Annotated in this window: 61 protein-coding genes (1 of these 61 only partly in view); 42 read left to right on the plus strand and 19 right to left on the minus strand. The window is 55.1% G+C overall.

What is annotated here, in order from left to right; genetic code table 11:
• Positions 1-132 precede the first annotated feature (132 nt).
• The 5 genes from pckA to IM294_RS20250 form a co-directional block, all read right to left on the minus strand.
• The gene (gene pckA / locus IM294_RS20230; protein ID WP_028014671.1) at positions 133-1,752 is read right to left on the minus strand and encodes a phosphoenolpyruvate carboxykinase (ATP); all 1,620 of its coding nucleotides are present in this window, start codon (positions 1,750-1,752) and stop codon (positions 133-135) included.
• A 356-nt stretch (positions 1,753-2,108) separates the two neighbouring features.
• Positions 2,109-2,993, minus strand: a complete 885-nt coding sequence (gene hslO, locus IM294_RS20235; RefSeq protein WP_161495995.1) for an Hsp33 family molecular chaperone HslO — start codon at positions 2,991-2,993, stop codon at positions 2,109-2,111.
• An 18-nt stretch (positions 2,994-3,011) separates the two neighbouring features.
• Entirely contained in the window at positions 3,012-3,413 is a 402-nt protein-coding gene (gene hslR / locus IM294_RS20240; RefSeq protein WP_028014669.1) for a ribosome-associated heat shock protein Hsp15, read from the minus strand.
• Entirely contained in the window at positions 3,410-4,093 is a 684-nt protein-coding gene (yrfG, locus tag IM294_RS20245) for a GMP/IMP nucleotidase (protein WP_028014668.1), read from the minus strand. The genes hslR and yrfG overlap by 4 nt, the downstream gene beginning before the upstream one ends.
• A 67-nt stretch (positions 4,094-4,160) precedes the next feature.
• Entirely contained in the window at positions 4,161-6,296 is a 2,136-nt protein-coding gene (locus tag IM294_RS20250; RefSeq protein WP_126818582.1) for an intracellular growth attenuator family protein, read from the minus strand.
• Between the two features lie 322 nt (positions 6,297-6,618).
• On the opposite strand from IM294_RS20250, the gene nudE reads away from it, so the two are divergent.
• Positions 6,619-7,179 carry an ADP compounds hydrolase NudE gene (nudE, locus tag IM294_RS20255; RefSeq protein ID WP_028014666.1) on the plus strand — a complete coding sequence of 187 codons (561 nt, stop codon included), beginning with the start codon at positions 6,619-6,621 and terminating at the stop codon, positions 7,177-7,179.
• A 79-nt stretch (positions 7,180-7,258) separates the two neighbouring features.
• Here nudE and mrcA read toward each other — a convergent pair whose 3' ends face one another.
• Positions 7,259-9,811, minus strand: coding sequence for a peptidoglycan glycosyltransferase/peptidoglycan DD-transpeptidase MrcA (mrcA, locus tag IM294_RS20260; RefSeq protein WP_028014665.1), 2,553 nt, complete (start codon positions 9,809-9,811; stop codon positions 7,259-7,261).
• A gap of 120 nt (positions 9,812-9,931) precedes the next feature.
• On the opposite strand from mrcA, the gene IM294_RS20265 reads away from it, so the two are divergent.
• The 12 genes from IM294_RS20265 to trpS all read left to right on the plus strand — a co-directional run bounded on the left by IM294_RS20265 (position 9,932) and on the right by trpS (position 19,900).
• Positions 9,932-10,708 (plus strand): DNA utilization protein HofM, encoded by a 777-nt coding sequence (locus IM294_RS20265; RefSeq protein ID WP_126818581.1) that lies wholly within the window; start codon positions 9,932-9,934, stop codon positions 10,706-10,708.
• Complete coding sequence (locus IM294_RS20270) at positions 10,705-11,199, plus strand: PilN domain-containing protein (RefSeq protein ID WP_126818580.1); 495 nt, start codon at positions 10,705-10,707, stop codon at positions 11,197-11,199. The genes IM294_RS20265 and IM294_RS20270 overlap by 4 nt, the downstream gene beginning before the upstream one ends.
• A 3-nt stretch (positions 11,200-11,202) precedes the next feature.
• Entirely contained in the window at positions 11,203-11,658 is a 456-nt protein-coding gene (locus tag IM294_RS20275) for a HofO (protein ID WP_185860367.1), read from the plus strand.
• Positions 11,648-12,052, plus strand: coding sequence for a HofP DNA utilization family protein (locus IM294_RS20280; protein WP_045259352.1), 405 nt, complete (start codon positions 11,648-11,650; stop codon positions 12,050-12,052). The genes IM294_RS20275 and IM294_RS20280 overlap by 11 nt, the downstream gene beginning before the upstream one ends.
• Complete coding sequence (gene hofQ, locus IM294_RS20285) at positions 11,964-13,202, plus strand: DNA uptake porin HofQ (protein ID WP_126818579.1); 1,239 nt, start codon at positions 11,964-11,966, stop codon at positions 13,200-13,202. The genes IM294_RS20280 and hofQ overlap by 89 nt, the downstream gene beginning before the upstream one ends.
• Positions 13,203-13,488: 286 nt before the next feature.
• Positions 13,489-14,010: a shikimate kinase AroK gene (gene aroK / locus IM294_RS20290; protein WP_003861630.1), complete on the plus strand. Its 522-nt coding sequence runs from the start codon at positions 13,489-13,491 to the stop codon at positions 14,008-14,010.
• 57 nt (positions 14,011-14,067) lie between these two features.
• Positions 14,068-15,156 carry a 3-dehydroquinate synthase gene (gene aroB / locus IM294_RS20295; protein WP_041911921.1) on the plus strand — a complete coding sequence of 363 codons (1,089 nt, stop codon included), beginning with the start codon at positions 14,068-14,070 and terminating at the stop codon, positions 15,154-15,156.
• Between the two features lie 92 nt (positions 15,157-15,248).
• Positions 15,249-16,550 carry a cell division protein DamX gene (gene damX, locus IM294_RS20300; RefSeq protein WP_041911922.1) on the plus strand — a complete coding sequence of 434 codons (1,302 nt, stop codon included), beginning with the start codon at positions 15,249-15,251 and terminating at the stop codon, positions 16,548-16,550.
• 67 nt (positions 16,551-16,617) lie between these two features.
• Positions 16,618-17,430 (plus strand): adenine-specific DNA-methyltransferase, encoded by an 813-nt coding sequence (dam, locus tag IM294_RS20305; protein ID WP_028014659.1) that lies wholly within the window; start codon positions 16,618-16,620, stop codon positions 17,428-17,430.
• A gap of 41 nt (positions 17,431-17,471) precedes the next feature.
• Entirely contained in the window at positions 17,472-18,149 is a 678-nt protein-coding gene (rpe, locus tag IM294_RS20310) for a ribulose-phosphate 3-epimerase (RefSeq protein WP_126818578.1), read from the plus strand.
• Positions 18,142-18,903, plus strand: a complete 762-nt coding sequence (gph, locus tag IM294_RS20315) for a phosphoglycolate phosphatase (RefSeq protein ID WP_028014658.1) — start codon at positions 18,142-18,144, stop codon at positions 18,901-18,903. Before rpe ends, gph begins: the two co-directional genes overlap by 8 nt.
• Positions 18,896-19,900 (plus strand): tryptophan--tRNA ligase, encoded by a 1,005-nt coding sequence (gene trpS / locus IM294_RS20320; protein ID WP_028014657.1) that lies wholly within the window; start codon positions 18,896-18,898, stop codon positions 19,898-19,900. Before gph ends, trpS begins: the two co-directional genes overlap by 8 nt.
• A 72-nt stretch (positions 19,901-19,972) precedes the next feature.
• Here trpS and IM294_RS20325 read toward each other — a convergent pair whose 3' ends face one another.
• The 5 genes from IM294_RS20325 to tsgA form a co-directional block, all read right to left on the minus strand.
• A complete protein-coding gene (locus IM294_RS20325; protein ID WP_008503029.1) occupies positions 19,973-20,143 on the minus strand; it encodes a YhfL family protein in 171 nt (56 codons plus the stop codon).
• 144 nt (positions 20,144-20,287) lie between these two features.
• Positions 20,288-21,661 (minus strand): siroheme synthase CysG, encoded by a 1,374-nt coding sequence (gene cysG / locus IM294_RS20330; RefSeq protein WP_126818577.1) that lies wholly within the window; start codon positions 21,659-21,661, stop codon positions 20,288-20,290.
• 135 nt (positions 21,662-21,796) lie between these two features.
• Positions 21,797-22,123: a nitrite reductase small subunit NirD gene (nirD, locus tag IM294_RS20335; RefSeq protein ID WP_045259347.1), complete on the minus strand. Its 327-nt coding sequence runs from the start codon at positions 22,121-22,123 to the stop codon at positions 21,797-21,799.
• Entirely contained in the window at positions 22,120-24,663 is a 2,544-nt protein-coding gene (gene nirB / locus IM294_RS20340) for a nitrite reductase large subunit NirB (RefSeq protein ID WP_028014653.1), read from the minus strand. The genes nirD and nirB overlap by 4 nt, the downstream gene beginning before the upstream one ends.
• 259 nt (positions 24,664-24,922) lie before the next feature.
• Positions 24,923-26,107: an MFS transporter TsgA gene (tsgA, locus tag IM294_RS20345; protein WP_045259345.1), complete on the minus strand. Its 1,185-nt coding sequence runs from the start codon at positions 26,105-26,107 to the stop codon at positions 24,923-24,925.
• 278 nt (positions 26,108-26,385) lie between these two features.
• Between tsgA and ppiA the strand changes: the two genes are divergently transcribed.
• The 4 genes from ppiA (at position 26,386) to IM294_RS20365 (ending at position 29,552) form a co-directional block, all read left to right on the plus strand.
• Positions 26,386-26,958, plus strand: a complete 573-nt coding sequence (gene ppiA, locus IM294_RS20350; protein ID WP_032644556.1) for a peptidylprolyl isomerase A — start codon at positions 26,386-26,388, stop codon at positions 26,956-26,958.
• A gap of 107 nt (positions 26,959-27,065) precedes the next feature.
• Positions 27,066-27,650, plus strand: coding sequence for a putative adenosine monophosphate-protein transferase Fic (locus tag IM294_RS20355; protein ID WP_028014650.1), 585 nt, complete (start codon positions 27,066-27,068; stop codon positions 27,648-27,650).
• 31 nt (positions 27,651-27,681) lie between these two features.
• The gene (gene pabA, locus IM294_RS20360; protein ID WP_028014649.1) at positions 27,682-28,245 is read left to right on the plus strand and encodes an aminodeoxychorismate synthase component 2; all 564 of its coding nucleotides are present in this window, start codon (positions 27,682-27,684) and stop codon (positions 28,243-28,245) included.
• 86 nt (positions 28,246-28,331) lie between these two features.
• Positions 28,332-29,552, plus strand: coding sequence for an aspartate aminotransferase family protein (locus tag IM294_RS20365; protein ID WP_175437393.1), 1,221 nt, complete (start codon positions 28,332-28,334; stop codon positions 29,550-29,552).
• Here the strand turns inward: IM294_RS20365 and IM294_RS20370 are convergent.
• Together IM294_RS20370 and crp are read right to left on the minus strand one after the other, a co-directional pair.
• Complete coding sequence (locus IM294_RS20370) at positions 29,549-31,636, minus strand: YccS/YhfK family putative transporter (RefSeq protein ID WP_059357226.1); 2,088 nt, start codon at positions 31,634-31,636, stop codon at positions 29,549-29,551. The genes IM294_RS20365 and IM294_RS20370 overlap by 4 nt on opposite strands.
• A gap of 57 nt (positions 31,637-31,693) precedes the next feature.
• Positions 31,694-32,326: a cAMP-activated global transcriptional regulator CRP gene (gene crp, locus IM294_RS20375; protein WP_000242758.1), complete on the minus strand. Its 633-nt coding sequence runs from the start codon at positions 32,324-32,326 to the stop codon at positions 31,694-31,696.
• A 311-nt stretch (positions 32,327-32,637) separates the two neighbouring features.
• Between crp and IM294_RS20380 the strand changes: the two genes are divergently transcribed.
• Entirely contained in the window at positions 32,638-33,042 is a 405-nt protein-coding gene (locus tag IM294_RS20380) for an OsmC family protein (protein ID WP_008503018.1), read from the plus strand.
• Between the two features lie 66 nt (positions 33,043-33,108).
• On the opposite strand, the gene IM294_RS20385 is transcribed toward IM294_RS20380, so the two are convergent.
• The 4 genes from IM294_RS20385 to IM294_RS20400 all read right to left on the minus strand — a co-directional run bounded on the left by IM294_RS20385 (position 33,109) and on the right by IM294_RS20400 (position 37,262).
• On the minus strand, positions 33,109-33,978 hold the full coding sequence (locus tag IM294_RS20385; RefSeq protein ID WP_028014646.1) for a phosphoribulokinase: 870 nt from the start codon (positions 33,976-33,978) through the stop codon (positions 33,109-33,111).
• 30 nt (positions 33,979-34,008) lie between these two features.
• Positions 34,009-34,227 (minus strand): YheU family protein, encoded by a 219-nt coding sequence (locus IM294_RS20390; RefSeq protein WP_013099053.1) that lies wholly within the window; start codon positions 34,225-34,227, stop codon positions 34,009-34,011.
• Positions 34,224-35,246, minus strand: coding sequence for a hydrolase (locus IM294_RS20395; protein WP_045259342.1), 1,023 nt, complete (start codon positions 35,244-35,246; stop codon positions 34,224-34,226). The genes IM294_RS20390 and IM294_RS20395 overlap by 4 nt, the downstream gene beginning before the upstream one ends.
• A gap of 111 nt (positions 35,247-35,357) precedes the next feature.
• Positions 35,358-37,262: an ABC transporter ATP-binding protein gene (locus IM294_RS20400; RefSeq protein ID WP_126818576.1), complete on the minus strand. Its 1,905-nt coding sequence runs from the start codon at positions 37,260-37,262 to the stop codon at positions 35,358-35,360.
• A 132-nt stretch (positions 37,263-37,394) separates the two neighbouring features.
• Between IM294_RS20400 and kefG the strand changes: the two genes are divergently transcribed.
• The 4 genes from kefG (at position 37,395) to slyD (ending at position 40,650) form a co-directional block, all read left to right on the plus strand.
• A complete protein-coding gene (gene kefG, locus IM294_RS20405) occupies positions 37,395-37,946 on the plus strand; it encodes a glutathione-regulated potassium-efflux system ancillary protein KefG (protein ID WP_126818575.1) in 552 nt (183 codons plus the stop codon).
• The gene (kefB, locus tag IM294_RS20410) at positions 37,946-39,751 is read left to right on the plus strand and encodes a glutathione-regulated potassium-efflux system protein KefB (RefSeq protein WP_028014643.1); all 1,806 of its coding nucleotides are present in this window, start codon (positions 37,946-37,948) and stop codon (positions 39,749-39,751) included. The genes kefG and kefB overlap by 1 nt, the downstream gene beginning before the upstream one ends.
• A 13-nt stretch (positions 39,752-39,764) precedes the next feature.
• A complete protein-coding gene (locus IM294_RS20415; protein WP_003861689.1) occupies positions 39,765-39,965 on the plus strand; it encodes a YheV family putative zinc ribbon protein in 201 nt (66 codons plus the stop codon).
• A 94-nt stretch (positions 39,966-40,059) separates the two neighbouring features.
• Positions 40,060-40,650, plus strand: a complete 591-nt coding sequence (gene slyD, locus IM294_RS20420) for a peptidylprolyl isomerase (protein WP_003861691.1) — start codon at positions 40,060-40,062, stop codon at positions 40,648-40,650.
• Positions 40,651-40,701: 51 nt separating this feature from the next.
• On the opposite strand, the gene IM294_RS20425 is transcribed toward slyD, so the two are convergent.
• Positions 40,702-40,920 carry a protein SlyX gene (locus IM294_RS20425; RefSeq protein ID WP_028014642.1) on the minus strand — a complete coding sequence of 73 codons (219 nt, stop codon included), beginning with the start codon at positions 40,918-40,920 and terminating at the stop codon, positions 40,702-40,704.
• A gap of 238 nt (positions 40,921-41,158) precedes the next feature.
• Between IM294_RS20425 and fkpA the strand changes: the two genes are divergently transcribed.
• The 11 genes from fkpA (at position 41,159) to bfr (ending at position 49,359) form a co-directional block, all read left to right on the plus strand.
• On the plus strand, positions 41,159-41,980 hold the full coding sequence (gene fkpA / locus IM294_RS20430) for an FKBP-type peptidyl-prolyl cis-trans isomerase (RefSeq protein WP_023331457.1): 822 nt from the start codon (positions 41,159-41,161) through the stop codon (positions 41,978-41,980).
• A 165-nt stretch (positions 41,981-42,145) separates the two neighbouring features.
• Positions 42,146-42,868, plus strand: a complete 723-nt coding sequence (locus IM294_RS20435; protein ID WP_014885489.1) for a transcriptional regulator — start codon at positions 42,146-42,148, stop codon at positions 42,866-42,868.
• Complete coding sequence (tusD, locus tag IM294_RS20440) at positions 42,868-43,254, plus strand: sulfurtransferase complex subunit TusD (RefSeq protein WP_063438500.1); 387 nt, start codon at positions 42,868-42,870, stop codon at positions 43,252-43,254. Before IM294_RS20435 ends, tusD begins: the two co-directional genes overlap by 1 nt.
• On the plus strand, positions 43,254-43,613 hold the full coding sequence (gene tusC / locus IM294_RS20445; protein ID WP_028014639.1) for a sulfurtransferase complex subunit TusC: 360 nt from the start codon (positions 43,254-43,256) through the stop codon (positions 43,611-43,613). Before tusD ends, tusC begins: the two co-directional genes overlap by 1 nt.
• 7 nt (positions 43,614-43,620) lie before the next feature.
• The gene (gene tusB, locus IM294_RS20450) at positions 43,621-43,908 is read left to right on the plus strand and encodes a sulfurtransferase complex subunit TusB (protein WP_041911943.1); all 288 of its coding nucleotides are present in this window, start codon (positions 43,621-43,623) and stop codon (positions 43,906-43,908) included.
• A 124-nt stretch (positions 43,909-44,032) separates the two neighbouring features.
• Positions 44,033-44,407 (plus strand): 30S ribosomal protein S12, encoded by a 375-nt coding sequence (gene rpsL / locus IM294_RS20455; protein WP_000246815.1) that lies wholly within the window; start codon positions 44,033-44,035, stop codon positions 44,405-44,407.
• A 96-nt stretch (positions 44,408-44,503) separates the two neighbouring features.
• On the plus strand, positions 44,504-44,974 hold the full coding sequence (rpsG, locus tag IM294_RS20460; RefSeq protein ID WP_003861706.1) for a 30S ribosomal protein S7: 471 nt from the start codon (positions 44,504-44,506) through the stop codon (positions 44,972-44,974).
• Positions 44,975-45,070: 96 nt separating this feature from the next.
• The gene (gene fusA / locus IM294_RS20465) at positions 45,071-47,185 is read left to right on the plus strand and encodes an elongation factor G (RefSeq protein WP_028014637.1); all 2,115 of its coding nucleotides are present in this window, start codon (positions 45,071-45,073) and stop codon (positions 47,183-47,185) included.
• Between the two features lie 69 nt (positions 47,186-47,254).
• Positions 47,255-48,439 (plus strand): elongation factor Tu, encoded by a 1,185-nt coding sequence (gene tuf, locus IM294_RS20470; RefSeq protein WP_014068448.1) that lies wholly within the window; start codon positions 47,255-47,257, stop codon positions 48,437-48,439.
• Between the two features lie 176 nt (positions 48,440-48,615).
• Positions 48,616-48,810, plus strand: coding sequence for a bacterioferritin-associated ferredoxin (gene bfd / locus IM294_RS20475; RefSeq protein ID WP_003863268.1), 195 nt, complete (start codon positions 48,616-48,618; stop codon positions 48,808-48,810).
• Between the two features lie 72 nt (positions 48,811-48,882).
• Positions 48,883-49,359 carry a bacterioferritin gene (gene bfr / locus IM294_RS20480; RefSeq protein ID WP_028014636.1) on the plus strand — a complete coding sequence of 159 codons (477 nt, stop codon included), beginning with the start codon at positions 48,883-48,885 and terminating at the stop codon, positions 49,357-49,359.
• On the opposite strand, the gene IM294_RS20485 is transcribed toward bfr, so the two are convergent.
• Positions 49,343-49,816: an A24 family peptidase gene (locus tag IM294_RS20485; protein WP_193360384.1), complete on the minus strand. Its 474-nt coding sequence runs from the start codon at positions 49,814-49,816 to the stop codon at positions 49,343-49,345. The two genes, bfr and IM294_RS20485, sit on opposite strands and share 17 nt — an antisense overlap.
• A 381-nt stretch (positions 49,817-50,197) precedes the next feature.
• Between IM294_RS20485 and rpsJ the strand changes: the two genes are divergently transcribed.
• The 9 genes in view from rpsJ to rplP are tightly spaced (at most 32 nt apart) and all read left to right on the plus strand, a layout consistent with a single transcriptional unit that may run on beyond the window.
• On the plus strand, positions 50,198-50,509 hold the full coding sequence (gene rpsJ, locus IM294_RS20490) for a 30S ribosomal protein S10 (protein WP_001181005.1): 312 nt from the start codon (positions 50,198-50,200) through the stop codon (positions 50,507-50,509).
• A 32-nt stretch (positions 50,510-50,541) separates the two neighbouring features.
• Positions 50,542-51,171: a 50S ribosomal protein L3 gene (rplC, locus tag IM294_RS20495; protein WP_003863274.1), complete on the plus strand. Its 630-nt coding sequence runs from the start codon at positions 50,542-50,544 to the stop codon at positions 51,169-51,171.
• Positions 51,172-51,181: 10 nt separating this feature from the next.
• Positions 51,182-51,787 carry a 50S ribosomal protein L4 gene (gene rplD, locus IM294_RS20500; protein WP_000424395.1) on the plus strand — a complete coding sequence of 202 codons (606 nt, stop codon included), beginning with the start codon at positions 51,182-51,184 and terminating at the stop codon, positions 51,785-51,787.
• Positions 51,784-52,086 carry a 50S ribosomal protein L23 gene (gene rplW, locus IM294_RS20505; RefSeq protein WP_000617546.1) on the plus strand — a complete coding sequence of 101 codons (303 nt, stop codon included), beginning with the start codon at positions 51,784-51,786 and terminating at the stop codon, positions 52,084-52,086. The genes rplD and rplW overlap by 4 nt, the downstream gene beginning before the upstream one ends.
• Positions 52,087-52,103: 17 nt before the next feature.
• Positions 52,104-52,925 carry a 50S ribosomal protein L2 gene (rplB, locus tag IM294_RS20510; protein WP_000301859.1) on the plus strand — a complete coding sequence of 274 codons (822 nt, stop codon included), beginning with the start codon at positions 52,104-52,106 and terminating at the stop codon, positions 52,923-52,925.
• A 16-nt stretch (positions 52,926-52,941) separates the two neighbouring features.
• Positions 52,942-53,220, plus strand: coding sequence for a 30S ribosomal protein S19 (rpsS, locus tag IM294_RS20515; protein WP_001138117.1), 279 nt, complete (start codon positions 52,942-52,944; stop codon positions 53,218-53,220).
• 14 nt (positions 53,221-53,234) lie between these two features.
• Positions 53,235-53,567 carry a 50S ribosomal protein L22 gene (rplV, locus tag IM294_RS20520; RefSeq protein WP_002919773.1) on the plus strand — a complete coding sequence of 111 codons (333 nt, stop codon included), beginning with the start codon at positions 53,235-53,237 and terminating at the stop codon, positions 53,565-53,567.
• Between the two features lie 17 nt (positions 53,568-53,584).
• A complete protein-coding gene (gene rpsC / locus IM294_RS20525; RefSeq protein WP_000529945.1) occupies positions 53,585-54,286 on the plus strand; it encodes a 30S ribosomal protein S3 in 702 nt (233 codons plus the stop codon).
• A 12-nt stretch (positions 54,287-54,298) separates the two neighbouring features.
• Positions 54,299-54,432, plus strand: partial view of a 50S ribosomal protein L16 gene (gene rplP, locus IM294_RS20530; protein WP_002919759.1) — the 5' portion only. It continues 277 nt past the right edge of the window; 134 of the gene's 411 nt are visible here — the first part of the coding sequence; its start codon is at positions 54,299-54,301; its stop codon lies beyond the right edge, outside the window.

Consider the following 54,432-nt stretch of genomic DNA (forward strand, 5'->3'; position numbering starts at 1 on the left):
GGTTCTTATGCCTCAGTTGTAAGTGTCTACCATGTCCCCGAACAAGTGTTCACTATGTCCCCGGACCGTACACCCACGGGGAGAGGGAGAAAACATTAAAAAAGGCAACTTTCGTTGCCTTTTTGCTTTTACCTACAGCTTCGGTCCCGCACTCACCAGCGCAGCACCCGCCGGGGTATCGGTGTACTTCTCGAAGTTCTCGATAAACAGCTTCGCCAGCGATTCCGCCTTCTCGCGCCACTGTTCCGGCGATCCGTAGGTATTGCGCGGGTCGAGGATACGCGTGTCCACACCCGGCAGTTCCGTCGGAATGGCCAGATCGAACATCGGCAGCGTGAAGGTTTCGGCATTATCCAGAGAACCATCCAGAATGGCGTCGATAATGGCGCGGGTATCTTTGATGGAAATACGCTTGCCGGTACCGTTCCAGCCGGTATTCACCAGGTAGGCCTGCGCGCCGGATGCCTGCATGCGTTTCACCAGCACCTCAGCGTACTGCGTCGGGTGAAGCGACAGGAAGGCTGCACCGAAGCAGGCGGAGAAGGTTGGGGTTGGCTCCGTGACGCCACGCTCGGTACCCGCCAGCTTGGCGGTAAAGCCAGAGAGGAAGTGGTACTGCGTCTGGCTGGCGGTCAGGCGGGAAACCGGTGGCAGCACGCCGAACGCATCCGCCGTCAGGAAAATCACCTTCGTGGCATGGCCCGCTTTTGACACTGGCTTCACGATGTTGTCGATGTGGTAGATCGGGTAAGAGACGCGGGTGTTTTCGGTTTTTGACGCATCGTCGAAGTCGATAGAGCCGTCGGCACGCACGGTGACGTTTTCCAGCAGCGCGTCGCGGCGGATCGCGTGGAAGATATCCGGCTCGGCCTCTTCAGACAGGCGAATGGTCTTCGCGTAGCAACCGCCTTCGAAGTTAAACACCCCATCATCGTCCCAGCCGTGTTCGTCATCGCCAATCAGACGGCGTTTTGGATCGGTGGAGAGCGTGGTTTTCCCGGTGCCGGAAAGACCGAAGAACACCGCTACGTCGCCTTTCTCGCCGACGTTCGCCGAGCAGTGCATAGAGGCAATACCGCGCAGCGGCAGCAGGTAGTTCATGACCGAGAACATCCCTTTCTTCATTTCGCCGCCATACCAGGTACCGCCGATCAGCTGAATACGTTCGGTCAGGTTGAAGGCAATGAAGTTTTCGGAGTTCAGACCCTGCTCTTTCCACTGTGGGTTAGTGCATTTCGCACCGTTCATCACGATGAAGTCAGGTGTGAAGTCCTGCAGCTCTTCGTCGGTCGGACGGATAAACATATTCTTAACGAAATGCGCCTGCCAGGCCACTTCGGTAATGAAACGCACGGAAAGGCGGGTGTCGGCATTAGCGCCGCAGAAAGCGTCGACAATGAACAGACGCTTACCGGAAAGTTGATGGGTGACGAGCCCTTTCAGATGCTGCCAGGTTTCCGGGGAGAGCGGTTTGTTGTCGTTCTTCCCTTTGCCCTTGTCAGCCCACCACAGCGTATCGCGGGTAGTTTCGTCTCGGACGATATACTTATCTTTCGGCGAACGACCGGTAAAGATACCGGTATCGACGGCGATAGCACCAAGGTTCGTCAACACACCGCGCTCGTATCCTTCCAGTGCTGGATTGAGCTCTTCCTGATACAGCGTATCGTAATCGGGGTTGTAGACCACTTCCTGGACGTCGTGAATACCATAAGCCTTGAGATCTTGCGGGGTTAAACCAGTAACACGCATATCACTGCTCCTTAGCCAATATGTACTGCCTGAAATTGTAGGGTTTTTCTGGGGATGTTAACCGCGACGGGGCTCATAGATTTGTGCATCTGGATAAAACCCTTACTAACGGAAAACGCTGCGACTCCAGTCACAGTGCAGGCGGATTATCGCAGGAATCGCTTTTTGGTTGGGGAAAATGTTCCGAAAAGGTTAAGAGGTGGTGATTTTATCGGAGAGAATGTGAATGTAATCGCATACATGTAAGAAAATTACGTAAGAGTTACACAGGGAAAACGATTCAGCTTTTGGGGGATTTTTGCCCCTCACCCTAACCCTCTCCGCAAAGGGGAAAGGGCAGGGTGAGGGGTAGCGTATTAATGAACCTGCGGATCCGCCGGAGAGGCGTTATTGCGGATTTCAGCGATATCCATTGAATTGAACACGTAGTGCGTACCGCAGTAGTCACAGTGCATATCAATTTCGCCGTCTTCAGCCATGATGCTGTCGATCTCTTCATCCGGCAGAGTTTTCAGTGCGCCAGCGCAGCGCTCGCGCGAGCAGGTGCACTTAAACTCCACGGACTGCGGATCGTACACGGTCACTTCTTCTTCGTGGTACAGACGCCACAGCACGTCGGTCGCCGACAGGTTGAACAGTTCTTCCGCCTTGATGGTTTCGGTCAGCGTCGCCAGATGCTCAAAGTCATTGGTCTGTGCGTCCTGCGCTGGCAGAACCTGCAGCAGCATGCCGCCCGCAGCAGGCTGGCCGTCCACTTCACCGGTACGGATGAACAGACGCGTCGGCAGTTGTTCGGAGCGCATGAAGTAATCTTCCAGGCAGGCTGCCAGGGTATCGCCTTCCAGACCGACCACGCCCTGATAGCGTTCACCTTCCTCCGGGGAGATGGTGATCACCAGGTAGCCATTGCCCACCAGCGTTTTGAGATCAGCATTTTCAGGAACGTCGCCCTGAACGCGCGCTACGCCGCGCATCTGCTGCTGGTTATTGCCGTTGATCACCGCCAGCGTCATCGGGCCGTCACCCTGCAGCTGCACGGTGATATCACCGGCAAACTTCAGCGTTGCGGTCAGCAGGCTGGTGGCAACCAGCAGTTCGCCCAACAGGGTCTTCACCGGCAGCGGGTAGTTGTGGTTTTCCAGAATCTGTTTCCAGGTTTCGGATACGGTGACCAGCTCGCCGCGCACGGCGAATTGTTCAAACAGATAGCGGTGTAATTGGTCGTGTTGGGCCATTTTCATCTCTCGTGCGGGTGAGGGTTACTCGCTCTCACCGTGTTTAAATTTCATCAGATCGCGGCGCTCTTTTTTATCCGGTCGCCGGTCCGGGTGGGGCATGGTCAGCGCATTCATTTTGCGCGCCAGCGCGGTCTTCTCGCGCTTTTCAACGCTTTCAGCCGTCTCTTCGTAAAGCAGTACGGCTTCCGATGCGGGCCGCCGCTGTTCGGTAATGGCTTTAATCACTACCGTACGTTCGTCGTTGCCCTGGCGCAGCGTTAAGGTGGCGTTCAGCTCAACCAGCTTGCTCGGCTTGCTGCGCTGGCCGTTGTAATGCACTTTACCGCCGTCAACCATTTCACGGGCAAGGGCGCGCGTTTTATAAAAACGGGCTGCCCACAGCCATTTATCCAGTCTTACCCCATCTGAGGGCTTTTCTTTCATGGCGTCTCCTTCACGGTCAGTGAGGGGATCATCTGGCGGTAGTCGTTCAGTCCCGGATGGCGCAGATAGCTTTTTTCAGCCAGGCCAGAGTCAGGATTAGTGACGCCCAGACAGTAGCGAATGCCAAACGTTGCCGCAGAATCCAGAATAGGCTCGCTGTCGTCAATGAACAGCGTGCGCTCCGGCTGCAGGCCGGTCTCTTCCTTCACCGCATGCCACAACCGCTGATCCTCTTTCGGATAACCAAATGTGTGGGTGGAAAGTAATAAATCAAGGTGCGACGCCAGTCCCGTATGCTCCAGCTTCACGGCCAGGTTATGTGGATGCGCGTTAGTCAGCAAAATACGGCGCTTGCCGCTTGCTTTCAGCGCGTCCAGGAAGGGAACCGTATCTTCGCGCAGCACGGCGCGTGGCCCCTGGGCAGTGGTCATGGCACAAATATCCAAACCGAGGCGCTCGCTCCAGTAGTCCAGACAGTACCAGTTTAGCGTATGTTGCACCGCGCTATATTGCGAACGAATGAACGCTTGCGCTTCTGCCGGGGAGATACCCTGCTGCTCACCATAGGTTTCCGGCACCAGCTTTTGCCAGAAATAGTTATCAAAGGCGAGATCGAGCAGCGTGCCGTCCATATCCAGCAGAACGGTGTCGACCTGCTGCCAGTCGATATCAAGATGCATAGGGGGGAACTCCAGCCAGAAGAAACGTGCGCGACAGGGTAGCACATCTTGTCGCGCAACGACGTTATCAGATCAGGCTCTCAGAGGAGGGGATCAGCTTAGGATTGAGGCAATTCTCATAATATTGCTGGATCTCAGCCAGACGCGTGCGGGAGCGCTGGTAGCGGCGCAGGGCCATAAAACCGTTCCAGAAAATGGCGATCAGCATGGCGATCATCAGCAGAGAGGTGCCAATGTAACGCCACAATCCTGCGCTGTCCGGCATCCGGTGCAGGCCGATATGGCGCGTGCCGTTGGCGTCGGTGTAGATGCTTGTGACAATCCCTTCGGCACTGAACGGCGTTTGCATCAGCATCTGCGCCAGACGCTGGAACTGGCTCCACTGCTCCTGGGCCGGGTAGTCATAAAGCGCTACCTGCGGGTAAGGCTGATCGACCAGGTCGCTGCCTTCATCGCTGGCAATCACAAAGCCGCCCGGTGCAGGACTGTTGAGCGCCTGAGCCGCCCGGGTGGTTTCGCGCATCATAAACGGCGATGTCGAGGTGGCGACCAGGTTATCAAGCGATTCCGCGCTGACCGGACGCAGCAGCACGTTGACGCCATCCAGTCGTCCCGCCTCGGCGCGTTTCACCAGCGAGTCCCAGTCTTTACTGTTCCCGAGGTTAACCAGCGCGTTCTTGAGGCGTATGCACTCATCCTGCGATGAGCATAAGTCCTGGGTTTTCAGGACAATGTCGCCAAAATCATCCAGCAGAATCATGCCTGATTTCTGGATGGCGGAACGCAGCGCGGGGCTGACGCGTGAATCATCGTCCGGTTTCGGGTGCAGCTGGCGGTTGACCGTCTGGGTCAGCGCCGTGGCTTTATTCACCACTTCGGATTCCGGCAGCGGCAGCGGCGGGGCGTCGTTCCAGATAATTTGCGAACAGTCGAACGGCGTGAACGGTGAATTCTGGCGCGTGTTCCACGCCCCCGGAGTATGGATATTACACATTCCGGTGCCTTTCAGGCGCAGCGTATCGCCCACCCGTACACCCGCTTCATCGAGCTGGTTGACGCTGGTCGCCTCGATGGTCTGCGCGCCTTTGAACCACGACAGGGTAAATTTGATGGGCATATCCAGCGGCACGAAAAGCAGCAGCATGATAAACACCAGCCCGGCGCCGGCGGCGATGACCGTGCTGCGGAGCCAGTGCTGAAGCGGGAAATTTTTCACTTCATCATGCAGAGACAGGAAGCGCCCCTGTCGCACAACGTGGCGGTCAAGATAGATATCAATATCGGTTTTCTGCCCTAAATCCTGCGCAATCCACGGTTGCCAGTGGTGCGGGTAGATCAGGTCGATAATCCCGAGTGAGATATTGTTGAGATGCTCCTGATCGTTCTCACCAAACAGGCCCCAGCGCTTTGGCGTGCCGCGCAGGCAGTGGATCTCCCGCAGCGAGGTTTTGGCCGGTGGGGCAAAGAGCCCCCACAGCCCGGCCGCAAGAAGCAACACCGCGCCACCCGCCAGCCATGGGACAAAGACGTCCGGCGTCAGCAGGCAGACAAAAAAGAGCAGGAAAGCGGCAACGATCAGGATGGCTTCACGAATACCGTCCGGACGGCTCAGGGCGTACTCTTCATGCGTCTCCTGACGAATATTCAGCAGCTCAATCTGCTCGGTCTCTTCACCACGAATAGAGGCCTGCGTTGAACTCGCGCGTTCCAGCGCAAAGCGCGGGGCTTCATGAAGATAGTCATTCAGGGTATGGCCGTTGAGCGAGATTACCAGCGGCAGCGAATCGGTATGAATCAGCTCAACGCTGTTTTCGTCGTTAATGTACTGCTCCCAGGACGGAGGCAGATGCACCTCAACCGAATCCAGGTAGTAGCGCCACTTGTTGGGGTCGTCAGTCGTAATGCCGTAGCGAGTGATGGAGCGCGTCACGCAGAGCACGGTGTCACTTTGCGCGTTAAGCTTAAGCGCCACAGGTGCAGTCGTGGCTCCCGTCGGCCCAGGCGTTAACTGAGAACGGTTCAGCGTTTCGAGATAGTTTTCAACTGCATCGCGCTCGTCTTGCGTGAGTTTACGCGTTGTCGCACCCGCGAAGGCATTTAAAAAGGGCAGCCGGTAACGGCGCTGTATGCGTCGCCTGTACAGCCACCCTGCAATCAATGCGCTGACCAGCATAGCAGCGAGAACAATCAAAATGGTGCTCATGCTTTCCCCATCTTACTTATCTTACAGGTGTAGTCAGTAGCACCTTTACATTGAATGAGAGTCTGTGGCTGGCTATCGGCAAGTATGGAGTCGAACTTGAGCATTCTAAAGCGCATCCCAGTGACCGATGATGATAGCAAAGCCTGTCATGGCGCGATATCAGCAAATTCCTGGAAACATTTCAACCTCTTGACATTTGTTTTGAATTGAGGATTGATCCCTGCTGCGTTGCATAAATGTAAATAAAGAACAATTGACATTGCCGAAACCGTGCGGCATATCGCACAATAACGCCAGTTCACACTGCTAAGACCCCATCAAGATGAGCAAACCACTACAAAAACCCACCATTCTGCACGTTGAAACTGTCGCCAAATCGCGCCTGTTTAACGTCGAGAGTGTGGATCTGGAGTTCAGCAACGGTGTGCGTCGTGTTTATGAGCGTATGCGCCCCTCTTCGCGCGAAGCGGTGATGATTGTCCCTATCGTCGACGATCATCTGATTTTGATCCGCGAATACGCCGTGGGGACGGAATCTTACGAGCTTGGGTTCTCGAAAGGGCTCATCGATCCGGGTGAAACGGTCTTTGAAGCAGCAAACCGCGAGCTGAAAGAAGAGGTGGGTTTTGGCGCGAACGAACTGTCGTTCCTGAAAAAGCTGAGCATGGCGCCGTCCTATTTTTCCAGCAAAATGAACATTGTGGTGGCTGAAGATCTCTATCCTGAATCGCTGGAGGGAGATGAACCAGAGCCGCTGCCGCAGGTTCGCTGGCCGCTGGCGCATCTGATGGATCTGCTTGAAGACCCTGACTTTAACGAGGCTCGCAACGTGAGCGCACTGTTCCTGGTTCGCGAGTGGCTGAAAGGGCAAGGGCGGCTGTAGGCCATAAAAAAGCCGGGTGGCGGCTTCGCCTTACCCGGCCTGCAATTCTTTGCCCGGTTTTTACCGGGCATTTTTATGCTTAAAACAGCTCGTGTGTTTCGCCGTTATCAATAATCTCTGTACCCACCTCATGCACCGCCTGTGTGGTTGGCTGCGTACCTTCGATAAAATACTCGGCACGGCTATTACCGCCGTTAGCGAGCTGGCCGGTGCTGCGGTCAATATTGACCGTCACCACGCCCGGTGGCGGCGTCAGCGGCTGCTCCGGCACGCCTTCAAGAACGGATTTCATGTAGGCATCCCAGGCCGGCTGCGCGCTTTTGGCGCCGCCTTCGTAGCCGGAAATCTGATCTTTAATCGCGCCGGATGCCGTGGTACGGCCTAAATCACGGCGATGATCGTCGAAACCGATCCAGACTGACGTCACCACACCCGGCCCATAGCCGGAGAACCACGCATCCTTCGAGCTGTTAGTTGTCCCGGTTTTACCGCCGATATCATGGCGCTGCAGATCGCGCCCTGCTCGCCAGCCGGTACCCTGCCAGCCGGGTTCACCGAAGATGTTGGTGTTCAGCGCGCTCTTGATCAGGAACGCCAGCGGCGTGTTGATCACGTGCGGGGCATACTCCTGCGCGCCGGTTTGCGCCACCAGCGACTGGTTAGCCTGCTCCAGCTGCGGCTGCGGCAAGACGATATTTGGCTGCTCCTGAGAAACGGCAGGGTCTTCCATGTCCTTGTTTTCGAGCACCTCGGATTTCGGCGTATTGCCGTAAATGACCGGAATATCACACTCAGGGCAGGCAATTTTCGGCTTCGCTTCAAACAGCACGCCGCCCTGGTCGTTCTCGATTTTGCTGATGAAGTACGGGTCAACCAGGAAGCCGCCGTTGGCCATCACCGAGTATCCGCGGGCGACCTGAAGCGGCGTAAAGGAGGCTGAGCCCAGCGCCAGCGACTCGGTGCGAACGATGTTCTGCGCCGGGAAGCCGAAGCGCTGCAGGTACTCTGCCGCATAGTCGACGCCCATCGCGCGCATGGCACGCACCATCACCACGTTTTTCGACTGCCCCAGACCCTGGCGAAGACGAATAGGACCGGCATACTCCGCAGGAGAGTTCTTCGGCTGCCAGTCGGAACCGGCACCGGCATCCCAGCGGGAGATCGGCACGTCGTTTAGGATGCTGGCAAGGGTCAGTCCCTTATCCATCGCTGCCGTGTAGAGGAACGGCTTGATGTTGGAACCCACCTGACGCAGCGCCTGCGTGGCGCGGTTAAATTTGCTCTGGTTGAAATCGAACCCGCCGACCAGCGCCATTACCGCCCCGTTCTGTGGGTTGATGGAGACCAGAGCCGAGTTCACATCCGGTACCTGCGCCAGCCACCAGGCATCGCCTGACTTGCGCACCCAAATCTGCTGCCCGGCCTGTACCACGTCGGTCACCTTGCGCGGCGTTGGCCCCTGCAGGGTGTCCGAACGGTATGGACGCGCCCAGCGAATACCGTCCATGCGCAGGGAGACGGACGTGCCGTCCGCCAGCGTCGCAACGGCTTCCTGAGGATCGGCCTGCGTCACTACGGCTGGAAGGAGCGGACCATAGGTTGGCAGCGCTTTCAGCGTGCTGGTGATTTTTTTGCTGTCCCATGCGCTTTCGCCCACTTTCCAGAGCACGTTCGACGGTCCGCGATAGCCGTGACGCATATCGTAGTCCATCACGTTATTGCGCACCGCGTCCTGAGCCGCCTGCTGCACTTTACGGGTAACGGTGGTGTACACGCGATAGCCATCTTCATAGGCCTTGTCGCCATAACGACTCACCATCTCCTGGCGCACCATTTCGGTCAAATAAGGGGCAGAGAAGGCGATCTCAGGCGCGTGATAATTGGCGTCAATGACGTCGTTACGCGCCTGGTCGTACTCGCTCTGGCTGATATAGCCTTCGCTCAGCATACGTGACAGGACGACATTACGGCGTGAGGTAGCGCGATCGAGCGAGTAAAGCGGGTTAAACGTGGACGGCGCTTTTGGCAGACCGGCAATGGTTGCCATTTCGCTTAGGGTGAGCTGTTCAACAGGCTTACCGAAGTACACCTGCGCGGCTGCCCCCACGCCATAGGCACGGTAGCCCAGGTAGATTTTATTGAGGTACAGCTCAAGGATCTCGTCCTTGTTCAGCAGTTGCTCAATACGGATCGCCAGGAACACCTCTTTGATCTTACGCGTCAGCGTCTTTTCAGGGCTGAGGAAGAAGTTTCGCGCCAGCTGTTGCGTAATGGTGCTCGCCCCCTGGGAGGCGTGACCGGAGAACAACGCAATGCTTGCGGCACGGAAAATCCCGACCGGATCGACACCGTGGTGCTCGTAGAAACGGCTGTCCTCCGTGGCGATAAAAGCTTTCACCATCACGGGGGGAATTTGGTTTAAGGTCAGCGGGATACGACGCTTCTCGCCATACTGCGCCATCAGCTCGCCATCGGCGCTATAGACCTGCATTGGGATCTGGAGACGCACATCGCGGAGCGTGGCGACATCAGGTAGCTGTGGCTCAATATATTTGTACAAACCGTAAATCGAGCCTGCTCCCAGCAGAATGCAACAGACTGCAAGGATGAATAAATACTTTACGAACTTCACCGGAGATTTCCCATTTGGTTTCACTTGGGCAGTTTCTAAACAATCGCGCGGTAGTATAAAGGCAAGCCTGATTCATTGATATAGCCGTCAAGGCGACGGGCGATAAGGAGATCGTGAAGCATGGCTTTCAAAACATGGCAAACGGGCGTTCATATTCAACAGGATAAGGTGCTGATTACGGCACTGGTCCGGGAGAGAGGCGGCTGGTGCTTACGCCACTGGTGGGCCATTTCTCTGGCCGAAGGCATCATTCGTGACAGCAAAATTTGTCAGCCAGAAGCGCTGGCCGATGCCTTACGCGACTGGCGAAAAGCGCTCCCGCACTACCACCGGGTATTTCTCTCCTTTCCTGCTGCACGGACTCTGCAAAAAACGTTGCCCCGACCGGCTCTTGCATTGCGCGACAGCGAGCAGCTCTCGTGGATGGGGGCGGCGCTTTCGCGCGAACTGGAGATGTCGACAGAGTCCCTCTGTTTCGACTACACCCAGGACACCTTCAGCAATACGTTTCACGTGACTGCCGCACAAAACAAAGAGGTTGAAACGCTTCTTGACCTGGCGAAAACGCTACGTTTGCGGCTGGCGACCATCACCCCGGATGCCAGCGCGCTGGCGAACCTGCTGCCTGCGTTAGCGCCGACGCAGTGCGTCGCCTGGCGGGATGCGCATCACTGGCTGTGGGCTATGCGCCATCAGTGGGGGCGTCGTTATACCACTGAAGCAGAAAACGTTACTGAGCTGGCGGCGCTGCTGGCCCTCAACCAGAATGACATCGCGCTCTTTGATGCCGAACGAACCCCATGGGAAACGCTGCAGCGCTGGCATGCGCCTCTTCCCGAATGCGGGGCTGACTATACCGTCGCGCTGGCGCTGGCCATGAGCGAGGTGCCTGAATGAACGTGACCAACTTCCTGCCCTGGCGCCAGCAGCGGCGCGCGCGATGCCTGCGTTTCTGGGGAACCGTGTTTTTCGGCGCATTGCTGCTCATGCTGGTGACCGTTTTTAGCGTAAGGATGAATTATCTGGTAACGCTGCGCGCGCTGCAGGCTCAACTGGCGGGTACGCAGTCCGTGCAGCGTGGTCTTGTGTCTCGCCAGCGACCCACCCCAGAGGTGCAGAACCCTGCGGGCACGCCGCAGCACCGCGCATGGCAACCGGTGCTGGAGTCACTTTCTGAGGCCATGCCTGCGCAGGTATGGCTGACAGAGCTGCGTTATCAGCCTCCTGCTCTGATGTTGATCGGATATGCCACTACCCTGCAGGCACTTTCTGCCTTGCGTAATGGGCTGGAGCACATAGACGGCTTTACGCCCGGTTCTGAGGGGGAACTCCGGCAGGATAGCCAGGGGCGCTGGATGTTCACTCTGCACCTGAAAAGCGAGGGGTAATGCATGGAGACCTTGCTAGAACGCTGGTGTGAAAGTCGTCCCTGGTGTCGGCTGGTCTGCGGGGGGCTGGGTATCCTCCTGATGGGCCTGACAGCATGGGGTGTATTGCTCCGGCCAGCAGAGAGGCAGTGTGCGGATCAGCGGCAGCAGTTGAGCCAGGCGGCGCGGACTAACGCGTCGCTGTGGCCCACCGCCAGTCAGGCGCCGTTTAGCCCGCAAAACCGGACGGCACTGGAGATAAAGCCCTTTTCACCGCTCGATTTTCAGGGAGAGGGCACAAAGCTTCTTCACTGGAAGCCGTTGCAAAACGGCGGTGAACTGGCGCTGGAGGCGGAGTGGCAGGCGATCCCGCCTCTTTTTTCCCGGCTGGCGCAGCGGGATGTGCGGGTCGCTGCTTTTACGCTTGAGCCACAAAGTACGGCGTTACGCCTGAGGCTGGAGCTGGAATATGCGAAATAGCGCGAGATACCTGCTGGTTTGCTCGGCGCTGCTGTTGACCGGCATGCGCGATCCGTTTCGCCCACCGGACGACCCCTGCGCCACAGCCGAACTGGCACAGTGGCACTACCGCGGAATGGTGGGAGGGCAGCAGCGCGTTGGTATTTTGCTGGATGGGCAACGGCGCTGGCATCGTCTGAAAGAGCACGATCGTTTCCCGGCGGGCTGGCGGATAACGGCCATCAATGAAACGGAACTGGTTGTTGATGTGGGTGACACATGCGATCCCGAAGAATGGGCGTGGCAACGAGAAGGAAAGGATAAAAATGAAGTTAAGGATAGTGCTGTTGCTGCTGGCGTTCAGCCGCCCGCTGTGGGCAGTCGCGCCAAAGCCGGTCACGCTGGTGGTGGATGACGTGCCGGTGGTTCAGGTGCTACAGGCGCTGGTTGCGCAGGAGAACCGTAATCTGGTGGTATCGCCGGATGTCGGCGGCACGCTCTCGCTTAACCTGACGCGCGTTCCCTGGCGGCAGGCGTTACAGACGGTAGTCACCAGCGCCGGACTCGTTTTACGAGAGGAGAGCGGTATTTATTATGTCCATACCGCAGCCTGGCAGCGTGAACAGCGGGAACGTTTAGAGCAGGAGCGAGCGCGTCGACAGCTTGATGCTCCGCTGGTCTCGCACAGCATCCCATTTTCTTATGCGGATGCCGGAGAACTGCAAAAAGCGGCTGAAAAGCTCCTGAGCCCAAAGGGGAGTTTATCTGTCGACAAACGCACCAACCGTCTACTGGTCAGGGATAGCCAGGTGGTACTGGAGGCGCTGCAGCAGTGGGCGGCTCAGATGGATATTCCCGTCGAGCAGGTCGAACTGGCAGCGCACATTGTCACCATTAATGAAAAAAGCCTGCGGGAGTTGGGGGTGAAGTGGAATCTTGCCGAGGCCACTGAGGCGGGCAAGGTTGGACAGCTCACGACGCTTGGCAGCGATCTTTCCGTGGCCAGTGCTACCACGCATGCGGGGTTTAATATCGGGCGAATTAACGGCAGGCTGCTGGATCTGGAGCTCTCTGCGCTGGAGCAAAAACAGCAGGTCGATATCATTGCCAGCCCGCGGCTGCTGGCCTCGCACATGCAACCGGCCAGCATTAAGCAGGGGAGTGAGATCCCGTATCAGGTTTCAAGCGGTGAAAGCGGGGCGACCTCGGTGGAGTTCAAAGAGGCGGTACTCGGAATGGAGGTCACGCCGGTAGTATTGCCCGGTGGGCGCGTGCGCCTGAAGCTACACATCAGTGAAAACATGCCGGGACAGGTGCTGCAGCAGGCCGATGGCGAAACGCTTGCCATCGATAAACAGGAGATAGAAACCCAGGTGGAGGTAAAAAGTGGAGAAACGCTGGCGCTGGGGGGAATTTTCTCGCAAAAGAACAAAACCGGCAGTGACAGCGTGCCCGGGCTTGGGAGCATCCCCTGGCTGGGACAGCTTTTTCGCCATGATGGAAAAGATAATGAGCGGCGTGAGTTAGTGGTGTTTATTACGCCACGTCTGGTCGGTATTCACTAACGGGTAACGATCCCCGCAATGATTTTGCATTCAGTTTGTTGCAGATGTTTGACGTGGGGCATGAATTAGCATACAAGGAGTACCGATTTGAGTTGGACTTACGTCTTATTACCTTATGCGTCCGGCGCGGTGATTTAATCAGTTGCCAAACAAGCCGGAGTATTGAGATAATTTTTAGTCTGACTCTCGCTCTATTGCATATGAGGTTTCAGTTCATGTCCTGCTACGCCGGGTGTCTGCGAAGCGGGGATTACCATTAACGAATAGTCTTAGTAGTACCGATAAAATGGCAGAGAAACGCAATATCTTTCTGGTTGGGCCTATGGGTGCCGGCAAAAGCACTATTGGGCGTCAGTTAGCTCAACAACTCAATATGGAATTTTACGATTCTGATCAAGAGATTGAGAAACGAACCGGAGCTGATGTGGGCTGGGTTTTCGATGTAGAAGGCGAAGAAGGTTTCCGTGACCGAGAAGAAAAAGTGATCAACGAACTCACGGAAAAACAGGGCATCGTACTGGCAACAGGCGGCGGCTCTGTGAAATCTCGCGAAACCCGCAACCGTCTCTCCGCCCGTGGCGTAGTGGTCTATCTTGAGACGACCATTGAGAAACAGCTGGCACGTACGCAGCGCGATAAAAAGCGCCCGCTGCTGCAGGTTGAAACGCCACCACGCGAAGTTCTGGAAGCGTTGGCCGACGAACGCAATCCGCTGTATGAAGAGATTGCCGATGTGACCATTCGTACTGACGATCAGAGCGCTAAAGTGGTTGCAAACCAGATTATTCATATGCTGGAAAGCAACTGATTCTGGCTTTATATACACTCGCCTGCGGGTAAAAGCATTAAAGGTGGATGTCGCGTCATGGAGAGGATTACAGTTACTCTCGGGGAACGTAGTTACCCTATCACCATCGCGGCTGGTTTGTTTAACGACCCAGCTTCCTTTTTACCACTAAAAGCGGGTGATCAGGCGATGCTGGTCACCAATGAGACGCTGGCTCCGCTTTATCTCGACCGAGTGCGCCACCTGCTTGAGCAGGCAGGCGTAAAAGTCGACAGTGTGATTCTGCCCGATGGCGAGCAGTATAAAAGCCTGACGGTACTCGATACCGTCTTTACCGCATTGCTGCAAAAACCGCACGGTCGCGATACAACACTGCTTGCCCTGGGCGGCGGTGTTGTGGGCGATCTGACCGGCTTTGCGGCCGCAAGCTATCAGCGTGGCGTCCGTTTTATTCAAATCCCGACCACGTTGCTGTCTCAGGTCGACTCCTCTGTCGGTGGCAAAACGGCAGTCAACCATCCCCTCGGCAAAAACATGATTGGCGCGTTCTACCAGCCTGCGTCGGTGGTGGTGGATCTCGACTGCCTGAAAACCCTGCCGAAACGCGAGCTGGCCTCTGGCCTGGCTGAAGTGATCAAATACGGCATTATTCTGGATGGCGAGTTCTTTAACTGGCTTGAAGAGAATATGGATGCGCTGCTGCGCCTGGATGAGGCGAAACTGGCATACTGCATTCGTCGTTGTTGTGAGCTAAAAGCAGAAGTTGTCGCGGCAGACGAGCGTGAAACCGGCTTACGTGCTTTACTGAATCTTGGGCATACGTTTGGCCACGCCATTGAAGCCGAAATGGGTTATGGCAACTGGCTGCACGGTGAAGCCGTCGCGGCTGGCATGGTCATGGCAGCCCGCACCTCTGAACGTCTTGGGCAGTTTAAACCGGAAGAGACGGCACGTATCATTGCGCTACTTGAACGTGCAGGTTTGCCGGTAACCGGGCCGCAGGAGATGTCGGCGCAGGCGTATTTACCCCACATGATGCGCGATAAAAAAGTATTGGCAGGTGAGATGCGTCTTGTACTCCCGCTTGCAATAGGGAAGAGTGAAGTGCGCGGCGGAGTGTCGCACGATGTCGTTCTTGGCGCCATTGCTGATTGCCAGCAGGCGTAACAACTAGAAAGGTCAGGCCACTGTTATCGGTGGTCGTTTAGCTTCAGGCGAAATGCAAAGACGTAGGCATAAGCCTTTGAGTGGGGTGTTAAATGGATGAATTCAAACCAGAAGACGAGCTGAAACCCGATCCCAGCGATCGTCGTACTGGTCGTTCTCGTCAATCTTCAGAACGTGATAACGAGCCGCAGATCAACTTTGACGATGTTGATCTGGATGCAGACGATCGTCGCCCTTCGCGCAGCCGCAACGCGCGTGATGAGCGAGAAGAAGAGGATTATGAGTCCGAAGAAGATTCAATGGACGAACAGCCTGTAGAGCGTCGCCCGCGTAAACGTAAAAAAGCCGCTGCGCAGAAACCGGCCTCCCGTCAGTACATCATGATGGGACTTGGCGTTCTGGTGCTTGTGCTGCTGATTGTTGGCATTGGCTCCGCGCTGAAAGCACCGTCCACCAACTCAACCGAACAAACCGCCTCCGCAGAGAAGAGCATCAACCTCTCCGGTAATGATGCGACGGATCAGGCGAATGGTGCACAGCCAGCGCCGGGCACCACTTCCGCTGAGCAGACTGCCAGCAACACAACGACGCCGCAGGATGTTTCTCTGCCGCCCGTTTCATCAACGCCTGCTCAGGGCCAGGCACCTGTCACGCCCGAAGGCCAGCAGCGTGTTGAAGTTCAGGGAGACCTGAACAATGCGCTGATGCAGCCGCAAAACCAGCAGCAGGTTGATAACGTTGTGGTTAACTCTACGCTGCCAACTGAACCTGCAACCGTCGCGCCGATCCACGGTGCTACCGCGCAGCCGCAGACGGCAGCAACGGAAACTAAACCGCGCCAGACGCAAACTGCGACGCGTCCTGAACGTAAGCAGGCGGTCATTGAGCCGAAGCGTGAAACCAAGCCTCAGGCCGTGGTAAAAGCGCCTGAAGTGAAAGCCGCACCGGCACAGCCGAAACGCACTGAAACGGCTGCCGTGAGCGAGCCGGCCAAAGCGCCAGTCACGCAGACTGCGCCGAAAGCGACGGCAACCACAACAGCACCTGCTGCCACCGCTGCGCCTGCCGCAACGGCGACGGCTTCCAGTGCTGCAGCAGGTAAAACAGCTGGCAACGTCGGTTCGCTGAAATCTGCACCGTCCAGCAACTACACGCTGCAGTTGAGCAGTTCGTCTAACTATGACAACCTCAACGGCTGGGCGAAGAAATCGAATCTGAAAAACTACGTGGTTTATCAGACAACCCGTAACGGACAGCCGTGGTACGTGCTGGTGAGCGGTGTGTATGCTTCTAAAGATGAAGCGAAGCGCGCCGTGGCGACACTGCCAGCAGACGTTCAGGCGAAAAACCCGTGGGCGAAGCCGATTCATCAGGTGCAGGCCGATCTGAAGTAATGTTTAAAGCGCAGGATGCTGTCGGAGCTTTCTCCACAGCCGGAGAAGGTGTAATCAGTTAGTCAGCATGAAAAAAAATCGCGCTTTTCTGAAATGGGCAGGGGGGAAATACCCCCTGCTTGATGATATTAAAAAGCACCTGCCAAAAGGCGAGTGTCTTATCGAGCCCTTCGTGGGTGCGGGATCGGTGTTCCTGAACACCGATTTTTCTCGTTATATCCTGGCGGATATCAACAGCGACCTTATCAGCCTCTATAACATCGTTAAGCTGCGTACCGATGAGTATGTGGAAGAGGCGCGCAAGCTGTTTACGCCAGAGAACAACAGCCCTGATGTCTACTATCAGTTCCGCACGGAATTTAATCAGAGCCAGGATCCGTTCCGCCGTGCGCTGCTGTTCCTTTACCTCAACCGTCATGGTTACAACGGCCTGTGCCGGTATAATCTGCGCGGCGAATTTAACGTGCCGTTTGGTCGTTATAAGCGCCCGTACTTCCCGCAGGACGAGCTGTATCATTTTGCGAAGAAAGCGCAGAATGCAGAGTTCCACTGCCTCTCCTATGAAGAGTGCATGGAACTGGCAGGCGTAAACTCGGTGGTCTACTGCGATCCGCCTTATGCGCCGCTGTCTGCGACGGCGAACTTCACCGCCTACCACACCAATAGCTTCAGCCCGGCCGAACAGGCCCGCCTGGCGGAGATGGCGGAAAAACTGGTCAGCAAAAGAATTCCGGTGTTAATTTCAAATCACGATACCCCTGATACGCGCGAATGGTACAAAGCCGCGAAGCATTTTCAGGTTAAGGTGCGGCGTAGCATTAGCAGCAACGGCGGCACACGTAAAAAGGTGGACGAACTCCTGGCTCTTTATCGCCCCTGAGCCGTTTTGCCCGCCGGTAAACACATTTCAAGGAGATGCGGATGAAACAGTTTTTGATTGCCCCCTCAATTCTGTCGGCCGATTTTGCCCGCCTGGGTGAAGACACGGCGGAAGCTCTCGCAGCTGGCGCAGATGTCGTCCATTTCGACGTTATGGATAACCACTACGTTCCCAATCTGACCATCGGTCCGATGGTGCTCAAGGCCCTGCGTAACTACGGCATTACCGCACCGATCGACGTTCACCTGATGGTGAAGCCTGTCGACCGCATCGTGCCTGACTTTGCCGCAGCGGGCGCCAGCATTATCACTTTCCATCCGGAAGCCTCCGAGCACGTTGACCGCACGCTGCAGCTGATCAAAGAGAACGGCTGTAAGGCGGGGCTGGTGTTTAACCCGGCAACACCGTTGAGCTATCTCGATTACTTGATGGACAAGCTGGACGTGATTTTGCTGATGTCCGTCAACCCGGGCTTTGGCGGCCAGTCGTTCATCCCTCACACGCTGGATAAGCTGCGCGAAGTGCGCCGTCGCATTGACGAGTCTGGCTATGATATTCGTCTGGAAGTGGACGGCGGTGTGAAAGTGAATAATATTGGCGAAATTGCGGCAGCGGGCGCGGATATGTTCGTTGCAGGTTCGGCAATTTTCGACCAACCGGATTACAAAAAAGTCATTGATGAAATGCGCCGCGAGCTGGCGAAGGTAAGTCATGGATAAATTGCAGGCAATTCGGGGTGTGGCATTCGACCTCGACGGCACGCTGGTGGACAGCGCGCCGGGCTTAACGAGCGCCGTCGATCAGGCGCTTTATGCACTGGAACTGCCCGTTGCGGGCGAAGATCGTGTGATTACGTGGATTGGCAACGGTGCCGATGTCCTGATGGAGCGCGCGTTGACGTGGGCTCGTCAGGAACGCGCGTCGCAGCGTTCCGCGCAGGGGAAACCAAGCGTCGATCACGCCGATATCCCTCAGGATGAGCAGCTGCGTATTCTGCGCAAGCTGTTCGATCGCTTCTACGAAGAGACCGTCGAGGAGGGGAGCTTCCTTTTCCCGGACGTCCAGGAAACCCTGAGCGCGCTGCACGCGAAAGGCATCCCGCTGGGACTGGTGACCAACAAGCCGACGCCGTTTGTTGCGCCGCTGCTGGAAGCGCTCAATATCGCGAAATATTTCTCCGTGATTGTAGGCGGGGATGACGTGCAGAACAAAAAGCCGCATCCGGAGCCGCTGTTGCTGGTGGCAGGAAAATTATCCTTAACGCCTGCGGAGCTGCTCTTTGTCGGGGATTCGCGTAATGATATTCTGGCTGCCCGAGCGGCGGGGTGTCCTTCCGTCGGTTTAACCTATGGCTACAACTACGGTGAGGCCATTACGCTGAGTGAGCCGGATGTTGTGTTCGACCACTTCAAAGATTTGTTGCCCGCACTCGGGCTTTCGCACAGTGAACATCAGGAATTGAATAATGACTAAGCCCATCGTTTTTAGTGGCGCACAGCCTTCAGGTGAATTGACCATTGGTAACTACATGGGTGCGTTGCGTCAGTGGGTCAGCATGCAGGATGACTACCATTGCATTTACTGCATCGTAGATTTGCATGCTATCACCGCGCGTCAGGATCCTGAGAAGCTGCGCAAAGCCACCCTGGACACCCTGGCCCTCTATCTGGCCTGCGGTATCGATCCTGAAAAGAGCACCATTTTCGTTCAGTCTCACGTGCCGGAGCATGCGCAGCTGGGCTGGGCGCTGAACTGCTATACCTATTTCGGCGAGCTGAGCCGCATGACCCAGTTCAAGGATAAGTCTGCCCGCTACTCTGAAAACATCAACGCTGGCCTGTTCGACTATCCGGTGTTGATGGCGGCCGACATCCTGCTGTACCAGACCAACCAGGTGCCGGTGGGTGAAGACCAGAAGCAGCATCTGGAGCTGAGCCGTGATATCGCCCAGCGCTTTAACGCGCTTTACGGCGACGTATTCAAAGTGCCAGAGCCGTTTATTCCTAAATCCGGCGCGCGCGTGATGTCGCTGCTGGAGCCAACCAAGAAGATGTCCAAGTCTGACGATAACCGCAACAACGTTATCGGCCTGCTGGAAGATCCGAAATCGGTGGTGAAAAAGCTCAAGCGCGCGGTCACCGACTCCGACGAGCCGCCTGTGGTGCGCTACGACGTGCAGAACAAAGCGGGCGTCTCCAACCTGCTGGACATTCTCTCCGGCGTGACCGGCCAGAGCATTCCCGAGCTGGAAAAACACTTCGAAGGCAAGATGTACGGCCACCTGAAGGGTGAAGTGGCAGAGGCCGTTTCCGGCATGCTGACCGAGCTGCAGGAGCGCTACAACCGCTACCGTAACGACGAAGCCTTCCTGCAAAAAGTGATGAAAGACGGTGCGGAAAAAGCCAGCGCGCGCGCGTCCGAAACCCTGAAAGCGGTGTACGAGGCGATTGGGTTTGTGGCGAAACCTTAAGCCGCTACCCGACAAATACGGACTCAATAAAAAAACCGGGAAATCCCCGGTTTTTTTACGCCTGAAAAACGCTTACTGCTGTGCCGCCGGGCCGCAACCGCCGATGATCTTCGAAATGGAGATCGCCGGGTGCAGCAGGTAATCGTAGCTGCAGTTATTTTTAGTATTTTGAACGTGACCGGTGCAGGCGGTCAGAGTCGATAACAGGCCAACCAGAACGGCGGCTTTTGCCAGCTTGAACATACGCATTCCTTGTCTAAAAATCTTAAATTGGATGTAACACGAGGGAATAAATGGAAAAGTTCCACTATGCGAGCGGTATGTTATCGACTGAGGTATGAAGGGAGTAGTCCGCTTAAGGACTACTCGAAGGAGGGAGAATATGCGTTAGTGATTCGAGAACCAGTTCAGCTTATCGCGCAGTTCAACCACGCGACCCACCACAATCAGCGCCGGGCTTTCGACCTGCTGCGCCAGCTCACCGAGCTGCGTCAGCGTGCCATTCACCACGCGCTGCTTGATTGACGTCCCGTTTTCCACCAGCGCAACGGGCATATCAGCCTCCATGCCGTGTTCCAGCAGTTTCGCCTGGATGGTGGCGGCCTGGTTCAGCCCCATGTAGAACACCAGCGTCTGCTTTTCAGCGGCCAGGTTATGCCAGTCCAGTTCGCTGCCGGTTTTCAGGTGGCCCGTGACCAGACGCACGCTCTGGGCGTAGTCGCGATGGGTCAACGGAATGCCAGAGTAGGCTGAACAGCCGGATGCCGCCGTTATGCCCGGCACCACGGAGAACGGAATGCCTGCATTGCACAGGGTTTCCAGCTCCTCGCCGCCGCGGCCAAAGATAAACGGATCGCCGCCCTTAAGGCGCACCACGCGTTTTCCCTTTTGCGCTTCACGCAGCAGGATCTGATTAATCTCCTCCTGCGGCACGCAGTGGTAGCCTGCCCGTTTACCGACGAAGACGCGGTCGGCGTCGCGGCGCACCAGGTTCATGATGTCATCGGAGACCAGGCGGTCATACACCACGATATCCGCCTGCTGGATCTGCTGGAGCCCTTTCAGGGTCAGTAAACCCGCATCTCCCGGACCAGCCCCGACCAGCACCACTTCACCACGGTGATCCAGCGGCTCGCTCAGCAGCTGCTCGGTCGTCTCTTCAATCGCTTTCGCGTCCTGATTCGCCAGCGACTGCGCCAGCCTGTCGTTAATGAAAAATTTCTCCCAGAAGCGACGACGCTCACCCACGGTTGAGAAGGTTTGCTTCACGCGGGAGCGAAGCTGCCCGGCGTAGTGGGCTATCTGGCCGAGATGCTGCGGCAAAATAGCTTCCAGTTTTTCCCGCAGCAGGCGGGCAAGTACGGGCGAGCGGCCGCCGGAAGACACCGCGATCATCAGCGGTGAACGGTCGATAATCGACGGCATGATAAAGCTGGCCTCTTTCGGCGCATCCACCACGTTGCAGAAGATCCGGCGCGCTTCGCAGGCGTCGCTGACGCGCTGGTTCACTTCATCGTCATCCGTCGCGGCAATGGTCAGCCAGCAGGTATCCAGCAGGGACTCATCAAACTCCCCCTGCACCAGCGTGAGCATCCCTTCCTGCGCCCAGACGTCAAACTGCGGAGCGAAGGTGAGGGCATTGACGGTCAGTCGGGCTCCAGCATCCAGCAGCAGGCGCGCTTTGCGTTCAGCCACATCGCCGCCGCCCACAAGCAGGCAGTCGCGATGGCGTAATTGACAGAAAATCGGCAGGTGGTCCACGACGTTACCTCACAGCATTCAAGGAGGGGGTAAGAATTGACGTCAGGATAACAGCAGGAATCGTACAGAACATACGGTTTTTCCTGCCGTTACCCATAAGGGGTCATAAGCCTTTCCTATTGGAAAGGCGGAGGGTTACGCTTTGAGCTGCACCTTGCCGTCCTTCACGCGGGCGTCGTAGTGCTTCACCGAGAAGCTTTCATCTTCCATGCAGTGCCCGTCGGTTAAGCGGAAACGCTGCTTTTTCAGCGGGCTGGCGACCCACAGCTCACCCTGGTGTTCAGCAATCAGACCGCGGGAGAGCACGCTGGCCTCAAAGAACGGATCGATATTGCTGATGGCAAAGACCTGTTCATCGTGGCGAGGGCGGAAAATAGCTACCTGCTCGTTACCCAGCAAAGCACAGACGCCGGTTGCTGGCAGAATGTCGTTAATGTTGCAGATGTTTACCCACTGGCTCATGCGTTTTCCTCCACCAGCATCACCGGAATGCGTTCATACGGGGTTGCAGGACGATGCTGTTCGCGCTCCGGCACTACCTGCACGTTCGGGTCGCGCTGGGTGCTGTTGATAAAGTGTTTGAAGCGCGTCTGCGCCGCCGGGGTGTTGACGGTTTCGGTCCACTCGCAGATCACCGCCTCGCGCAGGCGAGCCATCTCGGATTCCAGCTGTTCGTTCAGACCCAGCTTGTCATCAATGATGACCGACTTCAGGTAGTCGATACCGCCTTCCAGGTTATCGAGCCAGGAAGCGGTACGGGTCAGCTTATCGGCGGTACGGATGTAGAACATCATGAAGCGGTCGAGATACTGGATCAGCGTGTCGCGATCGAGATCCGCCGCCAGCAGGTCCGCGTGGCGTGGTTTCATCCCGCCATTGCCGCACACGTACAGGTTCCAGCCTTTCTCGGTGGCGATGATCCCTACGTCTTTACCCTGCGCTTCCGCACATTCACGGGTACAGCCGGAGACGCCGAACTTCATTTTGTGCGGGGTACGGATGCCTTTGTAGCGGTTTTCCAGCTCGACGCCGAATCCCACGCTGTCGCCCACGCCGTAGCGGCACCAGGTGCTGCCCACGCAGGTTTTCGCCATACGCAGCGCTTTGGCATACGCGTGACCGGTTTCGAAGCCCGCTTCAATCAGCTGACGCCAGATTTCCGGCAGATCATCCTTCTGCGCGCCAAACAGGCCGATACGCTGGGAACCGGTGATTTTGGTGTACAGATTAAACTCACGGGCGATACGGCCCACGGCGACGAGCCCTTCCGGGGTGATTTCGCCACCGGCGGAACGCGGAATGACGGAGTAAGTACCGTCTTTCTGGATGTTCGCCAGGAAGTTATCGTTGGTGTCCTGCAGCGGCGTGTGTTCTGGTTTGAGCACGTACTCATTCCAGCAGGACGCCAGCAGGGAGCCGACGGTCGGTTTACACACTTCACAGCCGTAACCCTGGCCGTGTTTCTCCAGCAGTTCGTCGAAGGACTTGATGCCTTCCACGCGGATCAGGTGGTACAGCTCCTGGCGAGAGTAGGCGAAGTGCTCGCACAGGTTGTTGTTCACTTCGATGCCCTGTTTCGCCAGTTCAGCGTTCAGCACCTGAGTCACCAGTGGAATACAGCCGCCGCAGCCGGTACCGGCTTTGGTTTCGGCCTTCAGCGCCGCAACGGTGTGGCAGCCTTTGTTGATGGCGGAGATCAGCATGCCTTTGGTGACGTCGAAGCAGGAGCAAATCTGCGCGCTGTCCGGCAGTTTATCTACGCCGATAGATGGTTTACCGCTGGAGGCGTGCGCCGGCAGGATCAGCGCGTCCGGGTTTTCCGGCAGCTCAATGGCGTTCAGCACCAGCTGGAGCAGGTTACCGAAGTCGCTGGTATCGCCCACCAGCACCGCACCGAGCAGGGTTTTGTTGTCCTGGCTGACGATAAGGCGTTTGTAGACCTCTTTGCTTTCGTCCAGATAGACGTAGCTGCGGGAGTTCGGGGTGCGGCCATGCGCATCGCCGATACCGCCTACGTCCACGCCCAGCAGCTTCAGCTTGGCGCTCATGTCTGCGCCGGTGAAGGCGTTTTCGCTGCCGAGGATATGGTCCACGGCGACCTGCGCCATTTTGTATCCTGGTGCCACCAGACCGTATACCCGGTTATTCCAGCTGGCGCACTCGCCAATGGCGTAGATATCCGGATCGGAGGTCTGGCAGGTATCGTTAATCATGATCCCGCCGCGCTGGGCTACGGCCAGGCCGCACTGCGTGGCGAGCTTGTCGCGCGGACGAATACCGGTGGAGAAGACGATGAAGTCCACTTCCAGCTCGCTGCCGTCGGCAAAGCGCATGGTTTTACGCGCCTCTGTGCCTTCCTGCACGATCTCTTTGGTGTTCTTGCTGGTGTGAACCTTCACACCCATGCTTTCGATTTTACGACGCAGCTGGTCGCCGCCCATGTGGTCCAGCTGTTCCGCCATCAGCATCGGGGCAAATTCGATAACGTGGGTTTCAACGCCGAGGTTTTTCAGCGCGCCTGCCGCTTCCAGGCCCAGCAGGCCACCGCCAACAACCGCACCGCGTTTGCTTCGACGAGCGCAGGATTCAATGGCGTTGAGGTCTTCAATGGTACGGTAAACGAAGCAATCCTGGGTTTCCGACCCTTTAATCGGCGGGATCCACGGATACGAGCCAGTCGCCATGATCAGCTTATCGTAAAAAACCGTACGCCCGGCGCTGGAGTGGATCACTTTCTCCTGACGGTTGATGGTGATAGCGCGTTCGCCCACCAGCACTTTTACGCCATGCTTCTCGTAGAAACCTTCGCGCACCAGAGAGAGCTCTTCGGCGGTATGGTGAGAGAAGTAGGAAGACAAGTGCACACGGTCGTACGCCTTGCGGGGTTCTTCACAGAACACGGTAATATCGAACTGGTCAGCATCGGCTTTATCGAGAAGATCCTCAATAAAGCGGTGGCCGACCATGCCGTTACCGATGATAGCGAGTCTGACTTTGCTCATTTTTGCCTCGATTTCTTTTCTATTACTGCCTACCTTAACGATTCAGCAGGGGCACTTATTGATGCAAATCAAATACGCCTTCACCTACCCCTTAGTGGGTATATCTATGATTTGTCAGGTTTTTTATAAGTAACGGATATTGTTTGATTTTTGTGCTTGCTTGTTTTTCGCACAAATTTGAGGGGTTTTTTACGAATCGGCAGTCAGAGCGGGTAAGCAGGGTAAAACCCCTTTGCAGAACGCAAAGGGGTTTTGACGATTAGTGGGTAGCCGTTGCCGTATTGTGCTGGCGGTGACGGGTCACGAAGCCCAGAATGAAACACATGATAAACACCACGGCATACAGACCGTTAGCGGTGTGCAGCGCGGCCAGCGGGCCGCTGTGCGCCACAATCGGGCCCGTGACCACGAAGGTCAGCATGGTGCCGATGGTGCCGCAGGTCAGCACGAAGTTCACCAGCTTTGGCGAAGCCACTTTGGTCTGCAGGGAGCCCAGGGTGATGATTGAGGTGTAAATCGCGCTGGAGAAGAAGCCCAGGGTCAGGATGAACCATGGCATATGCTCCGGGGCACCGTTGATGAACAGATACATCAGCACGGTCGCCAGACCCGCCAGGACGGTCAGAATACGTTGCAGGTCGAAGAAGCGCAGGATGAAGCTAAAGGCCCACATGCCGAACATGTAAGACATCCAGAAATCGCTCACCAGTTTGCCCGCGTCGTTCAGGCTCATGCCCAGACCTTTGGCGTATTCAGGTACCCACGAGATAAAGCCCAACTGACCGAGGATGTAGCACAGGGCGGCAATGGAGAGGAACAGCACGCCGATACCCCATTTTTCTTTCGCCACCGGCTCTGAGGTGGTCTGCGCTTTTTTGCCCAGCACCGGGAAGTCACAGCCGAAGGTCAGAATGAAGATCGCGACATAGACCAGACCGATACAGGCGTATACCCAGTACCATTCAATGCTGCGCGCGAGCAGATACGCGGCGACCATCGGGAAAATCATCCCGGCCATGCTGAAGAAGGAGTCGGTAAACAGCAGGCGCGCGCCGCGCTGGCGGCCTTCATACATGTGCGTAATAAGGAACGTACCGATCGACATCGTGATCCCGCTGACCAGGCCCAGCACGAACATGGCGGCAGAGAACAGGGCGATGCTGTGGCTCAACATCAGGCCCGCCACGGCGGCAACCATCAGCACGAAGCCGAAGCGCAGCTGGGTTTTCAGCGGGACGATTTCCATCAGCCAGGCATTCAGGAAAATTGAGATCAGGATCCCCGCGTTGAGGAAGGTGAAGGTGTTACTCATGCTGGAAACGGGCAGCTGGAAGTAGTCTGCGATATTTCCCATCACCATCCCGGTGACGATCACCAACGCGCCGGTCAGGGCGTAGGAGAAGAAGCTTATCCATGTGAGCTTGATGCGATTGCTGTTAGTCATGTCTGGCCTGTTCAGAAAAAGAAAAGCGCCGGGAGGGCGCTGAGAGCGGGCAGATTTTAGTCGCTAAAGTGATCTATTCCTATCTTTTAAGGGAAATGAATATGACATTGCAGGTTTTAGTGTGATCTAAGTCACACTAAATGGCGGTATAACCAATCGTTTGCGCAGTAATAATTGTTTCAATTTCGTAAAATTAGGTAAAAGGCTGGTCTCGGTTCATACTGCTCTTTAGAATCAAGCCATTCGCTTTTTATACTGCGCTTTGTTAAGGAATTCTCATGCTCAAATCAACACTGGCGGCTGTCGCAGCTGTGTTTGCTCTTTCTGCCGTTTCCCCTGCTGCGCTGGCAGCCAAAGGGGACCCTCACGTTCTGCTGACCACCTCTGCCGGGAACATTGAGCTGGAACTAAATAGCCAGAAAGCTCCGGTTTCTGTGAAAAACTTCCTCGACTATGTGAACAGTGGTTTCTATAACAACACCACCTTCCACCGCGTGATCCCTGGCTTCATGATTCAGGGCGGCGGCTTCAACGAGCAGATGCAGCAGAAACAGCCTAACCCACCCATCAAAAACGAAGCGGACAACGGCCTGCTGAACAAGCGCGGCACCATCTCCATGGCGCGCACGGCGGATAAAGACAGCGCCACCAGCCAGTTCTTCCTCAACGTGGCGGATAACGCTTTCCTCGACCACGGCCAGCGCGACTTCGGCTATGCGGTCTTCGGTAAAATTGTGAAAGGGATGGACGTGGCGGACAAAATCTCTCAGGTTCAGACCCACGATGTCGGCCCATACCAGAATGTGCCGTCTAAGCCAGTGGTGATTCTCTCCGCGAAAGTGCTGCCGTAATCGTTCTTCCACACGGGCATATCCTGCCCGTGTCTTTCAGCCCTCCCTGCGAAAGCGCGTTTTGCTGCTTATACTTGTGGCAAACGGACTATTCAGGGAGGCGTTAAGTGAAAAAACTCACCGATAAGCAAAAATCCCGTCTCTGGGAGCAACAGCGTAACGTCAATTTTCAGGCCAGTTGTCTCCTTGAAAAAGGTAATGGTCCTTCAGAGCCCGGCATTGAGACGCTGGAGCTTGGGCCCTCAGCGCCCGGGCTACCGCATCTGTGCCTCATTCATCGCCATCTGTATCACAGAGAGATGAAGCAGGCAGGCGAATTCCGTACCGACGATATTTTTAAGGGTGACATTCCCTTCTGCCATTTTGAGTACATCGAGACGATGGGTAACGAACTGATGGCGGCGCTGGAAAGTGATAAGTATCTTGTGGGTCTTGAAAAAGCGGCGTTTGTTGAAAAAGTGAGCCATTACTACTGTGAAATCAATATGCTGCATCCCTTTATGCGCGGTAATGGCATAGCTCAGCGCGTCTTCTTTGAGCAGCTGGCCATCCACGCGAATTACGCGCTGGACTGGCGGGATATTGATCCCGAGCAGTGGGTGGCGGCGAACCGAAGCGGTGCCACGGGCGATTTGACCGCGCTGAGCGCTATCTTTGCCAAAGTAGTGAGCGAAGCGCGGGAATCTGAGTAGAATAGGGCGGCATTTTTTTTCGGGAGCCGCCATGATTCTGCTGATTGATAACTACGATTCCTTCACCTGGAACCTTTACCAGTATTTTTGTGAACTGGGTGCAGAGGTGGTTGTCCGCCGCAACGACGAACTCAGCCTGTCTGATATTGAGACGCTGGCTCCGCAGAAAATCGTCATTTCGCCGGGACCGTGTACGCCGTCGGAATCGGGCATTTCTCTGGAGGTTATTCACCACTATGCCGGCAGGCTGCCGATCCTGGGCGTCTGTCTCGGTCATCAGGCGATTGCCCAGGCATTTGGGGCTACCATCGTGCGTGCCGCGAAAGTGATGCACGGCAAAACCTCGCCGGTCACCCACACCGGCACGGGCGTATTCACAGGGCTCAATAACCCGCTAACCGTGACGCGCTACCATTCGCTGGTGATTGACCCACCGACGCTGCCCGACTGCTTCGACGTGACCGCCTGGAGCGATACGCAGGAGATCATGGGGATTCGCCACCGCGAGTGGGATCTCGAAGGCGTCCAGTTCCACCCTGAAAGTATCCTCAGCGAGCAGGGGCACGCACTGCTGGCAAATTTCCTCAATCGCTGAATATCTGTTGCCTTGTTGTGAGTTTTTATGCATATTTTGTGATTATATTTTCACAATGAATGTGACATAAAATGGATGGGCATGACATGGCAACTGAACAACCAGCAATTACCCGCGCGACATTCGATGAAGTGATTCTGCCGATTTATGCACCGGCTGAGTTTATCCCGGTGAAGGGGAAAGGCAGCCGCGTCTGGGATCAGCAGGGCAAAGAGTATGTGGATTTCGCGGGCGGTATTGCGGTCACGGCGCTGGGCCACTGCCATCCTGCGCTGGTGGACGCGCTGAAAACCCAGGGCGAAACCCTGTGGCACACCAGCAACGTGTTCACCAACGAACCTGCGCTGCGCCTGGGTCGCAAGATCATTGATGCCACGTTTGCCGAGCGCGTGCTGTTTATGAACTCCGGCACCGAAGCCAACGAAACCGCCTTTAAGCTGGCGCGCTACTACGCCACCACGCGCCATAGCCCGTACAAAACTAAAATCATCGCCTTCCATAACGCCTTCCACGGACGCTCTTTCTTTACCGTCTCCGTTGGCGGCCAGCCGAAGTATTCCGACGGCTTCGGTCCGAAACCAGCCGACATTATCCACGTGCCGTTTAACGATCTGCACGCGGTGAAAGCGGTGATGGACGACCACACCTGCGCGGTGGTGGTGGAGCCGATTCAGGGCGAAGGCGGCGTGACCGCGGCAACCCCGGAATTCCTGAAAGGGCTGCGCGAACTGTGCGACGAACATCAGGCGCTGCTGGTGTTTGATGAAGTGCAGTGCGGGATGGGGCGTACCGGAGAGCTGTTTGCCTACATGCACTACGGCGTGACGCCGGATATTCTGACCAGCGCGAAAGCGCTCGGCGGCGGTTTTCCGGTGAGTGCGGTACTGACGACGCAGGAGATCGCCTCGGCGTTCCACGTCGGTTCTCACGGTTCAACCTACGGCGGTAACCCGCTGGCGAGCGCCGTGGCGGGTGCCGCGTTCGACATCATCAACACCCCTGAGGTGCTGAACGGCGTTAGCGCGAAACGCGAGCTGTTTGTGCAGCATCTTCAGCAGATTAACAATAAGTACGACGTCTTCAGCGAGATCCGCGGCATGGGGCTGCTGATTGGTGCGGAGCTTAAGCCGCAGTACAAAGGCCGCGCGCGCGATTTCCTGCACGCAGCCGCCCACGAAGGCGTCATGGTGCTAAACGCTGGGCCTGACGTGATGCGCTTTGCGCCGTCGCTGGTGGTGGAAGAGAAAGATATTGAAGACGGGTTAACCCGCTTTGCCGCGGCGGTCGAGAAGATCGTAAAAGGCTAATACTCGGTTCGCTTTAACCGCCGGGTTAACCAAATGCCGTGATGCGGGCGCTGACGCCATGCCACCGACGAAATGGTGTGCATGGTGTTCAGATGTCCCAGCACGCGCTGCAAATGCTGCTCCAGGGTGCTCATCGGGCCGTGGGTCAGCGTCTCCGGTGCCTCCAGAATGTTCGAATCCCCCGACTCGCCCGGCGCGTCATACTCCAGACGCTGCTGACACCGCTGCAACGCAATTTCACACGACTGCAAATAGCGCTGCGCCAGATCCGGCGTCAGCATTGTGTGTTCGCGCGCCAGCGTGGTCATGGCGTTAATGTGCTCGACGATAAACTGGCTGTGCGTGACCCACAGCTTCATATCGGCAAGATAGTGTGAGTTAAAGCCCGGCTCCTGCATCGCCTGGTTGAGCGAGTTAAACAGGGCGTTGTGCGCCTGGTTGACCTTCATCCGCTGATACGCCAGCGGGGAAGGCTGCGGATCGTCGCTCAGGATCAGACGAATGGCCTGCTGATCGGCCTCCAGCGCGTCGTGGGCGTTCTGCCTCAGCAGCCCGCTCTGCCACTGCGGCCACAGCCAGACCATGCCCCCAAAGGCGATCAGGCAGCCGATCAGCGTGTCGATCAGGCGGGCAACGATGAACTGTTCGCCGTTAAGCGTCAGCAGCTGCAGGGTATATACCGCCGTCACCGTAAAGCCCACCATTGCCCAGCCGTAGTTTTTGCGAATGATTAGATAGCTTACCAGGGTGACCACCAGCATCCCTGCCAGGGTATAGCCCTCGGGCACGTGAAAATGCAGCGTCACGCCCGCAATAATCAGCCCCGCCATCGTGCCGCCTGCCCGGTGCAGAATGCGCACCCGCGTGGCGCCATAGCCGTTCTGGGTAACAAACAGCACGGTCATTAAGATCCAGTAGGGTTTCGGCAGGTGGAGCGCCATGCCCATCAGGCTGGCGATACTGAGCATGACGCTAATCCTTGCAGCGTTGCGCAGAGCGGAAGATTTGAGAGACAGGTAGCTTCTCAGCGCCGGCAGCAGCGGCAGACGTTTCTGTTTATCCGCCATCAGGTCACGGGAATAAAGCGGGCGCTGGGTGCGCAGCACGCGGGCGATGCGGCTGAAGTGCCAGGCGGCAAACTGGCCGACCGGGTTATCCGGGTGCTGACGGGCGATTTTCTCCAGCGCGCCGAGCTGTTTGTCCATGTTAAAGCGCGTGGGGTAGCGGTGGTAGAGAATATCATCGGCCAGCACCCGCAGGCGCGCGGAGACGGTTTGTGCGTTCCAGCGGATCACCGCTTCGGCATGGCTGCGCTCAACCAGCTTTTGCACCTCCTGCGGGTGGTGAAGGCTAACGGAGATATGCTCCTGAAGATCCAGCCCCACCTGAAAGGTGCGCAACAGCCGTTTATATTCGTGGTTCTTGTTGGCAGCGAGCATATGCAGCTGCTGATAGCACTGGCTTATCAGGTCTACCACCTTTTGCTGGCGCGTCAGCAACGGCGGTAAGGATTTCTCCGGATCCGTATGCTGGGTGAGCAGGGTGTATTTGGCTTCACAGTAATCCGCAAGCTGCACGTAGAGCAGGCTTAGAGATTCGCGCAGCGGCTGCTCCCGCCACAGCCAGAACCAGAACCAGTTAAACAGCCCGTACCACAGCGTGCCGAGGGCGTAGATCAGCAGCGGCTCCCACACGGGCATATTACCGGCGAGGCTCAGGGTGAAGATGGCCGCAATGAGTGACGCGGGAAGCAGACGGGCATGGAGCGAGCTGATTTCGGCGGTGACGCCGAGGGTCATCGCCAGCACGGTCAGGATCAGCGGCAGGGGAATATCACGAGCCAGCAGAAGCTGCACCGCGAGGCTACAGCCAGCAAACAGCGAGCCGCCAATTATCAGACGTTTGAAAAAGCGTTTATGGGGCGTGTCCAGACCGGCAATGTTGCAGCAGGCGGGGACGAGAGAAAACAGCAGGCCCTGCTGAAGATGTCCCAGGATCAGGCCCACGGCCACGGGAAGACACAGCACCAGCGTTTGTCGTAGTGCGTAGTTAACTTCCGGGTGATAGATCAGCCTGCGCCACATGGGGAAAAGAGACAAAAACGGCGTGACACCTCGCGATGGCACGCCGTTTAGGCAGGATTAACGGGTTCCGTAAACCACGATGGTTTTACCGTGGGCGGAGATCAGGTTTTGATCTTCCAGCATTTTCAGAATACGGCCCACCGTTTCGCGGGAGCAACCGACGATCTGACCGATTTCCTGACGGGTAATTTTAATTTGCATGCCGTCCGGGTGGGTCATCGCGTCTGGCTGTTTCGCCAGGTTCAGCAGAGTCTGCGCAATACGGCCAGTCACGTCCAGGAAGGCGAGGTTACCCACTTTCTCTGACGTCACCTGCAGACGGCGCGCCATCTGGGAAGAAAGACGCATCAGGATGTCAGGGTTTACCTGAATCAGCTGACGGAATTTCTTATAAGAAATTTCAGCCACTTCACATGCTGTCTTTGCACGAACCCAGGCGCTACGTTCCTGGCCTTCTTCAAACAGGCCCAGTTCACCGATAAAATCGCCCTGGTTCAGATAGGAAAGGATCATCTCTTTGCCTTCCTCATCTTTGATCAGCACTGCCACCGAGCCTTTGACGATGTAATACAACGTTTCCGCTTTTTCACCCTGGTGAATCAGCGTGCTCTTCGATGGGTACTTATGAATGTGGCAATGAGACAAGAACCATTCGAGAGTCGGGTCTGTTTGCGGTTTGCCAAGCACCATGCGCTGTTATCCTCTGTTATAAGCTGTCACCAGAGTCTTCAGATGCATCCGGACTCTGGGGTTGCAATCGAATTCTTACCCATACCCTGGGAAGTCGGCTGTCGTAACGTTTCGCAGCCAGTAAAGTTTGATGTCCTCTGCATACATGTGTAACGTCAATGTATTACTGTAGCATCCTGAGTGTTTTAGCATAGCTTTTGCCGCGTGTCTCCTGGTGTCTCGCTTCAGCATGATGCAGGTCGCCTTCCATTGCGAGAAATGTAACGCACGCGTAATCTGTCACCAAAAATGCAACGTTGGAGTTAATGAATATGCAAGCGCGCGTGAAGTGGGTTGAAGGTTTAACGTTCCTGGGCGAGTCCGCATCAGGACACCAGATTTTGATGGATGGTAACTCCGGCGATAAAGCTCCAAGCCCAATGGAAATGGTGCTGATGGCGGCAGGCGGATGCAGCGCGATTGACGTGGTGTCGATTCTGCAAAAAGGCCGTCATGACGTGACGGATTGCGAGGTTAAACTCACCTCAGAGCGTCGCGAAGAGGCGCCACGCCTGTTCACCCACATTAATCTGCACTTTGTTGTCACCGGGAAAGAACTGAAAGACGCGGCGGTCTCACGCGCGGTGGATCTCTCTGCGGAGAAATACTGCTCTGTGGCGTTAATGCTGGAGAAAGCGGTAAAAATCACCCATTCGTATGAAGTGATCGAGGCTTAATTATTGGGGCATCGTGCGTGTTGATGCCCTCACCCTAACCCTCTCCCTGTGGGAGAGGGAACATGTTCACGCGATCTGCTTCCCTTCCATCAGTCGCTCCACCAGCGGCGTCATGATCAGCTCCATTGCCAGCCCCATTTTTCCACCGGGAACCACTAACGTATTCATGTGGGAAATAAACGAGCCCTGCAGCATCGCCAGCAGCCAGGGGTAATCAATGCCTTCAAGATTGCGGAAGTGGATCACCACAAAGCTCTCATCCAGCGACGGGATGCTTTTCGCCGCGAACGGATTGGAAGTGTCCACGGTCGGCACGCGCTGGAAGTTAATGTGCGTGCGGGAGAACTGCGGCGTGAGATAGTTGATGTAATCTTCCATGGAGCGCACCACCGAGTCCATTACCGCCTCGCGCGAATGGCCGCGCTCGCTCATGTCGCGCGTCAGCTTCTGGATCCACTCCAGGTTAACGATCGGCACCACCCCGACCAGCAGATCCACATGGCGCGCCACGTCGTGCTGAGGTGTGACAACGCCGCCGTGCAATCCTTCATAAAACAGCACGTCGGTGGGTTCCGGCAGCGGTTGCCAGGGGGTAAAGGTGCCCGGCACCTGATTCCAGGGTACGGCTTCGTCGTAGGTGTGCAGATACTTACGGGACTGGCCGGTACCGCTCTGACCGTATTCGCGGAAGGTTTGCTCCAGCAGGCCGAAATCATTGGCTTCCGGGCCAAAGTAGCTGATGTGTTTACCCAGATCGCGCGCCTTGCGGATCGCCATGTCCATCTCAGGCCGCGTATAGCGGTGAAAGCTGTCGCCTTCGACCTCCGCAGAACGGAGATTCAGCTGGGCGAAAATCTTGCGAAAAGCGAGGCTGGTGGTGGTGGTTCCCGCACCACTCGACCCCGTAACGGCAATAATGGGATGTCTGGCAGACATAGCAACTCCCTGACGGAAAAGGTTGGAAGATCAGCCGTGAAACGCGTTGCGGGGCATGATATTGACCGTCTCATGCAGTTCTGACCACACCAGCACCACGTCGCCGCTTTTCAGCTGGCGTTTTACATCGTTGACCTTTTGCTCAAGCGAACGCTCATGTTCACCATAATCGGTGCCTTCGCGTAATACAAAGCTTTCAATCAGATTATCGAGCGTTTCGGGAGCCAGATCCTGCCAGGGAATGATCATTTTGCACCATCCAGATAAGGAGTCAGCCAGTCAGGAATGCGCGCTTCCAGCCACATTTTCGGCCTGCGCAGCGTGCCGCCGATGAACCCCACGTGGCCACCATGTTCGGTCAGCTGGTAGTGAACGTTGTCAGGCAGGAATTCCTGCGCGGGAATAGAGTGATGATCCATGAACGGGTCATCTTTGGCGTGAATAATCAGCGTCGGCTGCGTGATTTTGCTGAGCAGCGGCATGGCGCTGCACTGTCGGTAATAGTCGATAGCATCGGCGAAGCCGTGAATTTTGGCGGTGATTAGATCGTCGAATTCGCGGATGCAGCGTACCTTTTTCAGCTGGCGCAGGCTTACCGGCAGGGTATCCGGATAGGCCTTTAGCTTTCGCGCCGCGTTGGCTTTCAGCAGGTTGAGCAGATAGCGCTGATAGACGCGAGAAAAGCCTTTTTCCATGTGGTAGCTGCACTGCTCCAGCATAAACGGTGCGGAGACAATCACTGCAGCATTCAGCGGTACGCTGTCGCCCTCTTTGGCCAGCAGACAGGCGAGCATATTACCGCCCAGCGAGTAGCCCACGGCGGCCGTTGGCGCGGCGCCATAATTTTCCCGCAGCCAGTGCAGAAACCACGTGCCATCTTCGGTTTCACCCGAGTGATAAATGCGTTTCTGACGATTCGGCTCGCCGCTACAGCCGCGAAAATGCATCACCACGCCGAGCCAGCCGCGCGCTTTGGCGGCCTCAATTAACCCATGCGCATACGGACTGTGCAGGCTGCCTTCTAAACCGTGAAAAACCACCAGACGCGGCTTATGAAGAGCCTGTTCCGGCGCTTCGCTCCAGGCGAGATCCAGAAAATCACCGTCCGGCAGATCGAGCCGTTGCCAGTGCGGAGTGAACTGGACCTTGCGGCGGATCAGCCGCGGCAGCATGGTCTGCAAATGGCAGTTGGTCACGCCGCGCATGGGCACGAACTCGGTGCTGTCTTCGGCTGTAATGTCGAAGTCTGATGGAATGATTTGGGTCATAAGGACGATGCTGATTCTTGTCAGAAATTCACTATACTTTCCGAATTGTACCCCGTTTAGCCTGGATTTCCGAACCAGAGATAGATTCCGTCCGCACAACGGGGTAAAAATTCAGTCTGCCTGCAGCATCGCTTCCAGCTGTTCCTGGGCATCCAGCCATGCCATTTCGCACTCTTCGAGGCTGGATTTGGCTTTCGCCTGCGTTTGCAGACAATCCGTTAGCTCCGCTTTACGGCTCTGATCGTACAGGTCGCTGTCGCCCAGCTTCTCTTCGACGGCGGCAAGCGTGGCGTTGAGCTTTTCCATCTCTTTTTCAAGACGGGCAATCTCTTTACGCAGCGGCTGGGTCTGGGTGCGCAGTTCCGCTTCGCGGCGCTTCTGGTCTTTACGCGACTGTGCGCTGTTGACGTTGTCTTTCGTTGACTCTTCCGGCTGGTTTTCCTGCTTTTGTACGTCCGTCAGCCACTGCTGGTAGTCTTCCAGATCGCCGTCGAACGGTTCGACTTTGCCGCCGTGTACCAGGTAGAGATCGTCGGTGGTGGAGCGGATCAGGTGGCGATCGTGCGACACGACAACCAGTGCGCCTTCGAACTCAATCAGCGCTTCGGTCAGCGCCTGACGCATGTCGAGATCCAGGTGGTTGGTCGGTTCATCGAGCAGCAGCAGGTTGGGTCTCTGCCAGACGATCAGCGCCAGCACCAGACGGGCTTTTTCGCCGCCGGAGAAACGCTCGGTGTTTTCGGTCACCTTATCGCCCTGGAAGCCGAAGCCGCCGAGGTAGTCGCGCAGCTTCTGCTCCATTTCCTGCGGGGCAAGACGCGACAGATGCTGAATCGGCGATTCATCCGCGCGTAAAAATTCCAGCTGATGCTGGGCGAAATAGCCAAGCTTAATGCCCTTCGCCAGGCCGATTTCACCGCTGGTTGGGTTAAGCTCGCCCGCGAGCAGCTTAATTAACGTCGATTTACCGGCGCCGTTGCGCCCCAGCAGGCCAATGCGCGAACCCGGCACCAGGTTAAGCTTGATAGAGTCGAGGATGATGCGATCGCCATAGCCTGCGCTCACTTTTTCCATTTTCAGCAGCGGGTTCGGCAGGCTTTCCGGCGCGCGGAAGCTGAAGTGGAACGGGTTATCCACGTGTGCCGGGGCGATCATCTCCATGCGTTCCAGCATCTTGATGCGGCTCTGGGCCTGCTTGGCTTTTGACGCTTTAGCTTTGAAGCGATCCACGAAGCTCTGCAGGTGCGCCACGCGCTGCTGTTGGCTTTCATACATCGACTGCTGCTGAGCAAGGCGCGTCGCGCGCTGGCGCTCGAAGGAGCTGTAGTTGCCGGTGTACTCGAACATGGTTTGCTGTTCGATATGAATGATTTTATCCACCACCGGATCGAGGAAGTCGCGGTCGTGGGAGATGAGAATCAGAGTGCCCTGATAGCTCTTGAGCCACTTCTCGAGCCAAATAACCGCATCGAGATCGAGGTGGTTGGTCGGTTCATCGAGCAGGAGCAGGTCTGAGCGGCAGATCAGCGCCTGCGCCAGGTTGAGGCGCATGCGCCAGCCGCCGGAGAAGTCGCTGACCGGGCGTTCAAGCTGTTCATTGCTGAAGCCCAGGCCGTGCAGCAGGCTGGAGGCGCGGGAGCGAATGGTCCACGCGTCGATGGCGTCCAGCTTGCCGTGAACGGTAGCGATGGCGTGACCGTCGTTGCGCTCGTTGGCCGCGTTGAGTTCCGCTTCGAGCTTACGGTATTCGCGATCGCCGTCGATAACATAGTCGAGCGCCGGTTCGCTCAGGGCTGGCGTCTCCTGGTTTACCCACGCGAGCTGCCAGTTCCCCGGGAAGGTAAAGTTACCGCCATCCGCGCTAATCTCGTTTTTCAGCAGCGCCAGCAGGGTGGATTTACCGCAGCCGTTTTTGCCGACCAGCCCCACCTTCTGGCCCGGGTTGATGGTAGCAGTCGCGTTATCCAGCAGGACGCGCACGCCGCGACGAATTTGTAACGAGGAGAAAACAATCATAGAAGCGCCGTATGTTCCGACTATGTTAATTTGTCATTATGATAATGTAAGGTGTGGGCCATTTTCCCCACCGGGCCGCCATGGTAGCCCAAAACGACAACAATACACAAAAACAGAACCGGGAGGGGAGTGATGTCTCAGACAGCGAAAGTGCTGCTGCTGTATGCCCATCCGGAATCTCAGGACTCGGTGGCGAACCGGGTGCTGCTTAAGCCGGCCACACAGCTCAGTAACGTCACGGTGCACGATCTCTACGCGCACTATCCTGATTTCTTTATCGATATTCCTTACGAACAGGAACTGCTGCGTCAGCATGACGTGATTGTATTTCAGCATCCGCTCTATACCTACAGCTGTCCGGCACTGCTGAAAGAGTGGCTGGACCGCGTGCTGAGCCGGGGCTTCTCCAGCGGGGTGGGGGGCAACCAGCTGGCGGGAAAGTACTGGCGGAGCGTCATTACCACCGGTGAGCCGGAAAGCGCTTACCGTCACGACGGGCTGAACCGCTATCCCATGAGCGACATCCTGAGGCCGTTCGAGCTGACGGCGGCCATGTGCCGCATGCACTGGATGAGCCCGATTATTGTTTACTGGGCGCGGCGTCAGGATCCGAAAGCGCTGGCAAGCCACGCCAGAGCCTACGGCGAATGGCTGGCATCACCGATTGCGGCAGGAGGTCGTTAATGGAAGGATCGAATTTACTCCTCGCCGGGGTGTTGTTTTTATTTGCCGCCGTCGTCGCGGTGCCGCTTGCCGCCCGTATCGGCATCGGGGCGGTGCTGGGGTATTTGCTCGCAGGGATCGCCATTGGCCCATGGGGACTGGGTTTCATCAGCGACGTGGATGAAATTCTCCACTTCTCGGAGCTCGGCGTGGTGTTTCTGATGTTCATCATCGGCCTCGAACTGAACCCGTCGAAGCTGTGGCAGCTTCGACGCTCTATCTTTGGCGTGGGCGCCGCGCAGGTGCTGTTTAGCGCCGCGATTCTGGCTGGCCTGTTAATGCTGACCAACTTTTCCTGGCAGGCGGCGGTGATTGGCGGGATTGGTCTCGCAATGTCGTCGACGGCGATGGCGCTGCAGCTGATGCGCGACAAGGGGATGAACCGCAATGAGGCCGGACAGCTGGGCTTTTCGGTGCTGCTGTTCCAGGATTTAGCGGTGATCCCGGCGCTGGCGCTGGTGCCGCTGCTGGCGGGCTCGGGCGACGATCACTTCGACTGGGCAAAAATTTCCATGAAGGTGCTGGCCTTCGCGGGCATGCTGATTGGCGGACGTTTCCTGTTACGTCCGGTGTTCCGCTTTATTGCCGCCTCGGGCGTGCGCGAGGTGTTTACCGCCGCGACGCTGCTGCTGGTGCTCGGCTCGGCGCTGTTTATGGACGCGCTGGGGCTGTCGATGGCGCTGGGCACCTTTATTGCCGGCGTGCTGCTGGCGGAGAGTGAATATCGGCACGAACTGGAAATTGCCATCGATCCCTTCAAAGGGCTGCTGTTAGGCCTGTTCTTTATTTCGGTGGGAATGGCGCTCAATCTTGGCGTGCTTTATACCCATCTGCTCTGGGTTGCGGTGAGTGTTGCGATCCTGGTGGCGGTGAAAATGCTGGTGCTTTACGTCATGGCGCGTATCTACGGGTTGCGCAGTTCGGAACGCATGCAGTTTGCCAGCGTGTTGAGCCAGGGTGGCGAGTTTGCGTTTGTGCTGTTCTCCACCGCCTCCTCCCAGAAGCTGTTTAAAGATGACCAGATGGCGCTGCTGCTGGTGACGGTAACGCTGTCGATGATGACCACGCCTCTGCTGATGAAGATGGTGGATAAACTGCTGTCGCGCCGCCTGAATCCGGCAGACGATGAAGATGAAGCGCCGTGGGTAGAAGACGATAAGCCGCAGGTGATCGTCGTGGGCTTCGGCCGCTTCGGGCAGGTGATTGGCCGCCTGTTGATGGCGAACAAAATGCGCATTACGGTGCTGGAGCGCGATATCAGCGCGGTCAACCTGATGCGCAAATATGGCTACAAGGTCTATTACGGCGATGCCACTCAGCTTGAGCTTCTGCGCTCGGCCGGGGCGGAAGCCGCGGAGTCTATCGTCATCACCTGCAACGATCCGGAAGATACGATGAAGCTGGTGGAGCTATGTCAGCAGCATTTCCCGCACCTGAATATTCTGGCGCGTGCCCGGGGGCGTGTTGAAGCTCACGAATTGTTGCAGGCAGGTGTGAAACACTTCTCCCGTGAGACGTTCTCCAGTGCGCTGGAACTGGGGCGCAAGGCGTTAATCTCCCTGGGGATGCATCCTCACCAGGCGCAGCGCGCCCAGATGCACTTCCGCCGGCTGGATATGCGCATGCTGCGCGAATTAATGCCTGTACATAGCGATACGGCGCAGATCTCCCGCGTGCGGGAAGCGCGGCGCGAGCTGGAGGAGATCTTTCAGCGAGAGATGCAACAGGAACGACGCCAGCTCGACGGCTGGGATGAATTTGAATAAAAGGTAACGAAAGATGGCTGTACGTAAACGCTTTATCGCGGGTGCAAAGTGCCCGTCTTGCCAGGCTCAAGATACGCTGGCCATGTGGCGCGAAAATAATATTGATATAGTTGAGTGCGTTAAGTGCGGTCACCAGATGCGTGAGGCCGACAAAGAAGCACGCGATCACGTTCGCAAAGAAGAGCAAGTGATCGGCATTTTTCATCCAGACTAGCGATATGCTCTGAGTTTTTTTAAGCTTAAGGGTACACGGGTGCAGATTTCCGCTACAATCTGCGCCAGCAATTTTCCCACGCTCAGGAGATATCATGAAAGTAGCAAAAGACCTGGTGGTCAGCCTGGCCTATCAGGTACGTACAGAAGACGGTGTGTTGGTTGATGAGTCTCCGGTGAGTGCGCCGCTGGACTACCTGCATGGTCACGGTTCCCTGATTTCCGGCCTGGAAACTGCGCTGGAAGGTCATGAAGTTGGCGATAAATTCGACGTTGCTGTAGGCGCGAACGACGCTTACGGTCAGTATGACGACAACCTGGTTCAGCGCGTTCCTAAAGACGTGTTCATGGGCGTTGACGAGCTGCAGGTTGGCATGCGCTTCCTGGCTGAAACTGACCAGGGTCCGGTTCCTGTTGAAATCACTGAAGTTGAAGACGACCACGTCGTGGTTGACGGCAACCACATGCTGGCTGGCCAGAACCTGAAGTTCAACGTAGAAGTTGTTGCGATCCGTGAAGCGACCGAAGAAGAGCTGGCTCATGGCCACGTTCACGGTGCGCATGGTCACGACCATGATCACGATCACGGCCACGACGGCTGCTGCGGTGGTCACGGCCACGACCATGGTCATGACCACGGCCACGGTAAAGGTGGTTGCGGCAACGGCGGCTGCGGTTGCCACTAATTCCGTCATGCGGAAAATAAAAAAGCGGGATAATCCCGCTTTTTTTACGCCTCAATAATGAGGTGGTGGCGTCTCTTCCGACTGAGAGGCAATATTTGACGGCTGCGTCGCCTTCAGCTTTTCCGTCAGCAGGCGCATATGATCCCGCAGTTTCGCCATTTCGAGTTCGTGCGCGGTCACGGTCTGGTTAAGCTCTTCGATGGTGATGTCCTGAAAAGCCAGGCGGCTTTCCAGCTCAGCCATTCTCGCTTCTATCATTGTGTCCTTCATCATTCACCTCGTTTATATCTGTTACGCCATATTGGCCCAGCGGCGGCGCAGTTTAACTGAGTTTATCCTTAAGTGCAGTCTCTATCCCGTTGGCAAGAAACTTATTTAAACAAAAATAGTCTGAAAAGTGGCGAGAATTGGAAGTGTCTGTCTGTAGATTTCTTCCGCAACGTTTTATAGTACGTCACTCATTTACGTTTAACGCTGGGGTGAGAGTCCCCAGGCCCTGGAGATATGGATGAAATCACTGTTTAAAGTAACGCTGCTGGCGACGACGATGGCTGTTGCACTGAACGCGCCGCTGTCATTCGCTGCTGATACTGCTGCGAAGCCTGCTGCCACTGCAGACAGCAAAGCGGCGTTCAAAAATGACGACCAGAAATCCGCCTACGCACTGGGCGCATCTCTGGGCCGCTACATGGAAAACTCTCTGAAAGAACAAGAGAAACTGGGCATCAAACTGGACAAAGCCCAGCTGATCGCGGGTGTTCAGGACGCCTTTGCTGATAAGAGCAAACTGTCTGACCAGGAAATCGAACAGACTCTGCAGGCGTTCGAAGCGCGCGTGAAGGGTGCCGCTCAGACCAAGATGGAAGCGGACGCTAAAGACAACGAAGCGAAAGGCAAAGCCTACCGCGACACCTTTGCTAAAGAGAAGGGTGTGAAAACCTCTTCTACTGGTCTGGTGTACAAAGTTGAGAAAGAAGGTACCGGTGATGCGCCTAAAGACAGCGACACCGTTGTGGTGAACTACAAAGGTACGCTGATCGACGGTAAAGAGTTCGACAACTCTTACACCCGTGGTGAACCTCTTTCCTTCCGTCTTGACGGTGTGATCCCAGGCTGGACTGAAGGCCTGAAAAACATCAAAAAAGGCGGCAAAATCAAGCTGGTTATCCCACCGGATCTGGCCTATGGCAAAACTGGCGTTCCGGGTATCCCGGCTAACTCTACGCTGGTCTTCGACGTAGAGCTGCTGGACATCAAACCAGCGCCGAAAGCGGATGCGAAACCGGAAGCGCAGGCAGATCAGAAAGCTGCGACAGACGCTAAGAAGTAATGTGATGCAAACCGCCGCCTTTTAAGGCGGCGGTTTTTTATTGTGGGGCAGATATAATTAACACTGGAAAGCGTTAGGCACGCTGTATTAATTTAGTTGTCCGTGTAGATAATGAGCCTGCCCTGAAAACCTAACGACAGGCTCCTGAAAAGGAGTGTTTTTTTCATGTCCAGGTCGCTTTTAACCAACGAAACCAGTGAACTTGATTTGCTGGATCAACGTCCTTTTGACCAGACCGACTTCGATATTCTGAAATCCTATGAAGCGGTAGTGGACGGGTTAGCGATGCTCATTGGTTCCCACTGCGAAATCGTATTGCACTCCCTGCAAGATCTTAAGTGTTCCGCCATCCGCATTGCTAATGGTGAGCATACCGGCCGTAAAATTGGTTCGCCAATTACCGACCTTGCATTGCGTATGTTGCATGACATGACCGGCGCGGACAGCAGCGTCTCAAAATGTTATTTCACCCGCGCCAAAAGCGGCGTGCTGATGAAATCAGAAACCATCGCGATTCGAAATCGCGAGCATCGTGTGATTGGGCTGCTGTGCATCAACATGAACCTTGATGTGCCATTCTCGCAGATCATGAGCACCTTTATTCCGCCAGAAACGCCAGACGTTGGCTCTTCTGTTAACTTTGCCTCCTCCGTTGAAGATCTCGTCACGCAGACGCTTGAGTTCACCATTGAAGAGGTCAATGCTGACCGCAACGTATCGAACAACGCCAAGAATCGCCAGATCGTACTCAATCTCTACGAGAAAGGGATTTTCGACATTAAAGATGCCATCAACCAGGTGGCCGATCGTCTGAACATCTCCAAGCATACGGTTTACCTCTACATCCGTCAGTTCAAAAGCGGCGATTTCGTGGGGCAAGATAAGTAATGCGTTTTGCATTAATGGTGACGGGCCCGGCGTATGGGACTCAACAGGCCAGCAGCGCGCTGCAGTTTGCGCATGCGCTGCTGGCGGCCGGACACGAACTGGCGAGCGTCTTCTTCTATCGGGAAGGGGTGTATAACGCGAACCAGTTTACGTCGCCGGCGAGCGACGAGTTTGATCTGGTCCGCGCCTGGCAGGCGTTAAATGAAAAGCAGGGCGTTGAGCTGCATATCTGCGTGGCGGCGGCGTTGCGTCGCGGCGTGACGGATGCAGCCGAAGCCGAGCGCCTGGGGTTTTCAGGCGCTAACCTGCAGCCTGGTTTTTCGTTGAGTGGTCTGGGCGCATTGGCTCAGGCGGCGTTAACCTGCGACAGAGTGGTGCAATTCTGATGAAGCGTGTGGCATTTGTTTTTACTTCTGCGCCGCACGGCAGCACCTCTGGCCGCGAAGGCCTGGATGCGCTGCTTGCGACATCGGCGTTAACAGAAGATATCGGTGTCTTCTTTCTGGGGGACGGCGTGCTTCAGCTTCTGGCGGGCCAACAGCCGCAGGCCATTCTGGCGCGCGACTACATCGCCACCTTCAAAGTGCTGCCGCTTTACGATATCGAAACCTGCTATGTCTGTGCCGACTCTTTAACGGCGCGCGGTTTAAGCGACAAGACGCCTTTTGTGCTGGATGTGACGACCTTACCTGCCGCAGCACTGCGTGAACAACTATCCCACTACGACACCATTCTGACTTTCTGAGGCTTCCATGCTCCATATTCTCAGCCATTCACCATGGCAATGTGATATCGACACGCTGTTGAGCATGCTGCGCGAAGGTGACGATCTGCTGCTGATTCAGGATGGCGTGCTCGCTGCACTTGAAGGTGGACGTTTCGTTGAAATTCTCACGAATGCCCCCATAACGGTCTCTGCGCTGAAGGACGATCTGGATGCGCGGGGTCTTTCTGGTCAAATTTCAGCCAAAATTGACGTGGTTGGCTATACTGATTTCGTCAATCTTACTGTGACGCACGCCAGTCAAATGAACTGGTGATTTGAGATCGCTGTATATTTCTTGACACCTTTTCGACGTAGCCCTAAAATTTCGCGTCCTCATATTGTATGAGGTCGTTTTATTACGTGTTTACGAAGCAAAAGCTAAAACCAGGAGCTATTTAATGGCAACAGTTAACCAGCTGGTACGCAAACCACGTGCACGCAAAGTTGCAAAAAGCAACGTGCCTGCGCTGGAAGCCTGCCCGCAGAAACGTGGCGTATGTACTCGTGTATATACCACCACTCCTAAAAAACCAAACTCCGCACTGCGTAAAGTATGCCGTGTGCGTTTGACTAACGGTTTCGAAGTGACTTCCTACATCGGTGGTGAAGGTCACAACCTGCAGGAGCACTCCGTGATCCTGATCCGTGGCGGTCGTGTTAAAGACCTTCCGGGTGTTCGTTACCACACCGTTCGTGGTGCGCTGGACTGCTCAGGTGTTAAAGACCGTAAGCAGGCTCGCTCCAAGTACGGCGTGAAGCGTCCTAAGGCTTAATGGTTCTCCGTTAAGTAAGGCCAAACTGATTTATCTTAATGTCAAACTAAACTCGTAGAGTTTTGGACAATCCTGAATTAACAACGGAGTATTCCCATGCCACGTCGTCGCGTCATTGGTCAGCGTAAAATTCTTCCAGATCCGAAGTTCGGATCAGAACTGCTGGCAAAATTTGTAAATATCCTGATGGTAGATGGTAAAAAATCTACTGCAGAAGCAATCGTATACAGCGCGCTGGAGACCCTGGCTCAGCGTTCTGGTAAAAATGAACTGGAAGCTTTCGAAGTCGCTCTCGACAACGTTCGCCCAACTGTAGAAGTTAAGTCCCGCCGCGTTGGTGGTTCTACTTATCAGGTTCCAGTTGAAGTTCGTCCGGTTCGTCGTAATGCCCTGGCAATGCGTTGGATCGTTGAAGCTGCTCGTAAACGCGGTGATAAATCCATGGCTCTGCGTCTGGCGAACGAACTTTCTGATGCTGCAGAAAACAAAGGTACTGCAGTTAAGAAACGTGAAGACGTTCACCGTATGGCAGAAGCCAACAAGGCGTTCGCACACTACCGTTGGTAATCCCTTCGGAGTATTAGTCACCAGGCGGGCGCTTCAGAGAAGCTGCCCGCTCTGGGTAACTTAACTGAACGCCTAAAGAAACAAACGAGGAATCAAATGGCTCGTACAACACCCATCGCACGCTACCGTAACATCGGTATCAGTGCGCACATCGACGCCGGTAAGACCACTACTACCGAACGTATTCTGTTCTACACCGGTGTAAACCATAAAATCGGTGAAGTTCATGACGGCGCAGCCACCATGGACTGGATGGAACAGGAGCAGGAGCGTGGTATTACCATCACCTCCGCAGCGACTACTGCATTCTGGTCAGGTATGGCTAAGCAGTACGAACCGCATCGCGTAAACATCATCGACACCCCGGGCCACGTTGACTTCACCATCGAAGTAGAACGTTCCATGCGTGTTCTTGACGGCGCGGTAATGGTTTATTGCGCAGTTGGTGGTGTTCAGCCACAGTCTGAAACCGTATGGCGTCAGGCGAACAAATATAAAGTTCCACGCATCGCGTTCGTTAACAAAATGGACCGTATGGGTGCTAACTTCCTGAAAGTTGTTGGCCAGATCAAAACCCGTCTGGGCGCGAACCCTGTTCCGCTGCAGCTGGCAATTGGTGCTGAAGAAGGCTTCACCGGCGTTATCGACCTGGTGAAAATGAAAGCCATCAACTGGAACGATGCAGACCAGGGCGTTACCTTCGAATACGAAGATATCCCGGCTGAGATGCAGGACCTGGCTGACGAATGGCACCAGAACCTGATCGAATCCGCTGCTGAAGCTTCTGAAGAGCTGATGGAGAAATACCTGGGTGGTGAAGAACTGTCTGAAGAAGAGATCAAAAAAGCTCTGCGTCAGCGCGTTCTGAACAACGAAATCATCCTGGTAACCTGTGGTTCTGCGTTCAAGAACAAAGGTGTTCAGGCGATGCTGGATGCGGTAGTTGACTACCTGCCATCCCCGGTTGACGTTCCTGCGATCAACGGCATCCTGGACGACGGTAAAGATACTCCGGCTGAGCGTCACGCAAGTGATGACGAGCCGTTCTCTGCACTGGCGTTCAAAATTGCTACCGACCCATTCGTGGGTAACCTGACCTTCTTCCGCGTTTACTCTGGTGTGGTTAACTCTGGTGATACCATCCTGAACTCCGTGAAAGCGGCGCGTGAACGTTTTGGCCGTATCGTACAGATGCACGCTAACAAACGTGAAGAGATCAAAGAAGTTCGTGCGGGCGACATCGCTGCAGCTATCGGTCTGAAAGACGTGACCACTGGTGACACCCTGTGTGACCCGGATCACCCGATCATTCTGGAGCGTATGGAATTCCCTGAGCCGGTAATCTCCATCGCGGTTGAACCAAAAACCAAAGCTGACCAGGAAAAAATGGGTCTGGCTCTGGGCCGTCTGGCGAAAGAAGACCCATCATTCCGCGTATGGACTGATGAAGAATCTAACCAGACCATCATCGCTGGTATGGGTGAACTGCACCTGGACATCATCGTTGACCGTATGAAGCGTGAATTCAACGTTGAAGCGAACGTGGGTAAACCTCAGGTTGCTTACCGCGAAGCGATTCGCGCGAAAGTTACCGATGTTGAAGGTAAACACGCTAAGCAGTCTGGTGGTCGCGGTCAGTACGGTCACGTTGTGATCGACATGTACCCACTGGAGCCGGGCTCTAACCCGAAAGGTTACGAGTTCATCAACGACATCAAAGGTGGTGTAATTCCTGGCGAATACATCCCAGCCGTTGATAAAGGCATCCAGGAACAGCTGAAAGCGGGCCCTCTGGCTGGCTATCCGGTTGTTGACATGGGTATCCGTCTGCACTTCGGTTCTTACCACGACGTTGACTCCTCTGAACTGGCGTTTAAACTGGCTGCGTCTATTGCCTTTAAAGAAGGCTTTAAGAAAGCAAAACCAGTTCTGCTTGAGCCAATCATGAAGGTTGAAGTAGAAACTCCTGAAGAGAACACCGGTGACGTTATCGGTGACTTGAGCCGTCGTCGCGGTATGCTGCGTGGTCAGGAATCCGAAGTAACTGGCGTTAAGATCCACGCTGAAGTTCCGCTGTCTGAAATGTTCGGATATGCAACTCAGCTGCGTTCTCTGACCAAAGGTCGTGCATCATACACCATGGAATTCCTGAAGTATGATGATGCGCCTAACAACGTTGCTCAGGCCGTTATTGAAGCCCGTGGTAAGTAATCCACAGGATTAAAACCTAAGTCCCGTGCTCTCTCCAGAGGGGAGAGCACTATAGTAAGGAATATAGCCGTGTCTAAAGAAAAATTTGAACGTACAAAACCGCACGTCAACGTTGGTACTATCGGCCACGTTGACCATGGTAAAACTACCCTGACCGCTGCAATCACTACCGTTCTGGCTAAAACCTACGGTGGTTCTGCTCGTGCATTCGACCAGATCGATAACGCGCCAGAAGAAAAAGCTCGTGGTATCACCATCAACACCTCTCACGTTGAGTACGACACCCCGACTCGCCACTACGCACACGTAGACTGCCCAGGCCACGCCGACTATGTTAAAAACATGATCACCGGTGCTGCGCAGATGGACGGCGCGATCCTGGTTGTTGCTGCGACTGACGGCCCAATGCCTCAGACTCGTGAGCACATCCTGCTGGGTCGTCAGGTAGGCGTTCCTTTCATCATCGTGTTCCTGAACAAATGCGACATGGTTGATGACGAAGAGCTGCTGGAACTGGTAGAGATGGAAGTTCGTGAACTGCTGTCTCAGTACGATTTCCCGGGCGACGACACTCCAATCGTTCGCGGTTCCGCGCTGAAAGCGCTGGAAGGCGAAGCAGAGTGGGAAGCGAAAATCATCGAACTGGCTGGCTTCCTGGATTCTTACATCCCAGAACCAGAGCGTGCGATTGACAAGCCATTCCTGCTGCCAATCGAAGACGTATTCTCCATCTCCGGTCGTGGTACCGTTGTTACCGGTCGTGTAGAGCGCGGTATCATCAAAGTTGGTGAAGAAGTTGAAATCGTTGGTATCAAAGAGACTGCGAAGTCTACCTGTACTGGCGTTGAAATGTTCCGCAAACTGTTGGACGAAGGCCGTGCTGGTGAGAACGTTGGTGTTCTGCTGCGTGGTATCAAACGTGAAGAAATCGAACGTGGTCAGGTTCTGGCGAAGCCAGGCTCAATCAAGCCACACACCAAGTTCGAATCTGAAGTGTACATTCTGTCCAAAGACGAAGGCGGCCGTCATACTCCGTTCTTCAAAGGCTACCGTCCACAGTTCTACTTCCGTACAACTGACGTGACCGGTACCATCGAACTGCCAGAAGGCGTAGAGATGGTAATGCCAGGCGACAACATCAAGATGGTTGTGACTCTGATCCACCCAATCGCGATGGACGACGGTCTGCGTTTCGCAATCCGTGAAGGCGGCCGTACCGTTGGCGCGGGCGTTGTTGCTAAAGTTCTGGGCTAATTAATTATCCCTGAATAAAAAAGGACGCTTCGGCGTCCTTTTTTGTTTTCTGTACCTTTCCTTGTCACAAAATTTCGCATTTTTTAACCGCTCCCGGCCCGTATCCTGGCGTATGTGCTATTGTAATCATAACCATTCTCACTTACACTTTGCGCATATTTTGAACGGGAGTCTCTATGTACGTTTGTTTATGTAATGGTGTAAGCGACAAGAAAATTCGTCAGGCCGTTCGCCAGTTTCAGCCACAATCTTTCCAGCAGCTTCGCAAATTTGTTCCGGTGGGAAATCAATGCGGTAAATGCGTTCGCGCAGCGCGTGAGATCATGCAGGACGAACTGATGCAGATCCCGGAATTCAAAGAGATCGCGTAAGCCTCTATCTTTTTTTTGACATCCCCGTAGCCCGTTCTACGCTTCAATGAGTGGAAGCGGAGGGACTATATAATGAAAGGTGATGTTAAAATCATAAGTTATCTCAATAAATTATTGGGAAATGAGCTTGTCGCAATCAACCAGTACTTTCTTCACGCGAGAATGTTTAAAAACTGGGGTCTGACACGTCTGAATGACGTTGAGTACCATGAATCTATAGATGAGATGAAACACGCCGATAAATACATCGAGCGTATCTTATTCCTTGAAGGCATCCCAAACCTGCAGGATCTCGGCAAGCTGGGCATCGGTGAGGATGTCGAAGAGATGCTGCGTTCTGACCTCCGGCTGGAGCTGGAAGGTGCGAAAGATCTGCGTGAAGCCATTGCTTATGCTGACAGCGTCCATGACTATGTGAGCCGCGATATGATGATCCAGATCCTTGCCGATGAAGAAGGCCACATTGACTGGCTGGAAACCGAGCTGGATCTCATTAGCAAAATTGGCCTTCAGAACTACCTACAGTCTCAGATCAAAGTGGAAAATTAATCAGATTTTCCCATCCAACGCATAAACCCGCTGCTGCCAGAAATGGTCCAAAAGGCAGTGGGTTTTTTAATGCTCCTTTATCTGAGGTGAGAAATGAAAAAACAAGAATGCAAAGCAGCGCCATAAGCGCGGCGAGTAACGCCAGCGTAGGCAGTATGCACCAGCCATGCCACGCACCAAGTCCTGCCAGATACTTCACATCGCCATATCCCATTCCTTCCCGCCGGCAGATAAGCCGATAGCCCCAGTAAATCAAGGCAAAACCAAGATATCCAGCCACCGCCCCCATTACGGCACTCGGCAGAAAATCAGGATGGATAAAGACCTGGTAGAGCAGGCCCGTCCAGAGCAGCGGGCAGAGAAATTTATGGGGCAGCAAACCGTCGCGAATATCAGCGCGTACGAGTAAGGCCGTCAGAGAAAAATAGATCATCAGGAAGGGGAGGGTGGTTAGCATGGAAAAGGCCTCAAAAGGTTTTGAGCGCATACTCGTTACAATCTGCCTGTTCGGCAACGCACAAAAACAGCAATTGCGTAGCGGCGTCAAATAAAAAAATTCAGAAAGGATATACGGCGTAAAAAGTTGCGCAGTCCTACGCATACTGAGCCTTTGACGCTTAATTTCTAAACGGCACTTGCGTCTTTCTCTGATTTACGTATAATGCGCGGGCTTGTCGTAATTGACGGCGGGTTCAATCAGAACCAGAGTAGCTCATTTTGTTACTCAACAATGCTCCCAATTGGGGGGCTACGTAAGAACGGTTACACTCTCCCATCAATCGTAATGGGTTTGAGGAGTAATCATTTTCGTTTATAAAATAATTGGAGCTCTGGTCTCATGCAGAACCAAAGAATCCGTATCCGCCTTAAAGCGTTTGATCATCGTCTGATCGATCAATCAACCGCGGAAATCGTCGAGACTGCTAAGCGCACTGGTGCGCAAGTCCGTGGTCCGATCCCGCTGCCGACCCGCAAAGAGCGCTTCACCGTTCTGATCTCCCCGCACGTCAACAAAGACGCGCGCGATCAGTACGAAATCCGCACTCACAAGCGTCTGGTTGACATCGTTGAGCCAACTGAGAAAACCGTTGATGCTCTGATGCGTCTGGATCTGGCTGCCGGTGTAGACGTGCAGATCAGCCTGGGTTAATCAGGTCATCGAGCGATTGAGAGGTTGAAACAATGATTGGTTTAGTCGGTAAAAAAGTGGGTATGACCCGCATCTTCACTGAAGATGGCGTTTCTATCCCAGTAACCGTAATCGAAGTTGAAGCAAACCGCGTTACTCAGGTTAAAGATCTGGCTAACGATGGCTACCGCGCTATTCAGGTTACCACTGGTGCTAAAAAAGCTAACCGTGTAACCAAACCAGAAGCGGGTCACTTCGCTAAAGCTGGCGTAGAAGCTGGCCGTGGTCTGTGGGAATTCCGTCTTGCTGAAGGCGAAGAGTTCACCGTAGGTCAGGACATTAGCGTTGAGCTGTTTGCTGACGTTAAAAAAGTTGACGTAACCGGTACCTCTAAAGGTAAAGGTTTTGCTGGTACCGTTAAGCGCTGGAACTTCCGTACCCAGGACGCTACTCACGGTAACTCCTTGTCTCACCGCGTTCCGGGTTCTATCGGTCAGAACCAGACTCCGGGCAAAGTGTTCAAAGGCAAGAAAATGGCAGGTCAGCTGGGTAACGAACGTGTAACCGTTCAGAGCCTGGACGTAGTACGTGTTGACGCTGAGCGCAACCTGCTGCTGGTTAAAGGTGCGGTCCCGGGTGCAACCGGTAGCGACCTGATCGTTAAACCAGCTGTGAAGGCGTAAGGGGATAGCAATGGAATTAGTATTGAAAGACGCGCAGAGCGCGCTGACTGTTTCCGAAACTACCTTCGGTCGTGATTTCAACGAAGCGCTGGTTCACCAGGTTGTTGTTGCTTATGCAGCTGGTGCTCGTCAGGGTACTCGTGCTCAGAAGACTCGTGCTGAAGTAACTGGTTCTGGCAAAAAGCCATGGCGCCAGAAAGGTACCGGCCGTGCGCGTTCAGGTTCTATCAAGAGCCCGATCTGGCGTTCAGGTGGCGTGACCTTCGCTGCGCGTCCACAGGACCACAGTCAAAAAGTTAACAAAAAGATGTACCGCGGCGCGCTGAAAAGCATCCTGTCCGAACTGGTACGTCAGGATCGTCTGATCGTTGTCGAGAAGTTCTCTGTTGAAGCGCCTAAAACTAAGCTGCTGGCACAGAAACTGAAAGACATGGCTCTGGAAGATGTGCTGATCATCACCGGTGAGCTGGACGAGAACCTGTTCCTGGCCGCACGTAACCTGCACAAGGTTGACGTACGCGATGCGACTGGTATCGACCCGGTTAGCCTGATCGCCTTCGACAAAGTCGTAATGACTGCTGATGCTGTTAAGCAAGTTGAGGAGATGCTGGCATGATTCGTGAAGAACGTCTGCTGAAGGTGCTTCGCGCACCGCACGTTTCTGAAAAAGCGTCTACTGCGATGGAAAAAACAAACACCATCGTTCTCAAAGTTGCTAAAGACGCGACCAAAGCAGAGATCAAAGCTGCTGTGCAGAAACTGTTTGAAGTCGAAGTCGAAGTCGTTAACACCCTGGTAGTTAAAGGGAAAGTTAAACGTCACGGACAGCGTATCGGTCGTCGTAGCGACTGGAAAAAAGCTTACGTCACCCTGAAAGAAGGCCAGAACCTGGACTTCGTTGGCGGCGCTGAGTAAGTCGGAGGAGTAATACAATGGCAGTTGTTAAATGTAAACCGACATCTCCGGGTCGTCGCCACGTAGTTAAAGTGGTTAACCCTGAGCTGCACAAGGGCAAACCTTTTGCTCCGTTGCTGGAAAAAAACAGCAAATCCGGTGGTCGTAACAACAATGGCCGTATCACCACTCGTCACATCGGTGGTGGCCACAAGCAGGCTTATCGTATTGTTGACTTCAAACGCAACAAAGACGGTATCCCAGCAGTTGTTGAACGTCTTGAGTACGATCCGAACCGTTCCGCGAATATCGCGCTGGTTCTGTACAAAGACGGCGAACGCCGTTACATCCTGGCCCCTAAAGGCCTGAAAGCTGGCGACCAGATTCAGTCTGGCGTTGATGCTGCAATCAAAGCAGGCAACACCCTGCCGATGCGCAATATCCCGGTTGGTTCTACCGTTCATAACGTAGAAATGAAACCAGGTAAAGGCGGTCAGCTGGCACGTTCCGCTGGTACTTACGTTCAGATCGTTGCGCGTGACGGTGCTTATGTCACCCTGCGTCTGCGTTCTGGTGAAATGCGTAAAGTCGAAGCAGACTGCCGCGCTACTCTGGGCGAAGTTGGCAATGCTGAGCATATGCTGCGCGTTCTGGGTAAAGCTGGTGCTGCACGCTGGCGTGGTGTTCGTCCTACCGTTCGCGGTACTGCGATGAACCCAGTCGACCACCCACATGGTGGTGGTGAAGGTCGTAACTTTGGTAAGCACCCGGTAACTCCGTGGGGCGTTCAGACCAAAGGTAAGAAGACCCGCAGCAACAAGCGTACTGATAAATTTATCGTACGTCGCCGTAGCAAATAATTTTAGAGGATAAGCCATGCCACGTTCTCTCAAGAAAGGTCCTTTTATTGACCTGCACTTGCTGAAGAAGGTAGAGAAAGCGGTGGAAAGCGGAGACAAGAAGCCCCTGCGCACTTGGTCCCGTCGTTCAACGATCTTTCCTAACATGATCGGTTTGACCATCGCTGTCCATAATGGTCGTCAGCACGTTCCAGTCTTTGTTACCGACGAAATGGTTGGTCACAAACTGGGTGAATTCGCACCGACTCGTACTTATCGCGGCCACGCTGCTGATAAAAAAGCGAAGAAGAAATAAGGTAGGAGGAAGAGATGGAAACTTTAGCTCAACATCGCCATGCTCGTTCTTCTGCACAGAAGGTTCGCCTTGTTGCTGACCTGATTCGCGGTAAGAAAGTGTCGCAGGCCCTGGACATCCTGACCTATACCAACAAGAAAGCTGCGGTATTGGTCAAGAAAGTACTGGAATCTGCCATTGCTAACGCTGAACACAACGATGGCGCTGACATCGACGATCTGAAAGTCGCGAAAATTTTCGTAGATGAAGGCCCAAGCATGAAGCGCATTATGCCGCGTGCGAAAGGTCGTGCAGATCGCATCCTGAAGCGCACCAGCCACATTACTGTGGTTGTGTCCGATCGCTGAGACTCTGGAGACTAGCAATGGGTCAGAAAGTACATCCTAATGGTATTCGCCTGGGTATTGTAAAACCATGGAACTCTACCTGGTTTGCGAACACCAAAGAATTCGCTGACAACCTGGACAGCGATTTTAAAGTACGTCAGTACCTGACTAAGGAACTGGCTAAAGCGTCTGTATCTCGTATCGTTATCGAGCGTCCAGCGAAGAGCATCCGTGTGACTATTCACACTGCTCGTCCTGGCATCGTTATCGGTAAGAAAGGCGAAGACGTAGAAAAACTGCGCAAGGTCGTAGCGGATATCGCTGGCGTTCCTGCACAGATCAATATCGCTGAAGTTCGTAAGCCTGAACTGGACGCTAAATTGGTTGCTGACAGCATCACTTCTCAGCTGGAACGTCGTGTTATGTTCCGTCGTGCTATGAAGCGTGCTGTACAGAACGCAATGCGTCTGGGCGCTAAAGGTATCAAAGTTGAAGTTAGCGGCCGTCTGGGCGGCGCGGAAATCGCACGTACCGAATGGTACCGTGAAGGTCGCGTACCGCTGCACACTCTGCGTGCTGACATCGACTACAACACCTCTGAAGCGCACACCACTTACGGTGTAATCGGCGTTAAGGTATGGATCTTCAAAGGTGAGATCCTGGGTGGTATGGCTGCTGTTGAACAACCGGAAAAACCGGCTGCTCAACCTAAAAAGCAGCAGCGTAAAGGCCGTAAATAAGGAGCGTCGCTGATGTTACAACCAAAGCGTACAAAATTCCGTAAAGTGCACAAAGGCCGCAACCGTGGTCTGGCGCAGGGTACGGATGTTAGCTTCGGCACTTTCGGTCTGAAAGCTGTTGGCCGTGGTCGTCTGACTGCACGTCA

Origin of the sequence: Enterobacter cloacae complex sp. P43RS (assembly GCF_014930585.1) — a bacterium.
Taxonomy (GTDB): Bacteria; Pseudomonadota; Gammaproteobacteria; order Enterobacterales; family Enterobacteriaceae; genus Enterobacter; species Enterobacter bugandensis.

Excerpts from the sequence above, each read along its gene's own strand:
- IM294_RS20325 (WP_008503029.1), bottom strand. The coding sequence starts at position 20,143 with ATGTTCAAGCTGGCAAAAGCCGCCGTTCTGGTTGGCCTGTTATCGACT.
- rpe (WP_126818578.1), top strand. The coding sequence starts at position 17,472 with ATGAAACAGTTTTTGATTGCCCCCTCAATTCTGTCGGCCGATTTTGCC.
- rplD (WP_000424395.1), top strand. The coding sequence starts at position 51,182 with ATGGAATTAGTATTGAAAGACGCGCAGAGCGCGCTGACTGTTTCCGAA.
- rpsL (WP_000246815.1), top strand. The coding sequence starts at position 44,033 with ATGGCAACAGTTAACCAGCTGGTACGCAAACCACGTGCACGCAAAGTT.
- nirB (WP_028014653.1), bottom strand. The coding sequence starts at position 24,663 with ATGAGCAAAGTCAGACTCGCTATCATCGGTAACGGCATGGTCGGCCAC.
- crp (WP_000242758.1), bottom strand. The coding sequence starts at position 32,326 with ATGGTGCTTGGCAAACCGCAAACAGACCCGACTCTCGAATGGTTCTTG.
- rplB (WP_000301859.1), top strand. The coding sequence starts at position 52,104 with ATGGCAGTTGTTAAATGTAAACCGACATCTCCGGGTCGTCGCCACGTA.
- tusC (WP_028014639.1), top strand. The coding sequence starts at position 43,254 with ATGAAGCGTGTGGCATTTGTTTTTACTTCTGCGCCGCACGGCAGCACC.
- IM294_RS20380 (WP_008503018.1), top strand. The coding sequence starts at position 32,638 with ATGCAAGCGCGCGTGAAGTGGGTTGAAGGTTTAACGTTCCTGGGCGAG.
- fkpA (WP_023331457.1), top strand. The coding sequence starts at position 41,159 with ATGAAATCACTGTTTAAAGTAACGCTGCTGGCGACGACGATGGCTGTT.
- pabA (WP_028014649.1), top strand. The coding sequence starts at position 27,682 with ATGATTCTGCTGATTGATAACTACGATTCCTTCACCTGGAACCTTTAC.
- bfd (WP_003863268.1), top strand. The coding sequence starts at position 48,616 with ATGTACGTTTGTTTATGTAATGGTGTAAGCGACAAGAAAATTCGTCAG.
- dam (WP_028014659.1), top strand. The coding sequence starts at position 16,618 with ATGAAAAAAAATCGCGCTTTTCTGAAATGGGCAGGGGGGAAATACCCC.
- IM294_RS20250 (WP_126818582.1), bottom strand. The coding sequence starts at position 6,296 with ATGAGCACCATTTTGATTGTTCTCGCTGCTATGCTGGTCAGCGCATTG.
- IM294_RS20390 (WP_013099053.1), bottom strand. The coding sequence starts at position 34,227 with ATGATCATTCCCTGGCAGGATCTGGCTCCCGAAACGCTCGATAATCTG.
- slyD (WP_003861691.1), top strand. The coding sequence starts at position 40,060 with ATGAAAGTAGCAAAAGACCTGGTGGTCAGCCTGGCCTATCAGGTACGT.
- rplW (WP_000617546.1), top strand. The coding sequence starts at position 51,784 with ATGATTCGTGAAGAACGTCTGCTGAAGGTGCTTCGCGCACCGCACGTT.
- rpsG (WP_003861706.1), top strand. The coding sequence starts at position 44,504 with ATGCCACGTCGTCGCGTCATTGGTCAGCGTAAAATTCTTCCAGATCCG.
- fusA (WP_028014637.1), top strand. The coding sequence starts at position 45,071 with ATGGCTCGTACAACACCCATCGCACGCTACCGTAACATCGGTATCAGT.
- IM294_RS20415 (WP_003861689.1), top strand. The coding sequence starts at position 39,765 with ATGGCTGTACGTAAACGCTTTATCGCGGGTGCAAAGTGCCCGTCTTGC.
- IM294_RS20485 (WP_193360384.1), bottom strand. The coding sequence starts at position 49,816 with ATGCTAACCACCCTCCCCTTCCTGATGATCTATTTTTCTCTGACGGCC.
- IM294_RS20395 (WP_045259342.1), bottom strand. The coding sequence starts at position 35,246 with ATGACCCAAATCATTCCATCAGACTTCGACATTACAGCCGAAGACAGC.
- yrfG (WP_028014668.1), bottom strand. The coding sequence starts at position 4,093 with ATGCATCTTGATATCGACTGGCAGCAGGTCGACACCGTTCTGCTGGAT.
- pckA (WP_028014671.1), bottom strand. The coding sequence starts at position 1,752 with ATGCGTGTTACTGGTTTAACCCCGCAAGATCTCAAGGCTTATGGTATT.
- IM294_RS20435 (WP_014885489.1), top strand. The coding sequence starts at position 42,146 with ATGTCCAGGTCGCTTTTAACCAACGAAACCAGTGAACTTGATTTGCTG.
- rplC (WP_003863274.1), top strand. The coding sequence starts at position 50,542 with ATGATTGGTTTAGTCGGTAAAAAAGTGGGTATGACCCGCATCTTCACT.
- IM294_RS20270 (WP_126818580.1), top strand. The coding sequence starts at position 10,705 with ATGAACGTGACCAACTTCCTGCCCTGGCGCCAGCAGCGGCGCGCGCGA.
- IM294_RS20370 (WP_059357226.1), bottom strand. The coding sequence starts at position 31,636 with ATGTGGCGCAGGCTGATCTATCACCCGGAAGTTAACTACGCACTACGA.
- hofQ (WP_126818579.1), top strand. The coding sequence starts at position 11,964 with ATGAAGTTAAGGATAGTGCTGTTGCTGCTGGCGTTCAGCCGCCCGCTG.
- IM294_RS20365 (WP_175437393.1), top strand. The coding sequence starts at position 28,332 with ATGGCAACTGAACAACCAGCAATTACCCGCGCGACATTCGATGAAGTG.
- ppiA (WP_032644556.1), top strand. The coding sequence starts at position 26,386 with ATGCTCAAATCAACACTGGCGGCTGTCGCAGCTGTGTTTGCTCTTTCT.
- hslO (WP_161495995.1), bottom strand. The coding sequence starts at position 2,993 with ATGAAAATGGCCCAACACGACCAATTACACCGCTATCTGTTTGAACAA.
- tsgA (WP_045259345.1), bottom strand. The coding sequence starts at position 26,107 with ATGACTAACAGCAATCGCATCAAGCTCACATGGATAAGCTTCTTCTCC.
- aroK (WP_003861630.1), top strand. The coding sequence starts at position 13,489 with ATGGCAGAGAAACGCAATATCTTTCTGGTTGGGCCTATGGGTGCCGGC.
- IM294_RS20275 (WP_185860367.1), top strand. The coding sequence starts at position 11,203 with ATGGAGACCTTGCTAGAACGCTGGTGTGAAAGTCGTCCCTGGTGTCGG.
- aroB (WP_041911921.1), top strand. The coding sequence starts at position 14,068 with ATGGAGAGGATTACAGTTACTCTCGGGGAACGTAGTTACCCTATCACC.
- bfr (WP_028014636.1), top strand. The coding sequence starts at position 48,883 with ATGAAAGGTGATGTTAAAATCATAAGTTATCTCAATAAATTATTGGGA.
- trpS (WP_028014657.1), top strand. The coding sequence starts at position 18,896 with ATGACTAAGCCCATCGTTTTTAGTGGCGCACAGCCTTCAGGTGAATTG.
- rplV (WP_002919773.1), top strand. The coding sequence starts at position 53,235 with ATGGAAACTTTAGCTCAACATCGCCATGCTCGTTCTTCTGCACAGAAG.
- IM294_RS20425 (WP_028014642.1), bottom strand. The coding sequence starts at position 40,920 with ATGAAGGACACAATGATAGAAGCGAGAATGGCTGAGCTGGAAAGCCGC.
- kefB (WP_028014643.1), top strand. The coding sequence starts at position 37,946 with ATGGAAGGATCGAATTTACTCCTCGCCGGGGTGTTGTTTTTATTTGCC.
- rpsS (WP_001138117.1), top strand. The coding sequence starts at position 52,942 with ATGCCACGTTCTCTCAAGAAAGGTCCTTTTATTGACCTGCACTTGCTG.
- tusB (WP_041911943.1), top strand. The coding sequence starts at position 43,621 with ATGCTCCATATTCTCAGCCATTCACCATGGCAATGTGATATCGACACG.
- damX (WP_041911922.1), top strand. The coding sequence starts at position 15,249 with ATGGATGAATTCAAACCAGAAGACGAGCTGAAACCCGATCCCAGCGAT.
- hslR (WP_028014669.1), bottom strand. The coding sequence starts at position 3,413 with ATGAAAGAAAAGCCCTCAGATGGGGTAAGACTGGATAAATGGCTGTGG.
- rpsJ (WP_001181005.1), top strand. The coding sequence starts at position 50,198 with ATGCAGAACCAAAGAATCCGTATCCGCCTTAAAGCGTTTGATCATCGT.
- nirD (WP_045259347.1), bottom strand. The coding sequence starts at position 22,123 with ATGAGCCAGTGGGTAAACATCTGCAACATTAACGACATTCTGCCAGCA.
- IM294_RS20385 (WP_028014646.1), bottom strand. The coding sequence starts at position 33,978 with ATGTCTGCCAGACATCCCATTATTGCCGTTACGGGGTCGAGTGGTGCG.
- kefG (WP_126818575.1), top strand. The coding sequence starts at position 37,395 with ATGTCTCAGACAGCGAAAGTGCTGCTGCTGTATGCCCATCCGGAATCT.
- IM294_RS20265 (WP_126818581.1), top strand. The coding sequence starts at position 9,932 with ATGGCTTTCAAAACATGGCAAACGGGCGTTCATATTCAACAGGATAAG.
- tusD (WP_063438500.1), top strand. The coding sequence starts at position 42,868 with ATGCGTTTTGCATTAATGGTGACGGGCCCGGCGTATGGGACTCAACAG.
- nudE (WP_028014666.1), top strand. The coding sequence starts at position 6,619 with ATGAGCAAACCACTACAAAAACCCACCATTCTGCACGTTGAAACTGTC.
- rpsC (WP_000529945.1), top strand. The coding sequence starts at position 53,585 with ATGGGTCAGAAAGTACATCCTAATGGTATTCGCCTGGGTATTGTAAAA.
- IM294_RS20400 (WP_126818576.1), bottom strand. The coding sequence starts at position 37,262 with ATGATTGTTTTCTCCTCGTTACAAATTCGTCGCGGCGTGCGCGTCCTG.
- gph (WP_028014658.1), top strand. The coding sequence starts at position 18,142 with ATGGATAAATTGCAGGCAATTCGGGGTGTGGCATTCGACCTCGACGGC.
- IM294_RS20280 (WP_045259352.1), top strand. The coding sequence starts at position 11,648 with ATGCGAAATAGCGCGAGATACCTGCTGGTTTGCTCGGCGCTGCTGTTG.